Origin of the sequence: Adlercreutzia murintestinalis, from assembly GCF_943192905.1 — a bacterium.
GTDB classification, from domain to species: Bacteria; Actinomycetota; Coriobacteriia; order Coriobacteriales; family Eggerthellaceae; genus Adlercreutzia_A; species Adlercreutzia_A murintestinalis.
The window spans coordinates 57672-107690 of record NZ_CALPCC010000006.1; the positions used below are offsets into that span (position 1 = coordinate 57672).

Annotated in this window: 46 protein-coding genes and 1 tRNA gene (1 of these 47 cut by a window edge); 7 read left to right on the forward strand and 40 right to left on the reverse strand. The window is 57.6% G+C overall.

Annotated features, from left to right (window positions below; genetic code table 11):
- The 11 genes from NFR19_RS03000 to NFR19_RS03050 all read right to left on the reverse strand — a co-directional run.
- On the reverse strand, window positions 1–374 hold the 5' portion of the coding sequence (locus NFR19_RS03000; RefSeq protein WP_251212301.1) for a hypothetical protein. The gene continues 169 nt to the left of window position 1, outside the view; 374 of the gene's 543 nt are visible here — the first part of the coding sequence; its start codon is at window positions 372–374; the stop codon falls past the left edge of the window.
- Between the two features lie 109 nt (window positions 375–483).
- Entirely contained in the window at window positions 484–843 is a 360-nt protein-coding gene (locus NFR19_RS03005) for a 4Fe-4S dicluster domain-containing protein (RefSeq protein ID WP_251212302.1), read from the reverse strand.
- Window positions 843–1565 carry a molybdopterin dinucleotide binding domain-containing protein gene (locus tag NFR19_RS03010; protein ID WP_251212303.1) on the reverse strand — a complete coding sequence of 241 codons (723 nt, stop codon included), beginning with the start codon at window positions 1563–1565 and terminating at the stop codon, window positions 843–845. Before NFR19_RS03010 ends, NFR19_RS03005 begins: the two co-directional genes overlap by 1 nt.
- Entirely contained in the window at window positions 1504–3312 is a 1809-nt protein-coding gene (locus NFR19_RS03015; protein ID WP_251212304.1) for a molybdopterin-dependent oxidoreductase, read from the reverse strand. Before NFR19_RS03015 ends, NFR19_RS03010 begins: the two co-directional genes overlap by 62 nt.
- A 199-nt stretch (window positions 3313–3511) precedes the next feature.
- Window positions 3512–5083, reverse strand: coding sequence for a helix-turn-helix transcriptional regulator (locus tag NFR19_RS03020; protein WP_251212305.1), 1572 nt, complete (start codon window positions 5081–5083; stop codon window positions 3512–3514).
- Between the two features lie 178 nt (window positions 5084–5261).
- A complete protein-coding gene (locus NFR19_RS03025; RefSeq protein WP_251212306.1) occupies window positions 5262–6755 on the reverse strand; it encodes an MFS transporter in 1494 nt (497 codons plus the stop codon).
- Between the two features lie 75 nt (window positions 6756–6830).
- Entirely contained in the window at window positions 6831–7889 is a 1059-nt protein-coding gene (locus NFR19_RS03030) for an amidohydrolase family protein (RefSeq protein WP_251212307.1), read from the reverse strand.
- A gap of 85 nt (window positions 7890–7974) precedes the next feature.
- Window positions 7975–8154: a hypothetical protein gene (locus NFR19_RS03035; protein ID WP_251212308.1), complete on the reverse strand. Its 180-nt coding sequence runs from the start codon at window positions 8152–8154 to the stop codon at window positions 7975–7977.
- Between the two features lie 118 nt (window positions 8155–8272).
- The gene (locus NFR19_RS03040) at window positions 8273–8611 is read right to left on the reverse strand and encodes a 4Fe-4S binding protein (protein ID WP_251212309.1); all 339 of its coding nucleotides are present in this window, start codon (window positions 8609–8611) and stop codon (window positions 8273–8275) included.
- An 18-nt stretch (window positions 8612–8629) separates the two neighbouring features.
- A complete protein-coding gene (locus NFR19_RS03045) occupies window positions 8630–11131 on the reverse strand; it encodes a molybdopterin-dependent oxidoreductase (protein ID WP_251212310.1) in 2502 nt (833 codons plus the stop codon).
- Window positions 11132–11408: 277 nt separating this feature from the next.
- A complete protein-coding gene (locus tag NFR19_RS03050) occupies window positions 11409–12374 on the reverse strand; it encodes an FAD:protein FMN transferase (RefSeq protein WP_285813441.1) in 966 nt (321 codons plus the stop codon).
- 178 nt (window positions 12375–12552) lie between these two features.
- Between NFR19_RS03050 and NFR19_RS03055 the strand changes: the two genes are divergently transcribed.
- Window positions 12553–13623, forward strand: coding sequence for a lysylphosphatidylglycerol synthase transmembrane domain-containing protein (locus tag NFR19_RS03055; RefSeq protein ID WP_251212312.1), 1071 nt, complete (start codon window positions 12553–12555; stop codon window positions 13621–13623).
- A gap of 21 nt (window positions 13624–13644) precedes the next feature.
- On the opposite strand, the gene NFR19_RS03060 is transcribed toward NFR19_RS03055, so the two are convergent.
- The 7 genes from NFR19_RS03060 to NFR19_RS03090 form a co-directional block, all read right to left on the reverse strand.
- The gene (locus NFR19_RS03060; RefSeq protein ID WP_251212313.1) at window positions 13645–15174 is read right to left on the reverse strand and encodes a hypothetical protein; all 1530 of its coding nucleotides are present in this window, start codon (window positions 15172–15174) and stop codon (window positions 13645–13647) included.
- Window positions 15175–15193: 19 nt separating this feature from the next.
- Window positions 15194–15802, reverse strand: a complete 609-nt coding sequence (fic, locus tag NFR19_RS03065) for a protein adenylyltransferase Fic (protein ID WP_251212314.1) — start codon at window positions 15800–15802, stop codon at window positions 15194–15196.
- A 132-nt stretch (window positions 15803–15934) separates the two neighbouring features.
- Window positions 15935–16246: a hypothetical protein gene (locus tag NFR19_RS03070; protein ID WP_251212315.1), complete on the reverse strand. Its 312-nt coding sequence runs from the start codon at window positions 16244–16246 to the stop codon at window positions 15935–15937.
- A 24-nt stretch (window positions 16247–16270) separates the two neighbouring features.
- The gene (locus NFR19_RS03075) at window positions 16271–16621 is read right to left on the reverse strand and encodes a DUF4339 domain-containing protein (protein ID WP_251212316.1); all 351 of its coding nucleotides are present in this window, start codon (window positions 16619–16621) and stop codon (window positions 16271–16273) included.
- Window positions 16622–16635: 14 nt separating this feature from the next.
- Window positions 16636–17985: an SPFH domain-containing protein gene (locus NFR19_RS03080; protein ID WP_251212317.1), complete on the reverse strand. Its 1350-nt coding sequence runs from the start codon at window positions 17983–17985 to the stop codon at window positions 16636–16638.
- Window positions 17986–18062: 77 nt separating this feature from the next.
- A complete protein-coding gene (locus NFR19_RS03085; RefSeq protein WP_251212318.1) occupies window positions 18063–18857 on the reverse strand; it encodes a zinc ribbon domain-containing protein in 795 nt (264 codons plus the stop codon).
- A 54-nt stretch (window positions 18858–18911) separates the two neighbouring features.
- A complete protein-coding gene (locus tag NFR19_RS03090) occupies window positions 18912–19937 on the reverse strand; it encodes a zinc ribbon domain-containing protein (protein WP_251212319.1) in 1026 nt (341 codons plus the stop codon).
- 21 nt (window positions 19938–19958) lie between these two features.
- Here NFR19_RS03090 and NFR19_RS03095 point away from each other — a divergent pair, with 21 nt between their 5' ends.
- Window positions 19959–20174 (forward strand): helix-turn-helix domain-containing protein, encoded by a 216-nt coding sequence (locus tag NFR19_RS03095; protein WP_251212320.1) that lies wholly within the window; start codon window positions 19959–19961, stop codon window positions 20172–20174.
- Here NFR19_RS03095 and NFR19_RS03100 read toward each other — a convergent pair.
- The 7 genes from NFR19_RS03100 to ilvD all read right to left on the reverse strand — a co-directional run bounded on the left by NFR19_RS03100 (window position 20160) and on the right by ilvD (window position 27918).
- A complete protein-coding gene (locus NFR19_RS03100; RefSeq protein ID WP_251212321.1) occupies window positions 20160–21221 on the reverse strand; it encodes a MerR family transcriptional regulator in 1062 nt (353 codons plus the stop codon). The genes NFR19_RS03095 and NFR19_RS03100 overlap by 15 nt on opposite strands.
- A gap of 60 nt (window positions 21222–21281) precedes the next feature.
- The gene (locus NFR19_RS03105) at window positions 21282–21929 is read right to left on the reverse strand and encodes a DNA-3-methyladenine glycosylase family protein (RefSeq protein WP_251212322.1); all 648 of its coding nucleotides are present in this window, start codon (window positions 21927–21929) and stop codon (window positions 21282–21284) included.
- Window positions 21926–22552, reverse strand: a complete 627-nt coding sequence (locus NFR19_RS03110) for a metallophosphoesterase family protein (RefSeq protein WP_251212323.1) — start codon at window positions 22550–22552, stop codon at window positions 21926–21928. Before NFR19_RS03110 ends, NFR19_RS03105 begins: the two co-directional genes overlap by 4 nt.
- A gap of 221 nt (window positions 22553–22773) precedes the next feature.
- Window positions 22774–23766 (reverse strand): ketol-acid reductoisomerase, encoded by a 993-nt coding sequence (gene ilvC / locus NFR19_RS03115; protein WP_251212324.1) that lies wholly within the window; start codon window positions 23764–23766, stop codon window positions 22774–22776.
- A 17-nt stretch (window positions 23767–23783) separates the two neighbouring features.
- Window positions 23784–24278, reverse strand: coding sequence for an acetolactate synthase small subunit (ilvN, locus tag NFR19_RS03120; RefSeq protein WP_251212325.1), 495 nt, complete (start codon window positions 24276–24278; stop codon window positions 23784–23786).
- A gap of 5 nt (window positions 24279–24283) precedes the next feature.
- Window positions 24284–26248 carry a biosynthetic-type acetolactate synthase large subunit gene (gene ilvB, locus NFR19_RS03125; protein WP_349665501.1) on the reverse strand — a complete coding sequence of 655 codons (1965 nt, stop codon included), beginning with the start codon at window positions 26246–26248 and terminating at the stop codon, window positions 24284–24286.
- Window positions 26245–27918, reverse strand: coding sequence for a dihydroxy-acid dehydratase (ilvD, locus tag NFR19_RS03130; protein ID WP_251212326.1), 1674 nt, complete (start codon window positions 27916–27918; stop codon window positions 26245–26247). The genes ilvB and ilvD overlap by 4 nt, the downstream gene beginning before the upstream one ends.
- Before the next feature lie 364 nt (window positions 27919–28282).
- Here ilvD and NFR19_RS03135 point away from each other — a divergent pair, with 364 nt between their 5' ends.
- The gene (locus NFR19_RS03135) at window positions 28283–28816 is read left to right on the forward strand and encodes a gamma carbonic anhydrase family protein (RefSeq protein WP_251212327.1); all 534 of its coding nucleotides are present in this window, start codon (window positions 28283–28285) and stop codon (window positions 28814–28816) included.
- A gap of 25 nt (window positions 28817–28841) precedes the next feature.
- Here NFR19_RS03135 and NFR19_RS03140 read toward each other — a convergent pair whose 3' ends face one another.
- From NFR19_RS03140 to trxA, 7 genes are all read right to left on the reverse strand, one after another.
- Complete coding sequence (locus NFR19_RS03140; protein ID WP_251212328.1) at window positions 28842–29852, reverse strand: DUF262 domain-containing protein; 1011 nt, start codon at window positions 29850–29852, stop codon at window positions 28842–28844.
- Window positions 29849–30910, reverse strand: coding sequence for a DUF262 domain-containing protein (locus tag NFR19_RS03145; protein ID WP_251212329.1), 1062 nt, complete (start codon window positions 30908–30910; stop codon window positions 29849–29851). The genes NFR19_RS03140 and NFR19_RS03145 overlap by 4 nt, the downstream gene beginning before the upstream one ends.
- A gap of 131 nt (window positions 30911–31041) precedes the next feature.
- On the reverse strand, window positions 31042–31872 hold the full coding sequence (locus NFR19_RS03150; protein WP_251212330.1) for a purine-nucleoside phosphorylase: 831 nt from the start codon (window positions 31870–31872) through the stop codon (window positions 31042–31044).
- Window positions 31872–32972: a N5-glutamine methyltransferase family protein gene (locus NFR19_RS03155; protein ID WP_251212331.1), complete on the reverse strand. Its 1101-nt coding sequence runs from the start codon at window positions 32970–32972 to the stop codon at window positions 31872–31874. The genes NFR19_RS03150 and NFR19_RS03155 overlap by 1 nt, the downstream gene beginning before the upstream one ends.
- Window positions 32972–34045, reverse strand: coding sequence for a peptide chain release factor 1 (prfA, locus tag NFR19_RS03160; RefSeq protein WP_251212332.1), 1074 nt, complete (start codon window positions 34043–34045; stop codon window positions 32972–32974). Before prfA ends, NFR19_RS03155 begins: the two co-directional genes overlap by 1 nt.
- A gap of 73 nt (window positions 34046–34118) precedes the next feature.
- Window positions 34119–35072, reverse strand: coding sequence for a thioredoxin-disulfide reductase (gene trxB, locus NFR19_RS03165; RefSeq protein WP_251212333.1), 954 nt, complete (start codon window positions 35070–35072; stop codon window positions 34119–34121).
- A gap of 60 nt (window positions 35073–35132) precedes the next feature.
- Window positions 35133–35438 carry a thioredoxin gene (gene trxA, locus NFR19_RS03170; RefSeq protein WP_251212334.1) on the reverse strand — a complete coding sequence of 102 codons (306 nt, stop codon included), beginning with the start codon at window positions 35436–35438 and terminating at the stop codon, window positions 35133–35135.
- Window positions 35439–35667: 229 nt separating this feature from the next.
- On the opposite strand from trxA, the gene NFR19_RS03175 reads away from it, so the two are divergent.
- Window positions 35668–36876 (forward strand): cation:proton antiporter, encoded by a 1209-nt coding sequence (locus tag NFR19_RS03175; protein WP_251212335.1) that lies wholly within the window; start codon window positions 35668–35670, stop codon window positions 36874–36876.
- On the opposite strand, the gene thrS is transcribed toward NFR19_RS03175, so the two are convergent.
- The 6 genes from thrS to NFR19_RS03205 all read right to left on the reverse strand — a co-directional run bounded on the left by thrS (window position 36857) and on the right by NFR19_RS03205 (window position 45571).
- The gene (thrS, locus tag NFR19_RS03180; protein WP_251212336.1) at window positions 36857–38770 is read right to left on the reverse strand and encodes a threonine--tRNA ligase; all 1914 of its coding nucleotides are present in this window, start codon (window positions 38768–38770) and stop codon (window positions 36857–36859) included. The genes NFR19_RS03175 and thrS overlap by 20 nt on opposite strands.
- A 149-nt stretch (window positions 38771–38919) precedes the next feature.
- Window positions 38920–39471, reverse strand: coding sequence for a zinc ribbon domain-containing protein (locus tag NFR19_RS03185; RefSeq protein ID WP_251212337.1), 552 nt, complete (start codon window positions 39469–39471; stop codon window positions 38920–38922).
- A 103-nt stretch (window positions 39472–39574) separates the two neighbouring features.
- Window positions 39575–42244 (reverse strand): valine--tRNA ligase, encoded by a 2670-nt coding sequence (locus tag NFR19_RS03190; protein WP_251212338.1) that lies wholly within the window; start codon window positions 42242–42244, stop codon window positions 39575–39577.
- Window positions 42237–43565: an ATP-dependent Clp protease ATP-binding subunit ClpX gene (gene clpX, locus NFR19_RS03195; RefSeq protein WP_432762718.1), complete on the reverse strand. Its 1329-nt coding sequence runs from the start codon at window positions 43563–43565 to the stop codon at window positions 42237–42239. Before clpX ends, NFR19_RS03190 begins: the two co-directional genes overlap by 8 nt.
- Before the next feature lie 194 nt (window positions 43566–43759).
- Window positions 43760–44368 carry an ATP-dependent Clp endopeptidase proteolytic subunit ClpP gene (gene clpP / locus NFR19_RS03200; RefSeq protein WP_285813439.1) on the reverse strand — a complete coding sequence of 203 codons (609 nt, stop codon included), beginning with the start codon at window positions 44366–44368 and terminating at the stop codon, window positions 43760–43762.
- Window positions 44369–44473: 105 nt separating this feature from the next.
- On the reverse strand, window positions 44474–45571 hold the full coding sequence (locus tag NFR19_RS03205) for a trigger factor (protein WP_251212339.1): 1098 nt from the start codon (window positions 45569–45571) through the stop codon (window positions 44474–44476).
- A gap of 90 nt (window positions 45572–45661) precedes the next feature.
- On the opposite strand from NFR19_RS03205, the gene NFR19_RS03210 reads away from it, so the two are divergent.
- The 3 genes from NFR19_RS03210 to NFR19_RS03220 all read left to right on the forward strand — a co-directional run bounded on the left by NFR19_RS03210 (window position 45662) and on the right by NFR19_RS03220 (window position 48033).
- A tRNA-Leu gene (locus tag NFR19_RS03210) sits at window positions 45662–45747 on the forward strand.
- A 222-nt stretch (window positions 45748–45969) separates the two neighbouring features.
- Window positions 45970–47313, forward strand: a complete 1344-nt coding sequence (gene sstT / locus NFR19_RS03215) for a serine/threonine transporter SstT (RefSeq protein ID WP_251212340.1) — start codon at window positions 45970–45972, stop codon at window positions 47311–47313.
- Between the two features lie 9 nt (window positions 47314–47322).
- Complete coding sequence (locus NFR19_RS03220) at window positions 47323–48033, forward strand: Crp/Fnr family transcriptional regulator (RefSeq protein ID WP_251212341.1); 711 nt, start codon at window positions 47323–47325, stop codon at window positions 48031–48033.
- Between the two features lie 73 nt (window positions 48034–48106).
- On the opposite strand, the gene NFR19_RS03225 is transcribed toward NFR19_RS03220, so the two are convergent.
- Window positions 48107–49471 carry an MATE family efflux transporter gene (locus NFR19_RS03225; protein ID WP_251212342.1) on the reverse strand — a complete coding sequence of 455 codons (1365 nt, stop codon included), beginning with the start codon at window positions 49469–49471 and terminating at the stop codon, window positions 48107–48109.
- A 48-nt stretch (window positions 49472–49519) separates the two neighbouring features.
- Window positions 49520–49939: a low molecular weight protein-tyrosine-phosphatase gene (locus NFR19_RS03230; protein WP_285813443.1), complete on the reverse strand. Its 420-nt coding sequence runs from the start codon at window positions 49937–49939 to the stop codon at window positions 49520–49522.
- Between the last annotated feature and the right edge of the window lie 80 nt (window positions 49940–50019).

Here is a 50019-nt window from a genome sequence, read left to right on the forward strand (position 1 = left end):
TGCTCGAACACGTACAGATTGGCGATGTTGTCGCGACTTCCCGTGGGCGCAAGGAAAACAGCCTCGCCCATCTCCACAGGCAGCCCATCGGTCTTCATCCGCAGGTTCTCGAGCGCCATCTTCGGCTGGAAGAAGCGCAACCAGTTGCGTCGGTTGAGCCTCGCGCACTCCGCCCACAGCAGCGAATGCTTCTGCGCATCATCGGCATAGATAGCATGGAGAAGCTCTTGGTAGCTCCCAACAGCGCGCGCTGCTTCTGCAAAATCGGGACGAAAGGCATCTCCGCACGTTACGTAAAGAGCGATTCTGCGCAACGGTTCTTGGAGCGTAGGCGGGGCTGCATCAATCTGTGCCCTGAACTCGGCAACCTCCACGGTCTGACCTCCTTGACAAACGGCAGGACGCATATCGCCTGCGAGGAACGGGAGCGGCATAGCTTGCGCTACGCAATGCAAGCTATGTCGTTATCCAATCAAGCGCATCTCATGCGCACGGTGGCACCCAGAGATACTGTTCAGACTTGGCATCGAGTTTCTGATAGAGCTCTTCGACCGTTCCGAATTCCAAGCATTTCGCCTGGCAATGGAAGACGCAGCTTGGCAGCTTGCCGTGAGCCCGGCGATCAGCGCAGAGGTCGCATAGGCGCGTGAACGACGGGATATTGTCATACACATAACGATCGGTCGGCTCGCCATCAGCGGTGCGAATGGGCCAAGGGCCATCCGTCATCACCTTCACGCCCCACTGCTCGAGCGGCAGATCGTGCTCTGCCTGACAGGCAACCTCGCACGAGTAGCACCCCGTGCAATATTGATAATCGACGAGTATCGCGTTTCTAGACATCACAGGTCCTCCTCGCTGCAACGGTAGATTTTGCACAGGGTGCACTTCAGGTCGGCACCGAAACCGGTGCGTCCGGGCTTGTTCGCCAACAACTGATTGATGTTGGACTGCCTGAATCCGTACAGATTCGGTTCGGCACCATCCTGCTCGGGGAACCACCAACCATGCTGTGCGGCGATCTCCTTCTCGGAGACCTCGTGGGTGACGCGTGCCCGCTGACGGCAACGCCCGCGATGATTCTCGATCCATACCCAGTCGCCCTCGGAGATATTGTGCTCGGCGGCCGTTTTCGGATTGATCTGCACCCACGGGTCAGGAGTGAGCTGGCGCAGATACGGAATTTGGCGATGCTCGGAATGGAAGAACGAGGTGGTGCGCGCACCGGTGATCATGATGAGCGGGTATTTCTCGTAGAGATCAGGGGTGGACACAGGGCCGATACCCGGCTCTTCGATGTAGGGCAGCGGATCGTAGCCGTATGCTTGGAACAGCGTCGAATAGAATTCGATACGCCCGGTCGGCGTGTTGAAGCCAGGTTGCCCGTCGGGACGCATGAGGCCCTTCTCGTACTTCTTGTAGATGTACTTCTGATATACCGGCCCTTGCTCCATGAGTTCGTGGAAGGTGAACCCAGAGGGCTTCACGATCTCATCGTAGACCTCATCCTCGGTTGCCCATGGCCAGGTGCGCTGCTTGCCCTCGGGGCGATTGATGGCAGCCATTGAACTCATCATCATGGTCGAAGTACTGAGCCAAGCGGCGGTTGATCTCGCAGTCGGAGAGCGCCTCGCCCTCGGCCGCGCAGCCACCGGTGATGGCTGACAGGAAATAATAATGAGCGCGCACCGAATGCTTCTCTGCCCATGTTTGCACGGGCAGCACGATATCGGCACTTGACTGGATCATGGGCGTCATGAAGATGTCGCACGCTGCCACGAACTCGGGCTTCTTCATGGCCTTATACCAACGCTCCGTCTCACAGCTCATGCAAGCGATGCCGTTCGAGGTTTGGATCCACACGCCTTTCACACCGCCCTCTTCGCACACCTCAAGGCACATATCGGGCATGGCCTGCGTCAAACCATAGCGATACATCGGGTATTCCTTCCACCCGACGCGCTTTTTCTGCGTCTCTTCATCGATCAGATCGTAGATGCCCCACGCGCCCGCAGACGGCTGATCGACGCCCATCGGCGCTGCGGTATAGCACATGCCACCCGGTACATCCAGATTGCCCGTGATGGTCCACAGCGCTGCAATGGCCTGTGCGCACGGAGTGCCTTGGCTCTGCATATCAACAGCCAAGCCCCACACCACGTTTGCCGGATGAGACGTTGCGAACAGACGCGCGGCATCGATGATCTTCTGCTTGGGCACCCAGGTCATGTTCTCGACCTCGTCCAGCGACAACTCGCGAGCCCGGGCAGCAAGCTCGTCGAATCCGTAGGTCCATCGCTCTACGAAGTCGTGATCGTAGAGGTCCTCGTCGATGATGACCTTGATCATCCCGAGCGCCAGCGCCGTATCAGTGCCCGGGCGAAGCTGAAGATGAATGTCGGCATGCGCGGCCAGCCAGGTGACGCGCGGCTCCACCGAAATCAATTTGCAGCCCAGCTTCATCGCGTCGGTCACCCAATGACCCATGAAGAAGTCAGGATTCGAGATGGTGGGGTTACAGCCCCAAACGATCGTGCACTCCGGGCACACCCAATCAGGATCGTCATAGCGCAATGCGCTGAACTGGCTGAAATCTGCGATGAGCATGCCGCCATAGGTCATGATCATCAATGACAGACGAGGCAGGTAGCATGCCGTACCCGACAAGAACCCATACTCGTTAGGACTGCCAAAGGTGTTGGCCATGCGCCCTACCTGCCACTGATTATCACGCGCAGTGCCGCGCAAGCAGTGGATGCTGTCGCCACCGTACGTCATCGCAATGCGGCGGAACTCCTTATAGCACGTCTCAAGCGCTTCATCCCAGCTGATGCGCTCCCATTTGTTCTCGCCGCGCTCGCCTATCCGCTTCATGGGGTACAGGATGCGATCGGGATGGAACTCGACCTGCTTGAACGCCAAACAGCGCGGGCAGAGCGCACCACGGTTGTAGGGGTCATCCGGATCGCCTTCGCACTTGATGAAGCGGCCGGTCTCGGGGTCGGAATACACCAACACGCCGCACCCTTCATGACAGCCCGGTGCCGACCACACGCTCGTGCGCGTGACCAACATGCCGTCTTCCATATACTGCCACTCGCCAGGATGCTTCCAATCCTGCATCTCGGGACGCTCGCCAGCGCCGAAGTTGAATTGATTTTCTTCCTTCGTCGTGCCAATGTCGTCGCGCTCTTTCTCCAGAACGGATTCCTCGCGACGATCAGCCGCATCAGGGCCATCCGATCCGCTAAAGGCCCATTTCGAGTCTTCTCTGCGGACAGCCTGTGCGCCGTCCATCTTGAACTCTTCCATCGCAGCTCCTCTCATCATCTGCTCGTGAAAGCACCACCATGAAAGCACGGCGAAAGAGGGAGACCCTCGCGCGATGGGTATGCTTGCCAGGAAATCAGCCCATTAGTATGAGGCTCTGAACAGGTGAAAGAAAACGCTTACCGAGAAGAGCGAGGCGCTTTCATGAAGCACCCGTCGCTCGCGCGAAGAGCGCCACGCATCAAGCGCGGCCGCTCTCGTCAAGGGGGAACTCTTCCACGAACGACATCAACTTCTGCTGGGAGTGGATATCTATCTTGCGGTAGATGTTGTAGATATGACTCTTCACCGTATGAGGCGAAATGGTCAACTCCTCTTGTATCCATGAGGCATTACGACCACGCGCAAGATACGCGAGGATATCCGATTCGCGCGGAGAGAGCTGATAGAGTCGTGCAATAGCAGCGCATCGCCGCTCGAACAGCTCAGATTCGTCCATGTGAACCGATACCGTAACACCACGCTCCGATCCATCATCAGCGCTACCGTCTGAGGGATGATGCCTCCCGACGGGAAAGAAGATCATCACAACGCACACGAGCGCGATCGCCGTGATCAGCCTCACAGTAGCGAATGCCTCAGCATGAGCGCCATAGATCACGGTGACAAGTGACGCCACGCCCCAGCCGACGGCGAATCCGAACGTGGTAACGAACAACCGCAGGGGCGCTTGGCGAAAGAACGGAGACGTGCGGCCAGCTACGCATTTCTTCATGATGAACGCGTAATTCACCGCTTTGAATGCGCCCCACACTGCGCACATCGCACCCGAACACACCAGCTGCACGATCGGAGGCGCCACCGGTACGACCACGCACATAACCACGCCAGCCACCACCACCATGCGTTGGAGCACCGTGATGCCCAAACGGTTCTTGCGAAAACCGATGATGGCTATAGCCAATGCGCCCGGGATCACCGACAGCATGCCAACAAGCACCTCATCGTGACCAGAATTGAACAGAAAGAGGAAGTTGAGCGCGAACACGATGCCGAATACGAAGAATGACGGCTCGATCTCTTTCGTGAAGCACCACGTGCTCTCGGTCGACTCCAAAGGGGCTGCTTGGTCGTTCGCGCTGGCGTGCTGTGTTGCGAAGAGCAGGAGTACGATGCTGAAAAGCGCGTAGGCCAGCCCGAACACCGATTGCATCGCAGCAGGCGCGGCGGTGGCGAAGGTGAACAAGAGCGCACCACCGACAAAGCCGAAACCCGTGAAGCGACCGTACAATTCAGTGCCCACCCGACTGAGCACGTCCAGCCATGACGTTGTCAATGCGGCGCCTGCGATACCGGCAAGCACATTCGCACCGCACACCACGGCAAGGGGAATATGCATACCGTTATGCATGGAGCACGCCACGAGCGGCAGCAACACCGAGCAGATCACCTCCGTACCCACCGCCAAGCCGGAGAACACATTGAAGCGTGGAAGGCGCCCCAACCCCGCCAAGAGCGCATAGCCTAAGGCCATGCCCGCGAACACCGCGGCTTGCGACGCATCGCGAACCTGCACGGGCACCTGAGGCGGAAACTCGCAGAACAGCCAGAAAAAGCACAGGAACATCCATGCCATGAGAAACGAGAAGCCCACTAAGCTGATCAACTCAACCGCCGACATGCGTAATGCGCGGTCGATAAACGAGCTGGCCATCTGGTACCACTCCTGAGCTGAAAAGGGTATGACGCCCATTACAACGATATGTCCTGCGACTTCTATCGTGCGTAGCGCTACCAGGATTATAGCGCTCATACCAGCACCGCGGTAGACGCATTCCGCATGATGGCGGCACGGTCCTGTCGTCAGAGCTTAGAGCACCTTGCCGGTCAGCGCGTGCTCGGTGCCGCATATGCGGAGAGGCGGGCATGCACCCGCCTCTCCAGACGCGAACGACCACCGGCCGCTTCGCGTACTTCCGTGCTCGACGCTCCTACTCGGACGCTTCGGCTTTCTGCTCGTTCGCATCAGAGCCAGGATCCGAAGCTGCCCCGCTGCGCGCGCCAGCAACGCTCTTCGAAGGCTTCACGCCGATCGACAAGATGATGCCCACCACACCAACCGGGACGAGCGCCCAGAATGCAAGCATCGGATCGACATGGATGCCCTGCCCCAGAGCTTCCTGGACCGCAGCACCGATAGCAGGACCGAAATCAGCCGACGTACCGCCCGATGCCAATACCGCCTGCTTGGCATTGATGGCCACATTCGATGCGGCCGTCAGACCTTCATTGAACGGCGCGAGCACATAGCTCGTTGCGATCTGCCCCGCATACTGACCAAGGGTCAACAAGGAAAGCCCGAAGGCCACCGCAGTCTGGCCGCCCTTGAACACGAACGTGGGCACGAGCGGGCGGCAGCATGCATTGAGCATCATGTTGCCAATGCAGAAAAACAGCACGTACGGGATGAAGAACTGCGCCTGAAACGCCAGAGCCGAACAGATGGTCAGGCCGGTAATGCCCACGACCACGCAGAGATACTTGTAGCTTTTTGGCGTCTTGTCCAAGATGAACCCGCCAATAGGAGCGAGCGCGCCGCATGCGCAGATCAAGCCGCCCCAGATGCCCGCGGTGGCAGCATCCCATCCGAAGCCGCCCAACAGCTCAGGAGTTTGCAGCCAAGTCTTGAGATATTGGCTGAACGCGTAATTCATGTAGTTGAAGATAAGGAACATGATGATGAGACACCACAGCTGGCGGTTCTTGAACAGATAGAGCACCTCTTTGAGCGGCTTGCGCACCGGAGAGACCTGCGAGCGCTCATCCTCGCGAGGTGCGCGAAACACCACAGCAAACACGATCAGCATCACAACCGCAAGAGCGCACCAGACCCATTGCACGTTCGCGATCGACTGACCCACCGCGTTGTAAACGCCGTCGTTGACGAAATTGCTCAAGAAGATGCCGATGGGCGCCCAGCACGACCAGATGGCCATGGCGCGACCTCGCGTTGCATCAGGGAACCAGATGGAGACGCACGTTGGCCCTGCGACCACCGTCGTGGAAAGTCCAAGACCCAAGATGAAACGCCCTACCAAGAACAGGTAGAAGTTGGTGCCGACCGTGCCAGCGCTGAGCGCGGTGCCGATGATGGCGAGCGCCAGACCGATGATGGTGGTGATCTTCGCGCCCCATTTGCGCACGATGCCCGTCGTGGGCAGCGCCATGATAAGAGCACCGATGGGCACCAGACCCATCACGTTGGACAGAAGACCGAAATTCGCAGGATTCTCGAACAGCGGGTTATTCGCAGCCAGCCAGTTCTTGAAAACCGGGAACGTGACGCCTGGCAGCCACATCCACGCAAACACGATGGATACCGCAGCCAGCAGCGACACGATCAGACACGGCCATGCATACGATGGCGTCTTTTCGACGGGCTTGCTCTGATCCGGTGCCTGGGCAGCAGCGTTCGGATTGCTCATGATTGTTCTCCCTCTTTTGTAATGATTGCAGCGCGCCGCACAGACCCGCTGCAACCAAGGGCCTTTCGGCAGCTTTTACAGGTTAAAAATGCGCGCGGCGTTACCGCCCAGGATCAACGTGCGATCTTCTTCGGTGATATCAAGAGCGTTGATAGCGCCGACCGATCGGGCCATCCACTCGTAGAACACCGGGAACGACGAACCCAGCAGAATGTGGTCAGCCCCGCAGACCTGCACCGCGCACTCCAGTTCCTCTTTGCTCCAGCTCATCGGATGCGTGGAGTCGAAGAAGATGTTGTTCTTGAGATATCGGAAATAGTCTTCACGCGTGATGTTGGTGGCCAGACGATTCATCGCCTCCTTCTTCTTGGTGGAGACATGGGGGGCCAGCAGGTTCTGCAAGGCGAACCAGTTGCCGCCGAACATGGTATGCACGAACTTGAGGTTCGGGAACTCGTCGAACATACCGGAGTACAGCTCGCGACCGACCGCAGTTGCCTGCACGGTGATGCGGCCCAGCTCACGCCGCAAAGGCGTGTATTCCTGGAACATACCGAAGGAGTTCTGACCGGGCGTATGGTGAATGACCGCGGGGATGTTGTGATCGTTGATGTATTTCATGTACGGCTTGAACAGCGGATCGTCCAAGAACTTGTTCCCGTAAGAGCAGGCAAGCTGCACGCCCACCATGCCCAGTTCCTCAACGCAGCGCTTCAGCTCGTCGATATCCTCGGGTCGTCCCCAAGGTGGCACGACCGCATTGGCCACCAAGCGCCCATTCGACTTCTTGCACATATCGGCAGCCTGATCGTTGACCTCTTTGCAGATCTCGAGCGGCAGCCATTCCTGCCATACCGGCATGCGCAGCATAGCGACATCGACACCGACCTCGTCCATCGCCTGGAGTTTCGCCTCCAACGTGTAGTCGCCTTCGACGTAGTTCAGGATCTCCTGACCATCTTCGGTCGCAACGACTACCTGGTCATGCTTGCCGTCGGGCGTCTTATCGACGTATGTTTTGATGCCGAAGGTGATGGGCGCTGAATACAGAAAGCCGTTCAGGATCTTCTTGTTCGTGAAAAGATCGGTCGGCAGAAAGTGCATGTTGCAATCGATAACCTTGAAACCTTCCATGTTCCCTCCTTGGGATCGTTCGCTCGCATTCGAGCTTTGTGCTCATCTGAGCGTCTTCTCTGTCGTGGTGCGTATCGCGTATCGCTCAATCCTGATAGATGGGATTCACCACGTGTTGCTTCATCTTCCGCATGTTCTCTGCGTTGCGGATACGCCAGTCAATGCGGCCCTGCTCGCGCTCGGTGGCGCTGACCGTATGACTGAACGGGCGCGGTGCTCGCACGTCAACGTGATCCAAACGCTCGACGATATCCTCCATGCCCATGCTGGTCCTCCTTCATATCGGCTGCTCTTCCAAGCAGCGCAGCGTATATGGAAAGCCGACGGTCTCGGGCCTAGGGGTGCCCGAGGCACCGTCGGCGTTTTCCTGATTGTTCGGCCGCCTATTTAACGGCCACGACCATCTGCTTGGGTGATGAGATCTTCGCCGCAAGTTCAGCCACGTCTCCCCACTCCAGGCACTGCGCCTGGCAATGCTGAACGCAACTGGGTTTCTTCCCTTTTGCCGTACGGCTCTCGCACAGATTGCACCACTCGGTGAACTGTGGAATGTAGTCGTATTCGTAGTGCTTGTTCGCCGCATCGATAGCAAGCGGTCCTAGCTGGCTAATGCGCACGCCAAACTGCTTCTCGGTGTAGCCGTTCTCCTGCTGGCAGGCCAGCACGCAGGCCTCGCAACCAGTGCAGTAATTCGTATCGATGAGTATTCCCTGATTTGCCATTGCTCTTGCCTCTCTTTGCTATGCGACGGGTTCGGGACGATCTTGAGTCTGCGGGTGCACGTCGGCGGCTACCGGAGCGTCTGCCGCAACGGTTTGCCCTGCGGGCACGCACGTAAGAGGGCTTGGCGTATCACCATCCTTGTAGATGCGGCACATCATGGTTTTGTAGTTCGATCCGAAGCCCGACACGCCCGCATCGAAGGGAACGAGGTTGTTGATCTGAGACTCGAACACCCCGAACAGGCCCGCCTTCTCGTCGGCAGTGTTCTCTTCGGCCTGATCCTTGCGCTCGGGGAACCACCAGCCATGGTCGCATTGCATGACGCGCGGATCGTAGTTCTCATCGAACGCGGCTTTGTACTTGCAGCGACCATGCTGATTCTCAAGCCACATCCAGTCACCCTCGGCGATGCCATGCTTAGCGGCTGTCTCGGGGTGGATATAGCAGAGCGGATCGGGATGCAGATTGCGCAGCTTCTTCACCTGACGCTGCTCAGAGTGGAAGAAGTGCGGCACCCGCGCCCCCGAGGTCACGATGTAGGGCAGCTCTTCTACCGCCTCAGGGTTGGAATAAGGGCTCTCCACCGGCTCCACATAGCTCGGCAGCGGATCAAGACCGCTCCACGAGGTGTGATGGAACACCATCGAGTAGATCTCTGCGCGGCCGGTCTCGGTTGAGAAGCCCAGCTGACCGTCAGGGCGCAGCAGGCCTTTCTCGTATTTGCGATACTCGAACTCAGGGTACTTCCATACCGAATCGCGAAGCTCTTCCCACGTGAAGCCGCCGTCTTCGAGCGCGTAGTCCCACATCTCTTCCACCGTCTCCCACGGCCAGGCGATATCCGCATTGCCCGGACGCAGCGCCTCAGCCAGACGCTTGCCCAATTCAAGGAAGATGGTGTTGTCAGCCTTCGTCTCGCCCACCGGCTCGATTGCCTGCGTGATGCAACTGATGCGATACGGATTCAAACCACCGAATCCATTGCGTTCGGCATATGTGGCCGCAGGGAGCACCACGTCGGCCAGCGCCATCATGGATGGCGTCATGAAGAGGTCTTGGAACACGATGAAATCGATCTGCTTGTACCATTCCAGTTGTTGCTCGGCTTGCGCGCCCATGGTGGCAAGGAAGTTGTTGGTCGCAAAGTACGCTGCGCGAATGGGCACCTCGCCACGTTGCCACGCTTCAATAGTGGCGTTCGACGAGAGGTTCTTAAAGCCAACCGCGAACATCGGATAGCGCTCAATGCCGATGCGCTTGGCTGATTCTTCCTGCGTGAGAAGCTCATCATAGCCCCAGCAACCCGTCCAGTTGGGCTGTTCGATGCCCCAACACGCCTGACCGATCACGTTGCCACCCGGCACATCAAGGTTGCCCGTGATGCACCACAGCGCCGTTACCGCGTGCGCTGCCTGCTGGCCGCCTGTTTGCTGGTCAAGGGCCACACCCCACTGGATGGCCGCGGGCTTCGCGGCCGCATAGCGACGCGCCACGCGTTGCGCATCCTCTTTCGCTACCCACGCGCGCTCGCAAAGCTCATCAAGGTCCATCTCTGCGACGCGTCCGCAGACCGCATCTAAGCCGTAGACCCATTTGTCGCAAAAATCTTGATCGTAGAGCTTCTCGTCGCAGATAACCTTGAGCATGGCCATGGCCAGCGCACCGTCGCCGCCAGGACGCACACGCAACCAGTCCTCGCCCGCCTTCGCCGCGATCCAGGTGAGCTTCGGATCGACCACGGCCACCTTCATGCCGCGCTTCATCAGGTCCAAAATCCAATGCCCATAGAAGCCGTCCGCATTGCTGTAGAAGGGCTGATGGCCCCAGACGATGCAGTATTCCGGCACCTCGTAGCGCGGGTCGTCATAGCGCTTCGGCAGAAACTGCGAGCAGTCCATCACGCACGGGTCGCCCAACATGCATGCCATAGAAGCAATGCGCGGCAAATAGCACGAATTGCCTGCGAAGTACGGCACGCCCTCGTTCGGACTACCGCAGGTTGCATTAATGCGCGTGATCTGGTGGATGTCGCGCCCGGTACCCTGACAACACGCGATCTTGTCTGCGCCGTATTCGTCGGCCACCTTCTTGAAGTTCTCTACGATGAGATCATACGCCTCGTCCCAGCTGATACGCTCGAACGCATCCTTGCCACGATCCTCGCGTGCGCGCTTCATCGGATAGAGCAGACGATCCTCGTGGTACACATAATCGGGAATGCACAAGCACCTGCTGCATAAGCGTCCTTGATTGTAGGGGTCCTCCGGGTCGCCCTCCACTTTTACGAGCTTGCCATCTTTCACATACGACAAGATGCCGCACACGTTGTGGCAGCCCGGCGCGCTACGCGCGGTACCGCGGATGACCGTCATGCCGTCTTCTTCCCATGTCCACGGGACCTCAGGAGTCTCGGCTGCCGGCTTTGGCGGGCTCGGATTCTTTGCGTGGCGCGTGCCACGGCGGTACTTCTTGCCGTTCGTCTCACCCCAGTGATACTCCACCACTTCTGTTTCAGACATAGATCCTTCTCTCTCTCGACTGATCGTGTGTCCTCGGCGCTTCTTCTCGTGCCCTCCGCTGCGCTGGTGGTGCGCCCGGTGATTTCGCGTCGAAATCGAAACGAATCCGAGTGAGAGAAAGATACGACCGAGCCTTAGGATCGCTCTCCCCCACATAAGCTGTTATCGCGTTTTTCAGGCGAAGATGATGAGTCCGCACGGTAAGCCATACCGTTGGTATGAGGTTCTGAACTGCGCTTTTCTGCGATCAGGCGAAGCAGGATCGTAGGAGTTATCGTCAGAGGCCAGCAGACATCGCTGGACGTACAACGCTTTCCTGGCGGCCATCAGCATCAAGAAAGTGAAATGCGCGCGCTTCTGGCACCAGCGCAAGCACGCGTCGAGCGAACGCAGGCCCACGCACGAGCGCCGCACTGGAAAGGCCCTCAGCGATAGCTGCGCAAGAAGCAACTACCGTAACCGAGGCATACTGACAAGAAAACGGCATGCCAGTAGCAGGATCGAGAATGTGATGGTAGAGCGTGCCCGTGCGGACGAACGAACGCTCGTATGTGCCACTGGTAACAACGCCGCCCTCATCAAGTTCGAGCACGAAAGCGGTGCGCTTCTTGTTGGCCGGATCGCGCACGCCGATGCGCCAGCATGCGTCCGCCGGTTTGCGGCCGCCCATGCAGATATCGCCGCCCATATCGACAAGGTAACCTGTCGCACCATGCTCCTTAAGAAGCGCACCTACTCGATCAGCAATCCATCCCTTCGCGATACCGCCGACGTCAAGTGCCGCATGGGCATCAGCCAGGCGCACCCAGGGGCCCGCTTCATCCGTGCCACACGTGATGCCGCGCCATCCCACGTGATGCGCCGCTTCCTGCAAGCGCGCACGATCTGGCACCGTTTGTTTTTTGAAATCCCACAGCGACGAGAGCGGCGCTGTGGTGATGTCGAACACGCCGTCAGAAAGCGCGCAGAACCGCAGCGCGCACGTAAGCACCGCGAGCGTATCGGCGTGCACATCGACCCGCGCGCCACGCGCAGCATTGAGGCGAACGATGTCCGAATCCGACCGGAAACGCGAGAGCAATCGTTCATATCGCCTGCATGCTTCATATGCAGCGTTCAACGCTTGAAGAGCAGGTTGCTTGGAAAGACCCCAAAGCGATACGGTTGCCGTGGTGCCGCAGGCACAGAATGAAAGCGAGGCGCATTGCTCCGAAGCGTTATATGTGCCGTGCGAAGAATCCAGTGTCTCTCACCCCTTACCGCAGTTTCCAAGCAAGCTTACCACCGCCGCTGAGCGAACGGGAAACGGGTCGGTCCGATATGCCCGGCGCGGCGTTCATCAGATTGCTTTCAACTTCTTCGCGTGCGTCGCGCAGCACCCATGGTGATAGATAATGCACCCTAAGGTCAAGGAAGTCACCATGAAGAAGACCATGGGAAAAATATGCGCAGGATTGATCGCCGTCGTTGTTCTGGCGGTTATCTTCATGCGTGGCGACCAACTTGAGCGTTTGGCCGAGACCATCCAACATGGCTCTCCTTTCTTGCTGATCCTAGCGGTAGTGGGAGAACTGGCGCGGTATCTGGCACAGGCAGCATCATTTAAGTGGTGCTTCCGCGCCGTGAACGAGCGCATGCCATTCAAAGAGAACGTGAAGCTGGTATTCCAAACGTATTTCATCGATACCGTCATCCCTTCGGGGAACATGTCGGGCACCTCCGTGGTGATCGCCGAAGCATCGAAGCGCGGTATCCCTACTGGAGCTGCTACCGGGGCTGCACTGCTGAGACAGGTTTCTGTCAGCATCGGGTTTCTTCTCGTGATGGTGCTCGCATTTGCCGGGCTTGCAGCAGCCGGGCACTTGCAAACCGGGTGGCTCATTATGGGGCTTGCTGCGTTCGTGTTCGTGGGCATCCTGACCGGGGCCATGGCGCTGGCGGCCGCGAAGCCCGATTGGTTGCTCAAAATTGCTGCACCCCTTGAGAAGCTGATCGACAAAGTGGCTGCGCGATTACATCGCAACACAGTCGATGCGTTCGTCAAGAATATGGTCGACACGTATGCGGAATCCGCCAAGCTCATCGTGAAGAACAAAGGCGATATCGCGCGCGAGTTGGCCTTTTCTGCTGGCGGTTGCATCTTCGAGATGGGCAGCTTCGCGCTGGTATGCGCGGCGTTTGGCGTGCATGACGTGCAAGCGATGGTATGCGGATATGTGGTGGCCACCCTGTTTGCCATGTTCTCCCCGGTACCGCAAGGTGTCGGTGTTGTGGAAGGCGTGTCGCTTGTGGCATTCACGCTCTTCGGTATCGAGCAAGCAACCGGCATGGCCATCATCATGGTTTATCGCGCCATCGTGTTTTGGCTGCCGTTCTTGGTGGGCGCCATCCTCATGCAGCGCACCACCACGAAGGCGGGAAAGGACGAAGCTGGCACGATCGGCAAGTCCGATAAAACGAGTACGCCTAATATTACGACTCAAGCATCGTAGCCGTATCACGTCATGAATGCGTCAGTTCTCATATTTGATTTTCGATAAAGAGTCTTCCCGAGCCCGTTCGATGAGTTCCCCTACTTTGTCCTGCATATCCTCACGGCTCACTCCCTCTTCGGTATTGAGAAGAACGTCATTCACATTGGAAGGATCTTCGAGCGGCGCCCAAAGATTCAGAGTATCGTCGTCACTTCCCCCAAAGAGCGCGCCGACCTCGGCAACTGTCAATATTGCGCTGCTTTCCTCTTGAAGAGCCCGCAATTTCTCTTGGTATTCAGCATAGGATTCCATAATGCTACCGTCATCCGCACTGGCCTTGATTTGCTCCAAGAACGCGTCTTTGGCCATTCCCGCCATCGGATTACCGAATGGCTTCATAAGTTTGGCAACCGTGCCAGCAGGGCCGTAGTACCAATCCAAGTAAGGATCGATATTGCTCAGACACTGGTCATAGTACTCGTTGATCAAGGGCGTTAACTGGTCGTTGCGTTCGACTAACACGGTTTCTACCGCCTGGATGCTTGCCTCCTTCTGCATATGCCAATCCTTCATGTCGGCATATGTTCCATCGGCAAGATCGATCAAAACTCCCTTATTCTCATCAACCCATTCAGTAATAAAAGCATATTCTCCTGTCCCTCGTACCTTGGCAAACTCGAACTCGGTACATAAGAATGCGACATAAGTAACAATGACTACAGTTGCACCAGCAATGAGGTAACGCGGCAAAACCGGACCCGAGGAATCGTCCTCGTCATACGACGGCAGAATCTGAAACTCGCTCTTGATCTCGGTCAAATTCAGAAGGCAAAACCCAAACTGGCTCACCAGGCCGAAGAAGACAGACGCATACGTGATAGCCTTAAAGATGATGCCGACAATGATGATGTCATCGGAGAATTGACCAATACCGTATGCGGTCAGACCGTCTGCAAGAGAAGATACCCCCTCTATCTCACCCATCAAGACAGACGGCGCATGCTGATAAGGCTCTTGCACTGCATCGAATGCCGCAGCGAGCGTCTCGTAATGATTTTGCGAGGTCGACAGCGACGTAATGATCGCATACGCTGCGCACAGAATGACACCCACGATCCAAAAGCTCCATCGCATCGCATGGGCCTTATAGAACTTGGTTGCATACTCTTTCTTCAACTGATGCTGCAGGAAGCGGAAAACACCGAAATAAAGTGGAATGGCAATCCAGATGAGCAACCACTCATATCCATCCCATTTTGGTGATTCAAGAACGAAAAAGAACCCAGAGATGATGGCTACAACTAGAATGCCGACCATTCTCCAGACCCATTTTCTGTTCAGCTTTGAGAGGTTCCCGGCATCAGCCAGCTTTTTTTGCCGATGCAGCCGGTTGATCACGGTGTAATACAAGGCACCAATGGTAGAAATGGCAGTATACGCTATAAAGAACAGCGGCAGCAGCACCGACGGCATGTGAGGCGCAACCCAGCTGACGAGCATCAAGCAAACGACGAGCAGGATAGCCTTAACGAAATACGCGACTGTTTGATTCTCGAAAAGCTTGCCCATCGAGTTTTTTGTCGCTCCTTTACATCAACTCGCCAGTCCTGTATACGTTATAACCCTCATAATTGTAGCTCGCGTCGATGCCCTTCATATACACATCGCGGTCATCAGTGGAATCCGTGAGCGACTCCTTGAGAAGAACCTTGATCTCAACGTCTTTGATCGGGCTGCGCTCCATCGCGAGAAGATAATCCTCTTTGTCCACCGCGCTCCAATCAACGACCACACCTAGCGATGCCTTGAGCATTTGGTCAAGCCAGATACGCATACTGCGGCCATTTCCTTCGCGAAACGGATGCGCGGCATTCATCTCCACATACTTCTCGATGATCTCGTCATATGTTGAGTGGGGCATTGCCTCAATCTTGGCGATGTAGTCTTCCAAGAAGAGGACAGGCGCGAAACGAAACGAACCTTTTGAGATGTTCTCAGTACGGATCTTCCCCGCAAAATCATACACATCCCCAAAAAGGTGCGCATGTATACTGCTCAAACTATCGAAAGTTCCCGGTTCCATCAACTCAAGCATCTGCCGCTCAAAGAGTTCGACGGCTCTCGTTTTTGAGAGACGCTCTTCTTCGCGTGCGAGATCAGCCTGCTCGGTTAGCCCCAGCTTGTTCTCAAGCGTCATCACAACCCTGCCCGTCCAAAGTAAGTCACCGTGATGTGTCAGTTTAACGCATCACGAACTCTCATAAGGCCCCCGCATCTACAAGGCCTTATTACCGATAAAACCAGACAGTGCTTAGCTTCCTGACTTTCCTTACAAATGCCAGGATCCTGCCATTTCTTCAATTTCTTCATCAGAAAAAGTCGCGTCACACGTTATACAGCAACCTTGACCATTGTGATAATGGAGCACGTCAGCACCACATTCAGGACAATCAATCGCCATGTCGTCCCCATCATAGACAGTATCCCAACCTGGGTCATTCCAGCTTGTAACCCATTCGCCATCAAGATACAAGCTGTGCTTTTCCACTCCTAAATCGCTGATTTCAACGGATTCAGAACCTTCGGCAGGTTCGAAATCACCATCGTCATCGTGCGCTAACAATAAGTCGAGTAAACCCATTTTTCTCCTTACTAAAATATGGAATCACCTAGCAATAACCAGCGGGGGCATGAGAGCAATTAAGCGCATGATTTCTTCCTGGTTCTCTACGAGATCCCAATTAGCCATTCCTGGTTTCCAAACATATGATTCTTTAGCCACCTCGCCCTTCAAAGCCATCCTGGCTATTTCAGTCAACAGAAAAGGACCCGTAGGAGCACCGTCTTTCGCGACGTAATACACGGCTTCCATATTTGAACGCATCGAATTATCGACACCAGGTGTTCTCATGTTGTCTATGCCTGCATTCATGGATTGAATCATCTGAGTGGCTGCTGCTGTGCCTAGCCCGAATTCGACAAGCTTATCCAGTGAATAGAAGAAATCGTTATCCATAATCACTCTTTTCTTTAGCTTTCAGGAATAGGAGGCATGCCTGAATTGATTGTTGCAACCGAACCCGGATTGAGAACCCCTTGCAGCTCTTGCACGGTTACCGCTTTCTCCCAATTCCCCATACCTTCTTTCCATACAAGGCTTTCCCCGGTAAACGTACCTAGAGCAAGCATTTGGGCAAGCGTGGCCATATCGAATGGCCCCGAAGACTGCCCGTTTTGCACAACGTGATATCCTGACACTGGAACTGGCGGCGGCGTCTGCGCGTTTGTGGGCTGGCTCATGCCCGACATCATTCCATTCATCATGCCAGCCATGTTCTGACCGATCGCACCACCCATAGCTAGACCAGCCATCATCGCACCAGGATTCAGACCATCTCCGCTACCAGCACCATCACCGCCCATCGAAGCACTAGTCCCCATATTGCCAAGCGCTTCTGCACCCGCAATCCCAACAGCTGCCTGTTGCTCAAGCTGATACGCAGGGAAAAACTCCGTCTGTGATTTCTTACGTTGTGCATACTGCGTCTCTTCACGCTGAATGCGCAACGTTTCGTCAAGATTCTCAGCGTTGATGCGCTGCTGGTCTGCAAGGTTCTTGATATTGACCTCAGCCTGTGCCTGGACAGTAGCAGCTGACACATCACGAGTAACAGCCATAAGCTGCTTATAGCCCTCGCTTATCTTATCTACTTCAATCGTCGCAATATCAAGCCCTGCTACATTGACGCCGAAGTCGCTCTCCAAGCGTTTCACTACCGCCGGAAGAGCGGCATCATTGATTTCCGTGATGCGTCGATCGATTTGTATTACCGGCAGACCAAAGTCCATCGGCGCATTTGCCACAACAGCCTTTACATAGCGTGAAACCGCATCTTTTATTTGCTTTTGGAAAGCCACAAGATCGAACTCGTCGAGTCTATGGAGTTTGATAAACTGCTTGTAATCCTTGATATTGAACGTCAATGTTCCACGAACTGCAGTAGGGACTCCGAAGTCCAAGAATCTGGGATCAAACACATCGAAAAACGGAACAGCAAATTTGACTTGGATGATGTCAGCTAAGTTTATAAAATACACTTCCGCCTGAAACGGCGTTCCACCGTCATAGGCAAGACCAATGACACTCGCGATAACTGGAATATTCTTCGTAGAGAGAATCTGATCGCAAGGACCCTCAATGAAGTCTTGGATCGTACCGTCTTTTTGTTTGTATACGAATACTGCTACCGCCCCATCACGCACGCGCAGTGACGATCCGAGACGAATCGCATTTTCTCTCGTATTGGGACCACCCTTCGATCCTTCTGGGCGCCATTTCCAAATCAGATAATCTTGTTCGTCACAGCGGATCTCATCCATCAGCCCGCCCTTAGCTCTATTTAAGAATCCCATTTATACTGTCCTTTACATAGATACAGCTGAACGGTAGGCAGCTGTTATGCATCCATCTTCAGTTCATTCATTTTTTCGACATATAGGCTCTCAATGTGCGCAAAGCGTTCATCATCAGGAAATGCCATTTTCGCTTTGTTATATATCTGCTTCATCTTAGATACCCATACATCACTAATCGCAGCTTCGGCAGTTTTCCCGTTTTTTGGAAACAATGTTTTCCTTGAAAGCTTTACATCGATATTCGAGCAGGCCATGAACATAAATTCTGAGATCTCTTCAATGTTATTGGGAATAGGAAATGTATTTATGAGGGTGATGATTTGCTTGTCTGCTCGAGAAACGCCACCCGCGTTAATCAAGCTTTCAACGGCGCCGCTCAGCAAACCGCTTTCCCTTCGCTCTTGCTCTATAGCAATAAGCTGATCGCTAAAGCGAGCTACGACACTATTCGCCTTCCTTCCCGAAATCTTAAAGCCGCATTCGTTGCAAATAGCATCTGTCGCATCTATTGGTGCGCCACAGTTTGGGCATTTTTGAACAAGACCCGCGAAACTGCTTTGTCGTACAACCTGGTCAGTATCATCTCTTCTATCGACCTCTTGAAGAGGGGGGTTTGAATCTTCACATGCTGCAAGAGAGCATTGTTTTGTTGACGCACCGCACTCTGGGCAAAATTTAACATCACTGCTTATACGACTCCCGCAACATGGACATGAAATTTCAGGGCTTGCGTGGCTCGTTTGCTCCACGGTTGAATCTATCTCATTCAGCTTGGCGCTTATGAGATCCATGCCTTTTCTTCCAAGCTTAATAAAAGATGAGCCCACAACGACCACCTAAACCTCTCGCTCATTAACCGCTTATCAGCCAAAACAAACGCGATTTTCGATCTAATCCCCTTCTGCCTTTTGAGACTTGATCAACCCCATGCGCTTCAAGGTTTGATAGCAACCTATAATGATCACTGCTAAACCACTCATTTGCAGCATGGGTCCAACTTCGGTGTGAGTTAATCCATCAGCAATGAATCCGATTATGATGCAGCCTATACCCGCAACAAAGACTACGAGTAACTCTTCTTTTCCCGCATCAGTCCTCCCAAGAAACCATGCTGGAAATATGAGAATAACTAACGGCAAGAGGGATAAGATTGGCGCAGAGTGCCAATGGAGCATCCGAGCTACTATGGCAAGTATCGCAGATAAAAGACCTACAACAACCAGTAGATTTTGTACAACGATATTCAAAAGAGAGCGACTCTTCGCTTGTCTCTTTCGCTTATTCATGCCACTGAGGCTTTTCTGGTAGAACGACTCTATCGTATCCATGTAGATACTCTCTGAGTGCGTACTGAGCGCTTTATCGTGAGCTTGTTCTAATTTGTTTTCCCACGCTTCATATATTGCTTTTTGCGAATTTGTCCCTAAACTCTCGCATGCCAAAGACAGATTATTTACATTCAAATCAGCCAACTGCATAAAATCATATATGGCTTCAATATCTGTCGGGATTACATAGTCGCGGATCGTCTTGGCTATCTGCTTATTGAACGATTCTTCTAGTTCTGGCGTCATTTCTTCTTCTTTAAGCTTCTGATTATACGCAGCGTGAATTGACTGGATCTTATCCATTAAATCTTTGACTGATCTAGACACCTGCGTCGCTTGAAAGACATACCCGCAACTCTCGCATGCCGTTTGAAAAGGTTTAACAGTATCACCGCAATTCGGGCATTTGTTGACTACGCCTAAATAGGACTCTTCCCTTTCTTGCATAAGATTAGGCTCTGCATCAACAAGCTCTTTTGTTGAGGGTGGATTGGACTGAACAGCACTTCCACTCTTGATCATTCTTCTGCCCTCTCTCCACTTCACTATCAGTAGAATAGGCACCATATTTGAAGCCATCATATCCATACTAGCACATACGCTTTAGGTATGGATATCGATCAGAAAAGGCAAGCACTCGGAAGCGCGATCCGCGAAAAGCGTGAAACGCAGGGGTTGTCGCAGAACCGTCTTGCGCTCATGGTAGGCAGCAGCAAATCGCACATTTGGCGCATCGAGACCGGACGCGTCGGGGTCGGCATCGATGACCTCGCGCGCATCGCTGATGCACTAGGCGTCCAGGTGCGCGACCTACTCACCTTCTGACCGCCCCTCTTCCGTCATCGCATGGAGCAGCTTGCGCACCTTTTCCAATTGCCCCCGATTCACGCTCACTGCACCGCTCGGATCGACATAGGCCATCAACTCTTCATCTTCCAACATGCCGTCCATACAACGCAACGCCATAGCACCCGAAGCCCGTATCTTCTCAGCTAGAGCGTCCTCGTCTTTCTCGTCTTCTGCCATCGTACCCATCATGCGCGCACCACAGAGAGTCAGCAGATCCCCTAGACGGCCAACAGCAGATGCCACATCCGAATCGACCGCATCAGCGATAGCGGGTATCAGCTCGCCAGCTTCCAGCATCAACTGCTTCATACAGCTATACAGCGCGAACATCTGCAGGCTCGCCGACACCTCTTCCCCACCGATCTGCTCAGCACGCGCCGCTATCACCGTCTCGTCTTCGAAGATGGCCCAAAAGCCCAAATACCCACCGCTCTCAAATGGGAAAACATGATCGCTCCACCATTGAGCGAACTGCCGCAGCCAGTGCTCGGCGCCAGCGAAGCCCTCTTCCTCATCCAACTGCATGAAGCCGTGAACGATCCCATCCAGCTCATCCATCATCTCGTCAAGCTCTTCCGCGGTATACGAGCGAAGGCGCTCAACGGCCTTTTGATAATGCAGAGAATCCCGTACTGCATCGGCCAGAGCATCGATATCCGTCGGTCCGCAAGCAAGGCCCTCGAACAGATCGCAACCCGATATATCGATCAGCTTCGAGAACAGGATCAGATTTTGCAGTTGATTCATCTTGAAACGGAGCGCTTCCACCTTATCCTTGAGGACCCTCTGGATCGCAGAGAAGCCTTGCTCAAGCACTTCTCCTATCTCATCGAGTTCCAGCCCGTATTTTTGCAGAACCATGATCTTCCCAAGGCGCTCGATGTCCGCCTCTGAATAGAGCCGCCGATTATTCGCAACGCTTTCCCCTGTTCGCGCCGGGCACAGCAACCCTATCTGATCGTAGTATCGCAAAGTGGATTCTGACACGCCGGTCAACTTGGAAACCTCGCCAATGGTCATCATGGACCTCACCTCCACAGCAAGTGTACGCCCTCAAGTCGCTTGAGGGTCAAGGGCCGCACATCACTTTTTCTTCGGCGCGAAATCCTTCTGGAAGCCCTCAACGGTACCGTGGGCCACTTCCCACAAATAAAGGCTCGCGACGCTGCCATAGGGGCTATAGCGGCGGCGGTACTTCTTGAAAAGCTGCTTGGTGATCTTGCGATGATGATAGGTCATGCGCATGCCGCGCTGGATGCCCAGATCGTCGAACGCGAGGATATCCTGACGCCCCATGCTGAACAGGAGCGTCATCTCAGCGGTCCAGCGGCCAATCCCCTTGAGAGAGGACAGCGTGGCGATAGCATCTTCGTCGCTCATCTGCTCGAGAGCTCCTAGATCGAACTCCCCGCCTGCCACCTTGCGCGCCACGTCCTTGATGTAGGACGCTTTGCGAAACGTCATCCCGAGCGCCTGCAGCTCGTCTTCTGAGAGCGTGTCAATCGCATCGGGCGTGGTCGCGCCCACACGCTCACCCAAACGAGCGATGATGGTCCTCTGCGCCACGGCTGATATCTGCTGACCGATGATGCTGTTCACGATAGACGAGAACACATCATCGTCCACAGTGCGCTCCACGCGGCCCACCTGTGCGATCACCTGCGCGAGCGTCGTATCGCGTTTGGCAAGGTAATCCATCGCCTCATCGGGGTATGCAAAGAACTTCGTCATGGCAAGCGGATGATATAAACGTCAGCCACGCGACCATCCTCAATATCAACCAGTGCAGCGTTATGGCCGCTTCCGCTGCGCGAACGCGTCGGCGAACCGGGGCAGAGCACCACCGTATCGCCATCCAGCCGCACCTCGGGCACATGGGTGTGCCCATGCACGGCCAGCTGCGGCATCTCCTTCACTGCAGCCACCACCGTGGGCGGTCGTCCGTGCAGAGCAATGCGCAAGTCGGTCGGAATATGCATCATGGCAATGTCGATGCCATCAAAGGTGAGGCTGCGCAGATCGCCCACGCCCCCATCAGAATCCCAGAAGGCCGCACGATCGTTGTTGCCGAGCACCGCTACCGTGCGGCAGATGGCACCGAGCTCATCGAGCGCGCTCTGCACGCCGATATCCCCCGCGTGCAGGATCAGGTCGCACGCCCGCACATCCGGTGCGCTCTCAGGCCATACATCGCGCAACGTCGCACGGCCCTCAGCATCGTAGGTAACTTCATACCGCTTCACCGCCGCCTCAGCAAGGCGCTCCGCGCTCCACTCGCCATTGAACAGATCGAACGCCTCCGCTGGCAGCGGCCCATGCGTATCGCTTATCACGCCGATGCGTTTTTGAGCCATGCATACCTCGCTTCTCGCAGAAGGAACATCCGTCGATCTCTTGCCAACCATCTTAGCGGTCATGGAACAACGCGAGAAGCCCGAGGTGCGGTTTCGTATCACACGAAAGCCCCACGGCACGCGGTATCACGCGGCACCATAGGGCTTGAATGTGAATTGAACATGCAGATTGCGGCTGCGCGGCGCCGAAGGGTCTCGGGCACCGTTGAAGCGCGCGAAACCTACTTGATCCAGCTGAACATGCCGCGGATCTTCTCGCCGGTCTTCTCTATCTCGTGGTCGTTGATGGCCTCACGCTGCTCGATCAACCACTTGTGGCCGTTCTTGCAATCCTCCACGAACTCGCGCGCGAAGCTACCATCCTGAATGCGCGCCAGGATCTCCTTCATAGCAGCGCGGCTCTGCTCGTTGATCACCTTCGGGCCTGCGTAGTACTCGCCATACTCGGCCGTGTTGCTGATGGAGTAGTTCATGAAATGGATGCCGCTCTCATACATCAGGTCCACGATCATCTTCATCTCGTGGTAGCACTCGAAGTACGCCAGCTCAGGCGGATAGCCCGCATCCACCAGCGTCTCGAAGCCCGCCTTCACCAATTCAACCACGCCACCGCAGAGCACCGCCTGCTCACCGAACAGGTCCTCTTCGGTCTCCTGCTTGAACGTGGCCTTGATGACACCCGAGCGCGCACCGCCCACGCCCCATGCATACGACAGCGCAATATCCCACGCATCTCCGGTGGCATCCTGCTGAACGCAAATGAGATCGGGCACGCCGGAACCCTCCGTGTACTGGCGGCGCACGATGTGGCCTGGCCCCTTCGGTGCGCACATGATCACGTTCACGTCTTCAGGCGGCGTGATGTAGCCATAGTGAATGTTGAAGCCGTGCGCGAACGCCAGCGTATCGCCGGCTTTCAGATGCGGTGCGATATATTCCTCGTAGACCTGCGGTTGCAGTTCGTCGGGAACAAGAATCATGATCAGGTCAGCCTCTTCGGCAGCCGTGGCCATATCGACCACTTTCAAGCCAGCTTCTTCAGCCGCCTCGATATTCTTCGACCCCGCGCGCAGACCCACGCGGACATCACAGCCGGAGTCCTTCAGGTTCAAGGCATGCGCATGCCCTTGGCTGCCATATCCGATGACAGCGATCTTCTTGTCCTTGATGATGGACGGGTTGCAATCTTCTTCGTGATAAATCGTGACAGCCATGGTGTTATGTTCCCTTTCTACTCGGCTGATCTATCCTTGGAATTACGCGACATGGCGATCTTACCCGTGCGTATGACCTCTTTGAGCCCATATGCTCGGAACAGATCCTCCAGGCCGCGCAGTTTCTCTTCGTCGCCCGTAGCTTCGATGATGAGCGAACTGCGCCCCACATCAACGATCTTCGCACGGAAGATGTTGGCGATCTCGATGATTTCATTACGACGATCGGGTGTCGCGTTCACCTTGATGAGCACCAGTTCGCGCTCGATGGCCCCCTCGTCGGTCAGGTCGGTGATCTTGTGGACGCTGATAAGCTTGTGCAGCTGTTTCGTGATCTGCTCATAGCCTACCTCATCCGCATTCACGATAGCCGTCACCCGACTCATCGTAGGATCCTCAGTGGGACCCACCGACAACGACTCGATGTTGAAGCCGCGCCGCGATATCAACCCGGTCACGCGCGAGAGGACGCCAGGCTTGTTCTCCACTAGAACGGAGAGGACGTGCTTCATGATCCTCACGCTCCTTCCGTCTCGCTGAATTCTTCGGCGCTCATGCGCTCGTGTTTATCATCCGGATCGCTTTCCCAGCGGCCACCGAACTGCGCGTCGATGGTGGCGCACGGCGAGCGATCCTCAGCGGGCGTCGCGGGCATATCAGTGCGCACCGCCCCCACCGCCACATCGATGGCACCCATCACGTCATCGAGCGCCGAGCCAGGTGCGACCATGGGGTACACGTTCTGCTCAGGCGATATCTTGACGTCCAACAGATAGGGCCCATCATGTGCCAGCATGCGCGCGATCGCATCGCTGACCTGCCCAGGCTCGTCTATCCGTTCGGCCTGCCACCCATATGCATCAGCCAACTTTACGAAATCGGGGTTCGGTTCCAGGATCGTCTCGGAATAGCGCTGCTGGTAGAACAGCTTTTGCCATTGATGCACCATCCCCAACGCCCGGTTATCTAAGATCATCACTTTCACCGGCACGCCATTGATGGCAGCAGTGGCCATTTCCTGGGAATTCATCTGGAACGAACCATCTCCGGCAACGCACACGACTTGCTTATCCGGGCAGCCCAACGCAGCGCCAATAGCCGCAGGAAAGCCGAAACCCATCGTGCCCAAGCCACCGCTCGAAAGCCAACTGCGCGGCGTTTCGCGATCAACGAATTGATGTGCCCACATCTGATGCTGCCCCACTTCGGTCACGACCACCGATGCGCGCGGATCAAGCTGATCTGAAAGCTCTTCCATCACCAGTTCTGGCACGATCTCAGCATCATCCTCTTTGATGTTGGGATGATAGAACGGAAAGCGCGTGCGCCACCCGCTGATCGTCTCGATCCAAGCCTGCGTCTGCGGATGCGCATCATCTTTGACCAGCTGATCGATCATGCCCGCCAAGACACCCTTCGCATCTCCTACGATGGGCACCTGAGCTTCACGCACCTTGCCGATCTCAGCCGGGTCAATGTCAATATGCACCACATCGGCATGCGGCGCGAATTCGGACAGCTTGCCGGTCACGCGATCAGAGAAGCGGGCACCCACCGCGATCAGCAAATCGCTTTCGGTAACCGCCAGGTTCGAGTACTTAGCACCATGCATGCCCACCGCCCCCAAGTTCAGAGGGTGCGACGCAGGGAAAGCACCTTTGCCCATCAGGGTGGTTACCACCGGGATCTGCATCAGGTCAGCAAGGCGAATCAGCTCATCGCTCGCCTCAGAGGTGACCACGCCGCCTCCCACATACAGGATCGGTCGGCGCGCATCCTCCAAGAGCCTGCACGCCGCGCGTATTTGCTTGGCATTCCCACGATACGTTGGCTTATAGGAGGGGATGCTTACTTGGTCGGGGTATTCGAACACCATCTCGGCCCCCGCCAGATCGCTGGGCACGTCGATCAGAACCGGCCCCGGGCGCCCCGTTGATGCAATGTGGAACGCTTCCCGAAACGTAGCCGTCAGCTCGTCGGTCGATTGGAGCAAGAACGAGTGCTTCACCACCGGCATGGTAATGCCCACGATGTCCGACTCCTGAAACGAGTCTGTGCCGATCACCGGTCGCGGCACCTGACCGGTTATGACCACGAGAGGGATCGAATCCATGTACGCGGTCGCGATGCCCGTCACCGTGTTCGTCGCACCGGGCCCGCTGGTCACGATGGCGACCCCTGGACGCCCTGTTGCGCGCGCATAGCCATCGGCCATATGCACCGCCCCCTGCTCGTGGCGCGCGAGCACGTGATGCAGCTGCGTAGAGTCGAACAATGCATCGTATATCTTGATGGCCTGACCACCTGGATATCCAAAGACGATGTCCACCCCTTCAGCCTCCAGCGAAGCCACGATGGCTTCAGCACCGAGCATGGTCTTGCCCTGCTTTGCCGTTTGAGACCCAAGGCCGCGCGGTGCACCCACGCTCGCAGCGCTGCGACGCTCGGATTTCGACGCTTCTGTCGTCTTCTTCGCACTCATGCGACATACGCCCCCTCATCAGCAGACGAAACGAGGCGCGCATATTTAGCAAGCACGCCATGATCATGCTTAGGGGCAGGCGGCACCCAGGCCGCTCGGCGGCGCTCAAGTTCCTCATCGGGCACATTCAGCGTCAATTGCCCCCCATCGATATCAACCGTGATCGAATCACCCTCTTCGATCAAAGCGATAGGACCGCCCGCAGCAGCCTCGGGGCTCACATGTCCCACGGCCGGACCCTTCGTCGCGCCGGAGAAGCGCCCATCGGTGAGCAGCGCCACGCTCGTGGACAGCCCCATGCCCACGATGGATGACGTCGGAGTGAGCATCTCGCGCATGCCCGGGCCGCCTTGCGGACCTTCGTAGCGGATCACCACCACATCGCCTGGACGAACGCCGCCCGCATTGATGACCTCGCATGCAGCCTCTTCGCTCTCGAACACACGCGCTGGACCGGTATGGCACATCATCGTGGGATCAACGGCCGCTTTCTTCACGATAGCCCCATGGGGGGCCAGGTTGCCATGCAGCACCCGCAAAGCGCCCTCAGCGCTGAACGGGTCATCGTGTAGGCGGCACACCTCGCCATCAGCCGGTCGCGTACACGCTGTCAGATAATCCTTCATCGGCCCCATGCACGTCAGCGCGTCCATATCCAGCAGGCCCAGCTGTGCGAGCTCATGCATCACCACCGGTACGCCGCCCACCTCGTACAGATCGGAAAGCGGACGCGGACCACTGGGCTGCAGTTTCACCAGATGAGGGGTACGAGCGCTTGCCGCATCCCAGTCATCCATCGTGATGGGATGGCCCGCCGCGCGCGCAATAGCCGTCAGATGCAACACCGTATTCGTAGAGCCACCGAAGGCCATATCGCACTCCATCGCATTGTGGATCGCTGCGCTGCTCACGATATCTTTCACCGTGATGCCATGCGCGACGAGCTCCATCACCTTCATGCCCGCCTCCTTGGCAAGGCGAATGCGCTCGGAATACACCGCAGGGATGGTACCGTTGCCCGGGAGCGCCACCCCAAGCGCCTCACACAGGCAGTTCATCGAATTAGCGGTGAACAGTCCCGAGCAACTACCGCACGTAGGACACGCGGTATCCTCGTAGTACCTCAGCTGTTCTTCGCTCATCGTGCCATTCAGTACCGACGCAGCCCCATCGAACAGCGTGTTCAAGTCGGTGGTTGGGCCGCATCCGCCCGGTTGGTGTCCTGCCAACATCGGACCACCCGAAACGAACACCGTCGGAATGTCCACCCGCAACGCTCCTATCAGCATGCCCGGCACCACTTTGTCACAGTTGGGAATGCATACCATGCCGTCGAAGGCATGCCCCTGCACCGCGCACTCAACCGAATCAGCGATCACCTCGCGCGAGACCAGCGAATAATGCATACCATCATGGTTCATGGCGATGCCATCGCACACGCCGATGGTGGATATCTCGAACGGCACGCCACCGGCCATGCGGATGCCCGCTTTCACGGCCTCTGCGATCTTGTCGAGATTGGTGTGCCCGGGAATGATGTCGTTGCGCGAGTTGATCACCGCGATGAAGGGGCGCTCCATCTCTGCATCGGTGATCCCGTCTGCCTTCAATAGGCTGCGGTGCGGTGCGCGCGCCACGCCGCGTTTGATCTGGTCGCTGCGGTGCTCCATAGTTCCTCCTCAACAAAAAAAGCGCCCTGCCGGCGCCTGTGCTTCTGTCCCAGAAGGCATGCCCGCAGCTGCGCGCATGATCCCTAACGGTTACGGAGTCACCGGTCCGGCCTTACTTGCCAACTGCGACCAGGCGGTAAGCCTTACGAGCCGCAATCGCGTTCATGCTGAACTGCTCGGGGGTGGCGTTCGGGCTGCCCACCGCCTGCTCGCACCAACCGCAGGCTCTCTTGAGATGGGTTATTCCCTACTCTCCCTGTCAACGCATTTGCATCTGTATTCGGTTATCTGATTGCGAGTATACTCGTATTCAAACGAAGAGCAACGGTTTTTTTTCGTCAGGTGCATAACCAAGGAGGCGACCATGGACTACGAGAGCATGAAGATACACCCAACGGCGCGTATTGCGCGCGATGCCACGGTCATCGGCAACGTGGAGGTGGGCGCTGAGGTATGCATACTGTTCGGTGCGGTGGTGCGCGGCGATTTGGACGGACGCATCGTCATCGGCGATCGCAGCAACGTGCAAGACCTGGTCTGCATCCACCTGCCCGTGCATGGCGAGACCATCATCGCCAACGATGTAGCCATCGGGCATGGAGCCATCATCCACGGATGCACCATCGAAGAGCACACGCTCATCGGCATGGGCGCTATCGTGCTTGACGGCGCGCATATTGGGCGCGATTGCCTGATCGGTGCTGGCGCCGTGGTCACCGAGAACAAGGTCATTCCTGATGGGTCGCTCGTCATGGGCACGCCAGCGCGCGTGGTCGGCCAGACCACCGACAAGCACCTTGCCTACATCGACGGCTCTGTAAAGGAATATCTGAAGATCGGACGCGACCTGGTGGAGCAGGGCATCATCGAAGAGGGCTACGCCGCCAACGGCCACTGATACGGCGGCTGCACGGCTGCCAAGCCTAATCCCCGAACATCCGCTTCTCGGAGATGATGTTCTTCGGCTTGCCCTGCAACCACCGATCCAGCTCAGCCATGCGATCGCGACGCAGCTGCTCGCTTCCGACGAGCTCATCGGCATATACCCTCACATCCACGAGCAGGCTCTCGCAATCTCCCCCATAAGCTGTCACCAGGTCATCCTTGAACAATGGATAGACCTCGCTTTTTGAATCGAGATACACCTCATCATGCCGAGAGGCGATCCACGAGCACAGCATGTCCTCCATATCGAGGTCGGGTGCCGCCGCCACGCTTTCCTCAAGCGGGAGCCACCGCCGCTCATAGAGCTGCTGCGCTCCCGCACCGCCGATGGTGAACGAGAGGATGGCATTGCGGATCAAGTCTTCCACCGCGAGTCGCTTGCCCTTTGAATTCAAGCTCTCGAACACCTCTTGCGACGAATCCTCTGGCGAAAGCTCAATTCCCAGCACGCGCAGACGCTCGCATCCGCTCCAAAACGTCGTTTCGTCGAAGTCAGGCTGCGCCATGCGACCGCGGAACACGTCCAGGTTCTCCTGCAGGCGCACCGCCACATCCGCAGGCTCTTCCTGAAGCCCCAGAAGATACGCCAACATGTCACCGTCAATGGAAGTCAAGAGCAGTTTCGGCTCCGTCCCACCATCGCTGAGCAGGTAACGCTGCGCTATCTCATTCGCCCGCGCCGCGCGAGCACCGCTTGCTGCCCGCCCACGCTCGACGAATGCCAGCAGCATGAGCGTCACCGTCGTCATGCGCTGCTGCCCGTCGATGATCTGGAACGCGCGTATGCCGTTCTCTTCCGAGGCGCACGGCGCATACAGGAAGCTGCCGGTGAAATGCGCACGCTCAGCTGCACCAGCTGCCAGCACATCATCGATCAAATCCTCGCATTCGCGCGCTGTCCACGAATAGACGCGCTGGAACACCGGCACTATGAACTGAGAATCGGGAATACCGAGCACGTCCAAGATCCCTGTTTCCTTCGCGATCATAGCTCATCCTCTCCGATCTCGACGCCGTAGTGCTTGGCGTAGAACTCGCGCGCCTCCCTGCTCGCCGCAGCGCGTGGCCTACCAGACACCAGCGTCTTACGGCCGATCTTCGCCCAATCAGAACTGCGATACTTCTTCACCGCGTGATAGCGGTAGTTCTCGGCCCATACGGTGCAGAAGCTCAGCAGCTCCTGCATCAGGTCTTCCTTCGATCCGTCGTATTCGTCCAACAGATAGCGCTTGAAGTCGCCGAAGCACTCCGCGTCGCTTTTCGCCTTCGGCGTCTTGCAACGAATGACTGTCCACGCGCGCAACGCATTGTTCAGGCGCAGCGAGCCCGGGTCATCGCCGAACAGGCCCTGGATCGGCTCCCAATAATCCAAGTAGAGCCGCTCCTGCTCTTCGGGATCCTCGGCGAGCAGCAGATAGTTCCTCACCATGTCCGCGGCCACCAGCGGCACGCCTTTGGAATTGAACGACTCGAAGATGGATTGCGCATCGTCGCCGTCTTCCAATTCCACCGCTACGATCTGAAACCCCCCAAGGCCACGCAGGAAGGCGCACGCATCGAAGCCCGGCTCTGCCATTCTCCCCATGAAGAACGCCTTGTTGGAAAGCGCGTTGCAGGGTTGTTCGCTCCCAGCCGCACCATCGAGCGCGATCGCGAACCCCACTCGATCGCGCGGGGCGGGATGGACCTTCGCACCCCCATCGATATGCAGGTGCTCAGCGAAGCGATCGGGCTTGTCCGTATCGTCGGAAAGGCCGCGCTCTTTCAGGTGATCCCTTAAAGCGGCCAACAAAAGCAGCGAGGTGAGCGTGCGCTGCTGCCCGTCGATGAGCGAGAGCGTGACACCTCCAACGTCGTCGCGCTCCCGCCGATAGAACACCGCTCCGAAGAAATGCGGCGTGTCTGTCAGAGCGGTACGCTCGATATCATTCCACAGCACCTCGCACTGCCACGAATCCCACGAATACGGCCGCTGGAACAGCGGTATCGAGAACGCCATCCCGTCGGTCTGCAGGAAATCGAGCAGCTTTTCGACTTTGACCTTCATATCCATCCACCTTTTCGCATCCTTGCCCTGAGGATAGAAGGTCTGTCATTCGGTTTCCGTACATAATGAAGGGAAATGTCCGCTTCTCGGATAGTGCGAACGCTATTCGTGACCGCACGGACGACGGATCCCTAGATCGCCGTCACAACACCTTCGATCAGGCGGCAGAAATCGGTGCTGCGCTCAGCCGCCACGGCCAGCACATCGTCATCGGCTGGATTCGCGCCATCCACACCGCATGCCATGTTCGTCACCAGCGAGATGCCCAGCACGCGCATGCCCACATGCCGCGCCGCGATCACCTCTTCGCACACTGACATGGCAACCGTATCGGCCCCCCACATGCGAAACGCCCGAATCTCGGCCGCGGTCTCGAAGCTGGGACCCAGCAGCCCCAGATACACGCCTTCTTGGAAGGAGATGCCCTTCTCGTGCGCCACCGTGCGCGCGACGCAGCGCAGTCCCGGGTCGAAGCATTCGTACATGCTGAAGAAGCGGAACGCGACCTCGTTGGGCTCTTGACCGACTATGGGGTTGCGGCCCGTGAAGTTGATCTGATCGCTCATGATGCAGAAGTCACCCACCCGATAGCGCTCGTTGATACCACCGGCTGCGTTCGTCGTGATGAGCGCATCAGCACCCAAGCCGTGCATGAGCCAAATGGGATAGGCCACCTCCTGTGGCGCATAGCCCTCATACCCATGCAGGCGCCCCTGCATGCACACGACACGCTTGCCGCCCAAGCACCCGAAGACGAAGCGGCCCACATGGCTGGTCGCCGTGGATGTGCGCATATGCGGAACTTCGCCGAACGGCACGAAGATGGGCTCCTCGATCCGCTCGGCAAGCGGGCCGAGTCCCGACCCCAGCACGATGGCCACCTCCGGCGCGAACCCATCCGTGCGCTGCTCCAGAGCGGCTTTCGCCTGCTCGAGCTTCTCCTTGAGCGTCGGCTCCCCCATCACTGCTCCCTCCACCGCGCTACCAGAACGCGCGGGCGCCCTGCCAGGTCCTCCACCACGCGCACCTCGGCGAAACCGGCTTGCACCGCGAGCGCAGCAGCCTCATCCAGATGCCCTTCGTAGAGCTCTACCGCAAAAAGGCCATCCTGCGCGAGCGCCCGCTGCGCCCAACCGAGGATGCGCCGATACACATCCAAACCGTCTGCACCCCCGTGCAGCGCCAGATCGGGCTCGAAATCCCCTACCTCAGCGGGAAGCTCGGCCATGACCGCTGTGGGAATGTATGGCGGATTCGCTACGACCGCATCGAAGCGGCCCAGATAGCGCTCGGGGATGGGCGCACCCAGATCGCCCTGCAGCACGCGCACGCGCTCAGCCAGCTCGAGCGCCTCCACGTTCTCGCGCGCGAGAGCCACCGCATCGGCCGAGAGATCCGTCGCGATCACGCGCACATCCTCGCGCTCGGATGCGAGCGAACACGCGATGCAGCCGCTTCCGGTGCACAGATCCGCCACCAGCACCATCTGCTCTGTGGCCGCTTGACCTGCATCGCAGACAACTTCCGCATCCGCATCGGCGGTCACGCTCGCTTCATCAGACCCCTCTGGTCCAGCGGAGCGATCGAAGCTGGATGGCGCATCGTCTGCCTCCGGTGCAGACATTCCGCGCAGCTCAGAGAGTCGCGCGCGCACCTGCGCAACAGCGGCAGCCTCCTGCTCGGCCGCTTCCGCATTCCACGCCGCACGCCGCTCAGGAGCCTTCGGCAAGCACGTCAGCACCTCGCTCACTAGCACTTCGGTCTCGGGCCGCGGTATCAGCACGCCCGGGCGCACGCACAGAGAAAGGAAGCGAAACGGTGCCTCTCCCGTTATGTATTGAAGGGGCTCACCGGCCCCGCGCCGCGCCACATGATCGCGCAGCACCGCGCGCTCGTCCTCAGAGAGCGGACGATCCGGATCCATGATGAGTTGGATACGATCGATGCGCGCCGCATCGCAGACGAGCCGCTCAGCGGAGCGTCTCGGCGTCCGATCGCCTTTGCGCGCCAGATACTCCGCGCACCAATCGAGCGCGGCCTTGGTCGTCCAGCGTTGCTCCACTACACCGCCGCTTCCAGCTTCTGAGCACGATCGGCGGCGGAAAGCGCCGTGATGACATCGATCAGCTTATCGCCCATCAGCACATCATTGTAACTGCTGTTGAAGCCGATGCGATGATCGGTCACGCGATCTTGCGGACCGTTGTACGTGCGTATCTTCTCAGCGCGATCACCGGTGCCGATCTGCGCCAGACGCTGTGCGCCCTCAGCCGCCTGCTGCTCGGCGAGCATCTTCTCGTACAAACGCGCGCGTAAGACGCTCATTGCGGCCACCTTGTTTTGAAGCTGCGACTTCTGGTCCTGCGATTGCACCACCAACCCCGTTGGCAAGTGCGTGATGCGCACCGCCGAGTCGGTGGTGTTCACGCATTGACCACCAGGACCCCCCGCACGGAACACGTCAATGCGCAGATCGTTCTCGTTGATCTCGACTTCCACCTCATCAGCCTCCGGCAGCACCGCTACGGTAGCCGTTGAGGTGTGAATGCGGCCCTGGCTCTCCGTTTTCGGCACGCGCTGCACACGGTGCACACCGCTCTCGAACTTCATCAGCGAATAGACATGGTCGCCCTTCACCTTGAACTGAACCTCTTTGTAGCCACCCGCTTCCGAAGGCGATACGTCTAACGTTTCGGTCTTCCAGTGCTGGCTTGCAGCGAATCGCTCATACATCTTGTACAGATCGCCCGCGAAGATGGCCGCCTCATCACCACCGGCTGCTGCGCGAATCTCAACGATGATATCCTTCTCGTCGGCAGGGTCAGCCGGAATCAGCATGAACTTGATATCCTCTTCCAGCTGGGGTAAGCGCGCCTCGATACCGGCGATCTCTTCCTGCGCGAACTCCTTCATATCGGCATCCGCCAGCATTTCCTTGGCAGCCTCCAGATCATCCAGGGAGGCGACGTATTCCGCCGCTTTCTTGGCGAGCGGCCCTTGGCTGGCATATTCCTTCGCTAAGCGATTGTATTCCTTCTGGTCTGCCAGAACATCTGGATCGCCCATCTTGGCCTGCAGCTCGGCATAGGCCTCCATGAATTTCTCCAGCTTCTCACGCATGTTCACATCTTGCATGGCTATCCCTCATGTCCGTGAAAAATGCGCACCGATCGGTGCGCATCAGCTTTGGGGATATTCTATCAGGTTGTCAGGACTGTTGCTGGAGCAAGTACTCAGCGCAAGCCTCTGCGCAATTCGCGCCATCGGCAACGGCGGTAGATACCTGACGCAGCACCTTCGTGCGCACGTCTCCGGCCGCAAACACCCCGGCAGCGCTGGTCCGACCTGTCTCGTCAGCCACCACATACCCGCTTTGATCCAGCTCCACCTTACCGTCAAGGAATTCAGAATTAGGGACCGTGCCAATAGCAACGAAGAGCGCGGCCACCTCATAGGTGCGCGTCTGCCCGCTCACACGGTCGCGCACGCGCACGCCCGCCACCGCACCATCTTCTTCAAGGATCTCTTCGACCACGCTGTTCCACACGATCTCAACGTTGGGAAGCTTTTTCAGTCGGTCGTAATAGATGGCCGTCGCTCGCAGGACATCGCGCCGTACGAACATATAGATCTTGGTGCAGATGCGCGAGAGATAGATAGCGTCAGCCGCTGCGGTATCGCCGCCTCCCACGATGCACACATCCTTGCCCTTGAAGAAGTTGCCGTCGCACGTGGCGCAGTACGAAACGCCACTGCCCGTCAACTTCGCTTCCCGCTCAATACCGAGCTTTGCCGGGCGTGCCCCGCTTGCCACGATGACGCTGCGTGCGTCTATGTGACCGGAGGGAAGCTTCAAGCGCTTCACAGGCCCCTCCAGCTCAACATCGGTAACCTCGTCATACACGGTGTGAGCGCCGAAATGCTCCGCCTGCTCATGCATGATCTCAGAGAGCTCATACCCACTTTGCGACAACGTGAAACCCGGATAATTCTCAAGATGCTCGGTCTGCGCAAGCTGCCCACCAGGAGAGAGGTTCTCCAGCAAAGCCGCATCCAGCCCAGCACGCGCAGAGTACATCGCCGCAGTCAGACCAGCAGGACCGGCGCCAATAATGGCAACATCGTATATCTTCTCTTCACGATTCGCGTTCTCCGCTCCCATGATTCCTCCCAAAACGAAGGCGGCCCAGCCTGAGCCGAACCGCCTTCCTCCGCGATCTTGTTAGAGCATCTGTAACAGCTGCTGCTTCGGCACCGCACCAACGGTCTTGTTCTTAAGAGCGCCGCCCTCGAAGAGCATGATGGTGGGAACGCTGCTCACCTTGTACCGTGCGGCAATGTCGGGGCTCTGGTCGATATCGACCTTGCATACGTCTACCTTGCCCGCAAGCTCATCGCTCAACTCGTCGATCACGGGCGCAAGTCGCTTGCAGGGGCCGCACCAGGTAGCGAAGAAATCCACCAGCACTGGCTTATCGGCCTGGAGGACCTTGGTATCGAAATCTGCTGAAGTGACCACTTGGCTCATAACACACCTCTTCTTTCGGGGTTTGCTTCAAAGCATATGATGCCGTTCATCGCGCGCTCGCGCCACCGTCTCGCGCATTGTGTAACCGTAACGCAAACAACCTTTTGCGCTTTCGCTATCGCACAGCTTCCGTCATCGCGCATCTGCCCACATCCTGATGACGCTCCCGACGCTGCACGCCCAAGAGGGCTACCAAGTAGCTATACTCAAAAGGACCGATCGGAGCACCATGGAACAAACCGAACTCATAACCTTGCTGGTAATTGTCGTGGCAGCGTTTCTCTGCCCCATCATCTCATCGCTCATACCGCGCAAGATCGTGCCCGAAACGGTGCTTCTGCTCGTCGCAGGCATGGTAGCGGGGCCGCACGTGCTCGGCATCGCCCAGATAGGCGATGCCATCGGACTGCTCTCTGATCTCGGGCTCGGCTTCCTGTTCTTGCTCGCCGGATACGAAATAGACCCGAAGGACATGGCTGGCAGGCGCGCGCGGCGCGGCCTTCTCACGTGGATCGTCTCGTTTGGCATCGCTGTTCTCGTTATCGTGCTCGTTCCGTCTTTTGAAGAGAACGAACTGGGATGGCTTGCCGTGGCCATCGCGCTGACCACCACCGCCTTCGGCACGCTCGTCCCCATCCTGAAAGAGCGCGGCATCGCGGATGACCCGGTCGGCAAGAACATCCTCGCGTACGGAACCTGGGGCGAGATCTGCCCCATCATCGCCATCGCCTTCATCCTGTCAACGCGCGACCGCTGGCTCACCGCCGTCATCCTGCTCGCTTTCCTCGCCGTTGCCGTAGCATCGGCGGTCATTCCGGTGCATATCCGCGAGAGAAGCCAGCGCTTCGTGAAGCTCATGTCGGACAATGCTGAAACCAGCGCGCAGCTCACCGTGCGCGCGGTCATGATCCTTCTGGTAGGCCTGATCGCTCTTTCGGCTGTGTTCGACCTCGATATCGTTCTAGGAGCGTTCGCCGCCGGATTCGCCCTGCGTTTCGTCATCCCCTGCGGCGATAACAGTCTCGAGCATAAGCTCAACGGCATTGGTTACGGATTCTTCATCCCGCTCTTCTTCATCGTGTCCGGCACCAAGATCGATCCCGCAGCCTTGGCGCACCAGCCGCTCATGCTCCTGCTGTTCATCGGCATGTTGCTCGCCGTTCGCGCGCTGCCCATCTTCATCTCGCTGGGATGCGCACCAGCAGACGACCGCCTCCCCGCGCCCAGCAGGCTCACCGTGGCCCTCTACTGCACCACGGCCCTGCCGCTCATCGTGGCCGTGACGAACGTTGCCGTGAACGCCGAGGCCATGTCAGCAGACACCGCCTCGCTTCTCGTAGCGGCAGGCGGCATCACCGTGCTGCTGATGCCGCTGCTCGCCTCGCTCAGCCTACGCGGGATCGACCGCTACACCGCGCCTACAAAGAAGCGTCCCTGATCACATCCAAGAACTTCGTGCGCTCCCAGCTTCCCAGGTCGCCCTGCGTGCGCTCGCGTACCGAACAGCTGCGCTCTTCCACTTCCTTGTCGCCCAGAATGACCATGTATGGGATCTTCTGCTGCTGCGCTTTTGCGATCTTCACCTTCATGGGCTCATTTTGGTCATATATCTCAACGCGACCGCCAACGCCCTTGATCTCACCCGCGAACTCCGCTGCCGCTTCCTTATGCCGGTCGGCAATGGGAATAACCACCGCTTGCACCGGTGCCAGCCACAGCGGCAGAGCGCCCGCATAATGCTCGATCAAGATGCCGAGGAAACGCTCGATGGATCCGAAGATGGCACGATGGAGCATCCAAGGACGCTGCTCAGTGTTGTCGGCCGCCCGATAGGTCAAATCGAAGCGCTCGGGGAAGTTGAAGTCGATCTGCACGGTAGAGCACTGCCACGTACGACCGATAGCATCTTTCACCTTGATGTCGATCTTCGGGCCGTAGAACGCTCCGTCCCCTTCATTGATGTCATAGACCAGGCCTTTGATCTCGCATGCCCGTCGCAGCGACTCAGTGGCATGCTCCCACATATCGTCCGATCCGATCGACTTCTCGGGACGGGTGGATATTTCCGCTTCGTACTCGAAGCCGAAGGTGGTCATGATGTGCTCAACCAGATCGAGGATGGCGCACACCTCATCGACCACTTGGTCGCGCGTGCAGAAGATGTGGGCGTCGTCCTGCGTGAACCCGCGGGCACGCAAGAGCCCATGCACCACGCCGCTCATCTCATGGCGATACACCGTGCCGAACTCGAAGTAGCGCAGGGGCAGATCGCGATAGGAATGCAGCTCCGACTTGTACAGCATCACGTGTCCCGGGCAGTTCATCGGCTTCACGCCGTATTCCGCCAAGCGCGGATCGTCCTCAGTGCCTTCGTTGATATCGAAGAAGTACATGTTCTCGCGGTAGAAGTCGTAATGGCCGCTCATCTTCCACACATCGGCATTGTAGATGTGTGGCGTGATGACCTCTTCATACCCGCGCTCGTACAGATCGCGGCGCAACCACTCCTGCATCGTGCGGATCACGCGTGCGCCCTTCGGCAGATACAGCGGCAAGCCCACCCCCGCTAGCGGATCCATGGTGTAGATGCCCAGCTCGCGCCCTAACTTGCGGTGGTCACGCTTCTCAGCCTCTTCCAGGCGATGCAGATACTCTTCCAGATCCTTCTTCTTGAAGAAAGCGGTGCCGTAGATGCGCGTCAGCATCTCGCGGTCAGAATCACCCTTCCAATAGGCGCCCGCCGTTTTCATCAGCTTGAACGCGCCGATCTTGCCCGCAGAAGAGACGTGCGGTCCGCTGCACAGATCGATGAAGTCTCCGTGTCGGCGAATGGTCAGCTGCACCTCTTCTGGAATGTCGTCGATATGCTCCAGCTTCAAACGCTGATCGGCGAACAAGCGCTTGGCTTCCTCGCGCGTTACCACCTCGCGCACGAATGGCTCGTCGCGCTTGATGATCTCGGCCATCTTGTCCTCGATAGCGGCGAAATCGTCCGGCGAGATGGGGTGCGGCAGCTCGAAATCATAGAAGAAGCCATCTTCGGTCTGAGGGCCAAACCCAATCTGCGTACCCGGATAGAGCGTCTGCACCGCCTCGGCCATCACGTGCGCCGCCGAATGGCGCATGATCCCGAGCGCCTCAGGCGAGCGCTCGGTGATGATCTCGACCGTAGCGCCATCAGGAACCTCATCGGTCACATCGGCGAAGACGCCGTCTATCTTTCCAGCCAACGCTGCACGCGCAAGTCCTGCGCCAATGGAAGCGGCCACATCGGCTACCGTAGCGCCCTGTTCAAGTTCTTTGGATGATCCATCGGGAAGGTTGACGATCACTGCTACCCCTTTCTTGCCGGGTGCGCACAAAGCACCTGCAACGGTTGGCGCGCCTGAGTTGCAAGCGCGCTTTGGATTGGTTTGAACAATGATAAGGCCTTGCCGCATCTTGGCAAGGCCCTGCATAGGTAAAACGCAGATGAAGCCGTTTATTCGCTTTTCTGGCTCTGCTGGCGGCTGCGTGCGCCACCACTTGAAGAGCTACCCGAATTGCTGCGTCGACGGCGCCGCGCGCCACCATTCGACCCGCTGCTGCTGTTCGATGAGGGACGCCCCCCTACCGGCGTTGCGCAATACGGGCAAATGGTCCAGGCTGGCTCGAGCGCATGACTGCAATGCGTGCACAGATTCTTGAGCTGCGTGTGGCAATTCGGGCACAGCACGTAATCTGACTCCACCGGATATCCGCAGGTGGCGCATTCGCCATATCGCATCAGCTGGCGTTGCTTGAGAGCCACTTCCAGCTCTTGCTCGTCTTTGTCGATTTGAAGCATGGGTGGACGCAGCAAACAATACGCAATGAGTCCCGCAATGGGAATCAGAGCGACGATGCCCCACACATACCACGTGGTGCCACGTAGATAGGCATCACGAACCACCCACACGATGGAGAGCACATAGAGGGCGACCAACAACACCACAACAACCGTGAAAGCCGCCTGCATCTGTGGTGACCACAGTTGCGCGAACAATTCGCTCATCTATTCCCCTTCACACTCATCCCATGAAAAAGCGCGCCCGTGAATACCCTATCGACGGATGCGCTCACGATTATAGCAAACCTAGCTTCGCGCGGCTGCTCACCTATGCCAAGTCTGCGATCTGCGCTTCAAGCTTAGCGATGACCTCATCAAGATCAGCCAGGCGAGCACGGTCCTTCTCGATGATCTCAGGGGCCGCTTTCGCCAGGAAGCCCTCGTTGCTCAACTTCTTGCGCAGCTTGGCGGCATCAGTCTCAGCCTTGTCGCGTTCCTTGCAAACCCGAGCGCGCTCGGCATCCAAATCAACATGCCCGGCAAGGACGGTGTAGACCTCCAGCCCTGCGCTCAAGGAAGCTGAGGAACCAGCAGGCTTGACAAGATCGGCCCCTATGTACAGCGATGCGGTGCGACCCAGCGACTCGATCAAACCCCGCTGCTCTTCCAACAAGATGCAATCGGGCGCCGCTGCCTTCACGTGCACTTCAAGGGCGGTCTTCGGCGACAACCCATAGCGTGCCCGCGCCGAGCGCACCGCGCCCACCACCGCGCAAACCATCTGCACAGCCCTCTCTGCATCATCGTCGATGAAGTCAGCGAGCGCGTCCGCATCGGGCCACGGCGCAACGATCAGCAACGGTGCAGCATCTGCCATCTTCGGCATGTCCTGATAGATCTCTTCGGTAATGAACGGCATGAGCGGATGAAGCAGTTTGATAGCCGCCTCAAGCACATGCACGAGATTCCGTTGGCATGCAAGACGATCAGCCGCTGGCGCATCGTCTGCCAAACGGCTCTTAGAGAACTCGATGTACCAGTCGCACAGCTCATTCCAGAAGAAGCCGTACAACTCGCGGGTCATCTCCCCGAACTCGAACGATTCGTAGGCCGCATCCACCGTTCGGGTCAGCCGTGCCAAACGGCTGAATATCCACCGATCGGCAGCGGTGGCGAGCGTCGGCGGCCCCGGCGTATAGCCTTCCATGTGCATCAACACGAACCGCGCCGCATTGCGCACCTTGTTCGCGAAATTGCGGGCCGCTTCGATCTTTTGACGGTCGAAGCGCATCGCTTGCGCGCCGGTCACCTGCGTCAACAACCCGAACCGCATGCCATCAGCGCCAAAATCCGCCATCAGCTCAATGGGATCGACCCCATTGCCACGCGATTTGCTCATGGGCTTTCCGTCGGCGCCCATCACCGTCGGATGAATGATCACATGTTGGAACGGAATCTGACCCGTGCAATACTCGGACGCCATCACCATACGCGCCACCCACAGCCCCATGATGTCGCGCGCCGTGGAGAGCACCTGGGTCGGGTAATACTTCACCAGCTCAGGCGCATCAGCACCGAACTCGCCCCACCCCTGCGTGGCAAAGGGCCACAGCTGCGACGAGAACCAGGTGTCGAGCACATCCTCATCTTGGCGCGTTGGCGCACCGCAGCACGGACACACCTCCACCTCTTCCATGCTGGCATCCTGCCAGCCACACGCATCGCAGTAGAACATGGGGATGCGGTGCCCCCACCACAGCTGACGCGAGATGCACCAATCTTTGAGATTCTCAAGCCAATCAAGGTACACCTGCGCCCAGCGCGCGGGATGAAACTGTATCTGACCGCTCTCAACGGCTGCAGCTGCTGGCCCCTTCAACGAATCCACCGCCACGAACCACTGCTCGGACAGCCACGGCTCGAGCGTGCTATGGCAGCGATAGCAGTGCATGACGGAATGATCGTGATCCTCTACATGATCGAGCAGCCCCAGGCGCTCGAATTCAGCCACCACGGCCTCGCGCGCCTCTTCGCGGCTCATGCCGCTGAAGCGCCCGTACCCATCCACCACATGGGCCGTCTCGTCGAACACATTGATCTTCTCGAGGCCCGCACGCTCACCCATGGCGAAGTCGTTGGGATCATGAGCAGGTGTGACCTTCACCGCGCCAGTGCCGAATTCGCTATCAACATAGAAATCAGCGAAGATAGGGATGGTGCGGTCCACGATGGGAAGCTCCACCGTCTTGCCCACCACGTTTTTATACCGCTCGTCTTTCGGGTTCACGGCAACACCGGTATCGCCCAGCATCGTCTCAGGGCGCGTGGTGGCTACCACCAGATACTCGATGCCATCGACCGGCTCGCTCAACGGATAGCGCAAATGCCAGAGATGCCCCGCCTCGTCTTCGTATTCGGCTTCATCGTCGGCAATGGCCGTAGTGCAGCTTGGGCACCAATTCACGATGCGCTTCCCGCGATAGATGATGCCGTCGCGATACCAATCGACGAACAGTCGACGCACCGCGCGACTGAACTCCGGACTCATGGTGAATTGCTCGTGCGCGTAATCGCAGCTGCATCCCATAGCCGCTATCTGGTTCACGATCGTGGTGCCGTACTCATGCCGCCAGTCCTGACATGCCTCGATGAACGCCTCGCGTCCGATCTCGCGGCGATTGATGCCCTGTTCGGCCAGATGCTTATCCACCTTCGTCTGTGTGGCAATGCCAGCATGATCGGTACCGAGAATCCAGCGTGTCTGCTGGCCACGCATGCGCGCGCGGCGAATGCAGGCGTCTTGGATGGTGTCATTCAAAGCGTGACCCATATGCAACACGCCGGTCACGTTCGGAGGTGGGATCACGATGGTATAGGACTCGTCCGCATGCGCACCGAAACCAGGTGTGCGCTGGAAGCAACCCGCCTCGCGCCATGCCTCGAAAATGGGAGCCTCGCGTTGCGCGTAACCCTCTCCTGTCTTGTCTTGCTCAGACATCTGCGCTCCTTGAATCTGCATCTGCGCCGCACGCGGCGGCGTCCTCTATATGGGGAAACGTTTCACCTGCTATATCGCTGGCACGTATCTCGACGGTGGTCTTCCCGCGGCGCTCGGGCAGGTCGTACATCACATCGTTTAGGACGCGCTCGCAGATGCTGCGCAGGCCACGCGCACCGGTGCCATGATCGACCGCCTCTTTCGCAATGGCGCGCAAAGCGTCATCATCGAAAGTCAGCGTGGAGTCCTCGTATTCGAACATGCGCTCGTACTGTTTCACCAGCGCATTCTTCGGTTCGGTCAGCACGCGCACCAGATCGTCCTCGGTCAGCTCGTCAAGCGAGGTGATCACCGGGATGCGCCCCACGAACTCCGGGATCATACCGTATTTGTTCAGATCCTCGGGCAGCACCTGTGCCAGCAGCTCAGCTTCTTTCTGCTTCTTAGAACCAGGCGCCTCGCTGGCAAATCCCAACCCGTTCTTCCCGACGCGCTGCCCAACGATATCGGCAAGCCCCACGAAAGCACCGCCCAAGATGAATAGGATGTTGTCGGTGTTGATCGGAATGAGCTCCTGCTGGGGATGCTTGCGTCCGCCTTGCGGAGGCACGCTCGCATCGCAGCCCTCCATGATCTTGAGCAGCGCCTGTTGCACGCCCTCGCCCGACACATCGCGCGTTATGGAGAGATTTTCCGCCTTGCGCGCGATCTTGTCTATCTCATCTATATAGATGATGCCGATCTGAGCCTTCGGCACGTCGAAATCCGCCGCTGTTATCAGCTTCAGCAAGATGTTTTCCACATCTTCACCCACATAACCCGCCTCGGTCAGCGTGGTCGCATCCGCGATAGCGAAGGGCACTTTCAAGGTGCGCGCGAGCGTCTGGGCGAGCAGCGTCTTGCCTGAGCCGGTAGGCCCTAAGAGCATGATGTTGCTCTTGGCGATCTCCACCTCGTCATCAGCAGCCGCCGGGTCAAGGTCCATCGTGATGCGCTTGTAGTGGTTATAAACCGCAACCGAGAGCGCGCGCTTGGCTGCCTCCTGGCCAACAACATGCTCAGAGAGCCGCCGATGTATCTCGTGTGGCGTGGGCAGCTCGCCCAAGATCTCAGCTGGCGAGAGGGGCTCGTCTGTCTCGTCTTCTTCAAAGACGCCCTCTTCGGCCATATCGAGACGAATCGAAGAAGCGTGAGCGCCGCGCGCTCGCTCGTCCTCATGCTCGTCTGTCTGCATGCGGAGGCCCATCTCTTGGATCATCGCATCAGCGCAGACTCCCACGCATTCATCGCAGATGCATACCCCATTCGGAGCGCTGATCATCGAGCGCACCTCCTGCGATTCTTTTCCACAGAAAGCGCAATACATCGGCTCGCCCGTCGTGCTGTGACCTCGGTTGTTCCCTGCCATCTTCCTCGCTCATCTCGTCGTGTTCTGCCTCTTGCAAGCATCCCATTATAAAAGCATGCGCCGGCTCGCAAACCGACGCATGCATGGGGTTTCAGCGTTTCGTGCCCTTATTTTCCGTGATGGAGAATGATCTCGTCTACCAGTCCGTAGTCCTTGGCCTCTTCGGCGGTCATATAGTTGTCCCGCTCGGTATCAAGCTGGATCCGCTCGATGGATTGCCCGGTATTGTCAGACAGTATCTTGTTCAGGCGCTTGCGCGTCTTCAACATGAAATCCGCCACGATAGCGATCTCGGTCTGCTGGCCTTGCGCGCCACCGAGCGGCTGATGGATCAGCACCATGGAATTGGGCAGGCAGAAGCGCTTGCCCTTCGTGCCCGACGACAGCAGCACCGCCGCCATGGATGCGCACTCGCCGATGCAGATGGTGGAAACGTCGCATTTGATGAAGTTCATGGTATCCAAGATGCCAAGACCTGCCGTCACGCTGCCTCCCGGAGAATTGATGTAGAGGCTGATGTCCTTGTCGGGGTCAACGCTTTCCAGGTGCAGCATCTGCGCCACCACTGAATTGGCCACGTGGTCGTCAATCTGCTCGCCCAAGAAGATGATGCGGTCGTTCAGCAGCCGTGAATAGATATCGTAGCTGCGCTCACCACGCGGCGATTGCTCGATGACGTACGGGATCAGCGCGCTGCTCGCTCTTTCAATGCTCATGTCCGTCTCGCTTTCGGTTCGCGTTCTTGTGTTTCGACACCATTATACAAGGCAGTGCAAATGCAGCTGCGCATTTCCTTCATATGCAGGTTTGCCTTGGCTGTCCTACTCCTGGTCGGCGTCCTCAGAGGTCGCGTCCACCTTCGCATCAGCATCTTTGTCGGCTTTGGCCTCTTCGGCTTTTGCGCGCTCGGCGAAATCGACCTCGGTCACCTTCGCCTTCTCCATGACGTCCTTCATGGCCTTCGAGCGCACCAGTTCCTCGCGCACCAGATACAAGCGGCCGTTGTCGCGCCACTCGCGCTCAAGCTTCTCAGCGCCATCACCTGCCGCCATGACGAACTCCTGGCTAACCTCGTCGTCGGTAGCCTCGATGCCGTTATGGCGCGCCCACGCATCAAGCGCCATACCGCGCTTCACCTCATCGATCGCCTGGCGCTTCACATCCTCTTTGAACTCATCGGCATCAATGCCGCGCTGCATCAGATACGCATCGAAGCTGATGCCTTGACGCTGCATCTGCGTGAAGAAATCCTGCAACAGCTGGCTTTCCTTCTGTTCAGCCATGCCCTCGGGCACCTTAGCGCTCACGCGCTCGATCAGCTTCAACGTGGCAGCATTTTCCTTCAGACGCGGCATCATCATCTTCTTCTGCTCGGACACCTGCTCGGCAATCTGAGCCTTCATATCGTCCAGACTATCGAAGCCCATGGTCTCGGTCGCCCATTCCTCGGTGGGCTCTTCCTGATCGTAATGCGCAAGGAGCGCGCGCATCTGCTCTTCTACCTCGGTGTCGCTCGCACCTTCTTGTGGCAGTTCTATCTCAACGGGATCGTACGAGTCGATCTCAACCTCGGGCCGTACCGGAAGGGTGAACGCAAACGTGAAGTCAGCGCCCTGCTCGATCATCTCGTCGGCGCCTCCGAAATCGGGTTGCCCTGCCGGGTATAGACGCTTCTCTTCGATGATCTGCGGATACGCATCGTTGATCAGCTCTTCGGTCGCCGTGGCGTATACCACTTCACGACCAAGCGCATTATCCACCACCGGACGGGGCGCTTTGCCCTTGCGGAAGCCGGGGAAATTGTATTTGCGCGCGAAATCCTTATACACCTTCGCTAGCTTCGCATCCACCGTCTTGGCATCCACGATGGCCTCTACCGATACGTTGCTGTCCTCCTGCGGCTTCACTGTTATCTGCACGGGTGTTCCTTCCACGTAATGTCGTTTTACACACAGCCGCTTATGGTATCATAATCCGCCGGTAAGGCTGCATAGTGAGCCATGCTTTGTGCGGGCGTGGCGGAATTGGCAGACGCGCCAGATTTAGGTTCTGGTGGGTAACCCCCGTGAAGGTTCAAGTCCTTTCGCCCGCACCATCTCTCCGAACAACACCAAAATGCACTGAACAGCGCTCGTGCTCGCCCGACAACCGCATGCATGCGCGTTCCCTGTTGCGCCGATGCCATGCGCGCAAGCCCGCTCAACATGGCGCGCGCATCGCCGTCCATCCTGACAGATACCAAGACATATCAATCAATCCGGTCAAGTTGGACTAGAATACGTGCCACATGCTTTACCGAACATGCGAGGGGATATTCATGGAAAACGAGACTGAACAGACAACCGCTGCACCGGCGCAGCCGCGCAGCGAGCAGCCCAAAAAGAAGAACATCTTCCAGCGATATAGCGAGGTCAGCCTGATCAAACGCATCTTGGTCGGCCTGGTCATCGGCGTTATCCTGGCATTGCTCATACCGCAGGACGCGCCCGAGTGGGCCCTCCAGATCGGTGCCGTCATCTCGCTTCTGGGCAATATCTTCGTCGGCGCTCTGCGTGCGGTCGCACCCATCTTGGTCTTCTTCTTGGTCATGAGCGCGCTCATGAACGCCAAGACCGCCGGTTCCATGAAAACGGTGGTCGTCCTTTACATCGTGAGCACACTGGTAGCCGCGCTCGTCGCTGTTATCGGCAGCTACCTGTTCCCCATTGAGCTGACGTTGGCTGTTGCTGACGATATCGAGCAGACCTCTCCTTCTGGTATCGGCGAAGTTCTCACCAGCATCATCATGAACGTGGTTGCCAATCCCGTTGATGCGCTCGCCAATGCGAACTTCATCGGCATCTTGGCATGGGCCATCGTGCTCGGCATTGCCTTGCGTGGCACCACCGACAACGTCAAAAGCGTCTTCGCTGCCATCTCGGATGCGGTCGGAATCGCCGTGCGCTGGGTCATCAACCTGGCTCCATTCGGCATCATGGGCTTGGTCTACACCTCGGTGTCCACGAGCGGCCTTGACATCTTCGTGGAGTACGGTCAGCTCATCTTGCTGCTCGTCGGCTGCATGCTCGCCATCGCTTTGATCACCAATCCTCTCATCGTGTTCATCTGCACCCGCCAAAACCCCTTCCCGCTGGTGTTCCGCTGCCTGAAAGACTCTGGCTTGACCGCGTTCTTCACGCGCTCGTCAGCAGCGAACATTCCCATCAACATGGAACTCTGCCGCAAGCTGGGGCTCAATAAGGACAATTATTCCGTCTCCATCCCGCTGGGCGCCACCATCAACATGGCAGGCGCTGCGGTCACCATCACCGTCATGACCATGGCGGCAGCCCATACCGTCGGTCTTACGGTCGACCCGCTCACCGCCATCATCCTGTGCGTGCTCGCAGCCGTCAGCGCATGCGGCGCCTCCGGCGTGGCAGGCGGCTCGCTCCTGCTGATCCCTCTTGCATGCAGCCTGTTCGGCATGGACACCACCGTGGCCATGGAGGTGGTTGCTATCGGCTTCATCATTGGCGTGGTGCAGGATTCCTGCGAAACGGCGCTCAACAGTTCTTCCGACGTGCTTTTCACCGCTACAGCCGAATACCGCGCCATGGCGAAGGCTGGCAAGTCCTATCGCATGGGCAAAGACGCCTTCTCGCTGGACGAACTGGACTAGGACGCGGCCATGCCCGCCACCACCAAGCCGGCATTCACCGCAAAGGCCATCGAACGGCCGCATTACTTTCCCTACCGCATCTACGCCGACCAGCAGATGCTCAACGCACCAGTATTGACCCATGGCCGTGCCTGCACGCTCGGCCATGGTGACATCATCCGGGCATCCGAATATCCTGGTGACTGCTTTTTGGTCGTCTCCGGGGCCCTTTCATCGTTCATCTGCACAACTGAAACGCGAACGCTCAGCGCCTACTATCTACCGGGAAGCATCTTCTTGGAACTCTCGGCGCTGGCACACATGCCCGCAGCGCTGGAATATGTGGCGCTCTCCCCCTGCGAGTTGCGCCGCATTTCGGGCGCCGAGCTCAAAAGCGCCATGATGGAAGATGCTGCTGTGTTCGACCGCGTGATTCGCTCCATATGCTATAAGATGTACGCGACGCGCGAGCAGCAGCGCGGGGCTAAGGTGCTCGATGTGCGCGAACGCATCTACATCATGCTGCTCGGCTTTGCGAAGGACCGCGGACACGCCACCGAAGACGGCTGGATCGCCATCGATTGGAAACTCACCCAACAGGATATGGGCACCATGCTCAGCGTGAACCGCGTCACGGTGAACACCGCTCTTCAAGAGCTCTATCAGGCACAGGTCGTACGCAAGAGCAGCGGACGATACCACGTGCGCGACACCGCAGGACTGCTCAACACGACCACGTAGGCACGCATTCCCAAACCAAGCTGTTTAGACCAAGCTACGCGTCGGCTTTGCCGCCCACTGCGTTCATGCTGCCTTACGTTATCAGCCGCGGCTTTGCACCCTTCGGGTACCAATAGCCGTAACGCGGCCCCAAGCCGAACATGAATGCGGCGGTCACTACGAGCGCTGCCACCTCAGCAACGCTCACCGATATCCAAATACCGTCAATGCCCAAAACCAGGGGCAGCACGATAACCGACGAGGTCTCGAACACCAAAGTGCGCAAGAATGAAATGATAGCAGACACCACACCGTTGTTGAGCGCCGTGAAGAACGACGATCCGTACATGCTGAAGCCCATGAGCAAAAAGGCGATCGCATAGATGCGGAATCCATGTTCAGTGAACGTGCGCAGCTCTTCGTCGTAGCCCACGAACACGCCCACGATGGGCACCGCGAGCAATTGCCCCGCTATAAACATGAGCAAGCCACCCACCGCCGTGTATATGAGGCTCTTTTTCAGCAAGCTGCGCATCTCGACATGATTCTTCGCGCCATATTGGTAACTCATGAGCGGCGCTGATCCCATATCGTAGCCCATGAAGATAGCCGCAAAGATCATCACCACATACGCGATAACGCCGTAGGCTGCCACCCCGTTCTCCCCGGCTGCATGCATCAGCTGGAAGTTATACAGCATCGACACGATAGACATGGCAATACTGGTCATCATCTCAGAGAGACCGTTCACGCACGTTTTACCGAGCGCGCGCGGCATGAAGCTGGTGCGACCAAGTCGCAGAAAGCTCTTGTTTTTCCGGAAGAAGTAGATGAGGGGTATGCCGCCGCCCAGCACTTCGGAGACGTTCGTGGCAAGGGCCGCACCTTCCACGCCCCACTGGAACACACCAACGAACAGCACATCGAGCGCCATGTTCGCGCATCCCGCGACCACAATGACGATCAAGCCGAACGTGGGCTTTCCTGCGGTCACGCAGAAGCTCTGGAAGACGTATTGCAGCACGTAGAAAGGCAGGCTGATCATGATGATGCGCCCATAGACGACGCACAGCCCCAGCATCTCATCATTGGCACCCAGCAGACGCGCGATCGGCTCCATGACCGCAATACCAACAACACCCAACACGATACCCAATGCGAAAGCCGCATAGACGATCAGCGAGAAATATCGGTTCGCGCGCGCATCATCGCCTTCGCCGCGCGTCTTCGCCACGAGCGCGCTGCCACCAGTGCCGAACATGAATCCCACCGTCGATAAGATCATGATGGGAGGCATGATGAGATTCACTGCTGCGAACGCCGTTTTACCCGCGAAATTCGAGACGCACAGGCCATCCACGATGCCATACAGCGAGGTGAAGATGAACATGACGATAGAGGGCAGCGTGAACCTGAGCAGTTGCCCCCACGTGAAGTGCTTGTCCATTGAGATAGGCATAGTAACTCGTCATTCTACCACGCAAGATCCGAAGCGCTTCGAATCACATCAAAAGCCCAACCACCCCATCAGACCCGTACAGCCTGCGCGCACATCATCGTAGGTCGTCTCGAAATCACCGGTGTACCACGGGTCGGCCACATCACGGTCCGTGCCCGCGAACTCCATCATCTTGTGCAGCTTGCCTGCCGGGTCGCCTCCGAAGCGGCGCTCCATGCTCCGCATGTTAGCATCATCCATGCCGATGATCACATCGAACGCGTCATAGTCCGCTTTCGCTATCTGACGCGCTGTTTTCCCTTCGCACGATATGCCCTCGCGTGCCAGGATGCGGCGCGTGCCGGGATGCACCGGGTTGCCGATCTCGTCAGTGGTGGTAGCTGCCGACTCGATATGGAAGCGATCGGCCAGACCGCGGCGCTCCACCATATCCTTCAACACGAACTCTGCCATGGGCGAGCGGCAGATATTGGGTTAATTCTCAAAAAGTGTGTCCGGAATGGCCAACAATTCCCAGATCACGATGGGAAAACCATGGCTAAAAGTTG

Coding starts and splice junctions, on each gene's coding strand:
- fic (WP_251212314.1), bottom strand. CDS start 15,802: ATGACGCTTGAGAACAAGCTGGGGCTAACCGAGCAGGCTGATCTCGCA.
- NFR19_RS03175 (WP_251212335.1), top strand. CDS start 35,668: ATGGAACAAACCGAACTCATAACCTTGCTGGTAATTGTCGTGGCAGCG.
- NFR19_RS03015 (WP_251212304.1), bottom strand. CDS start 3,312: ATGGAAGAGTTCAAGATGGACGGCGCACAGGCTGTCCGCAGAGAAGAC.
- NFR19_RS03105 (WP_251212322.1), bottom strand. CDS start 21,929: ATGACGAAGTTCTTTGCATACCCCGATGAGGCGATGGATTACCTTGCC.
- ilvB (WP_349665501.1), bottom strand. CDS start 26,248: ATGAGTGCGAAGAAGACGACAGAAGCGTCGAAATCCGAGCGTCGCAGC.
- NFR19_RS03090 (WP_251212319.1), bottom strand. CDS start 19,937: ATGGATATGATGGCTTCAAATATGGTGCCTATTCTACTGATAGTGAAG.
- NFR19_RS03020 (WP_251212305.1), bottom strand. CDS start 5,083: ATGAGCGCTATAATCCTGGTAGCGCTACGCACGATAGAAGTCGCAGGA.
- NFR19_RS03070 (WP_251212315.1), bottom strand. CDS start 16,246: ATGGGTTTACTCGACTTATTGTTAGCGCACGATGACGATGGTGATTTC.
- NFR19_RS03150 (WP_251212330.1), bottom strand. CDS start 31,872: ATGGGGGAGCCGACGCTCAAGGAGAAGCTCGAGCAGGCGAAAGCCGCT.
- NFR19_RS03190 (WP_251212338.1), bottom strand. CDS start 42,244: ATGTCTGAGCAAGACAAGACAGGAGAGGGTTACGCGCAACGCGAGGCT.
- NFR19_RS03060 (WP_251212313.1), bottom strand. CDS start 15,174: ATGGGCAAGCTTTTCGAGAATCAAACAGTCGCGTATTTCGTTAAGGCT.
- NFR19_RS03010 (WP_251212303.1), bottom strand. CDS start 1,565: ATGGCTGCCATCAATCGCCCCGAGGGCAAGCAGCGCACCTGGCCATGG.
- sstT (WP_251212340.1), top strand. CDS start 45,970: ATGGAAAACGAGACTGAACAGACAACCGCTGCACCGGCGCAGCCGCGC.
- NFR19_RS03110 (WP_251212323.1), bottom strand. CDS start 22,552: ATGGCTCAAAAACGCATCGGCGTGATAAGCGATACGCATGGGCCGCTG.
- NFR19_RS03030 (WP_251212307.1), bottom strand. CDS start 7,889: ATGGAAGGTTTCAAGGTTATCGATTGCAACATGCACTTTCTGCCGACC.
- NFR19_RS03100 (WP_251212321.1), bottom strand. CDS start 21,221: ATGATGACCATTGGCGAGGTTTCCAAGTTGACCGGCGTGTCAGAATCC.
- NFR19_RS03095 (WP_251212320.1), top strand. CDS start 19,959: ATGGATATCGATCAGAAAAGGCAAGCACTCGGAAGCGCGATCCGCGAA.
- NFR19_RS03055 (WP_251212312.1), top strand. CDS start 12,553: ATGAAGAAGACCATGGGAAAAATATGCGCAGGATTGATCGCCGTCGTT.
- NFR19_RS03040 (WP_251212309.1), bottom strand. CDS start 8,611: ATGGCAAATCAGGGAATACTCATCGATACGAATTACTGCACTGGTTGC.
- clpX (WP_432762718.1), bottom strand. CDS start 43,565: ATGATCAGCGCTCCGAATGGGGTATGCATCTGCGATGAATGCGTGGGA.
- NFR19_RS03135 (WP_251212327.1), top strand. CDS start 28,283: ATGGACTACGAGAGCATGAAGATACACCCAACGGCGCGTATTGCGCGC.
- NFR19_RS03075 (WP_251212316.1), bottom strand. CDS start 16,621: ATGGATAACGATTTCTTCTATTCACTGGATAAGCTTGTCGAATTCGGG.
- NFR19_RS03035 (WP_251212308.1), bottom strand. CDS start 8,154: ATGGGCATGGAGGATATCGTCGAGCGTTTGGATCACGTTGACGTGCGA.
- trxB (WP_251212333.1), bottom strand. CDS start 35,072: ATGGGAGCGGAGAACGCGAATCGTGAAGAGAAGATATACGATGTTGCC.
- NFR19_RS03045 (WP_251212310.1), bottom strand. CDS start 11,131: ATGTCTGAAACAGAAGTGGTGGAGTATCACTGGGGTGAGACGAACGGC.
- NFR19_RS03145 (WP_251212329.1), bottom strand. CDS start 30,910: ATGAAGGTCAAAGTCGAAAAGCTGCTCGATTTCCTGCAGACCGACGGG.
- ilvN (WP_251212325.1), bottom strand. CDS start 24,278: ATGAAGCACGTCCTCTCCGTTCTAGTGGAGAACAAGCCTGGCGTCCTC.
- ilvC (WP_251212324.1), bottom strand. CDS start 23,766: ATGGCTGTCACGATTTATCACGAAGAAGATTGCAACCCGTCCATCATC.
- trxA (WP_251212334.1), bottom strand. CDS start 35,438: ATGAGCCAAGTGGTCACTTCAGCAGATTTCGATACCAAGGTCCTCCAG.
- NFR19_RS03080 (WP_251212317.1), bottom strand. CDS start 17,985: ATGGATGAGATCCGCTGTGACGAACAAGATTATCTGATTTGGAAATGG.
- prfA (WP_251212332.1), bottom strand. CDS start 34,045: ATGCAAGATGTGAACATGCGTGAGAAGCTGGAGAAATTCATGGAGGCC.
- ilvD (WP_251212326.1), bottom strand. CDS start 27,918: ATGGAGCACCGCAGCGACCAGATCAAACGCGGCGTGGCGCGCGCACCG.
- NFR19_RS03220 (WP_251212341.1), top strand. CDS start 47,323: ATGCCCGCCACCACCAAGCCGGCATTCACCGCAAAGGCCATCGAACGG.
- NFR19_RS03005 (WP_251212302.1), bottom strand. CDS start 843: ATGTCTAGAAACGCGATACTCGTCGATTATCAATATTGCACGGGGTGC.
- clpP (WP_285813439.1), bottom strand. CDS start 44,368: ATGAGCATTGAAAGAGCGAGCAGCGCGCTGATCCCGTACGTCATCGAG.
- NFR19_RS03185 (WP_251212337.1), bottom strand. CDS start 39,471: ATGAGCGAATTGTTCGCGCAACTGTGGTCACCACAGATGCAGGCGGCT.
- NFR19_RS03140 (WP_251212328.1), bottom strand. CDS start 29,852: ATGATCGCGAAGGAAACAGGGATCTTGGACGTGCTCGGTATTCCCGAT.
- NFR19_RS03025 (WP_251212306.1), bottom strand. CDS start 6,755: ATGAGCAATCCGAACGCTGCTGCCCAGGCACCGGATCAGAGCAAGCCC.
- NFR19_RS03225 (WP_251212342.1), bottom strand. CDS start 49,471: ATGCCTATCTCAATGGACAAGCACTTCACGTGGGGGCAACTGCTCAGG.